Raw genomic sequence first — 57,671 nt, forward strand, 5'->3', positions numbered from 1 at the left:
CACAGACCGGTAACAACAACACCAGGGGGTCAAGATTCAGACGACGAAAAGGGGTCAGAATTCAGCCGACGTTGACAAGGCTCGCGCCCCGCACGCGCGTCCTCTATGAGGACCTCCTACACCGGCACCTGGAGCCCCTCGCAACCATGCCGCTAAGTGCCATCACGCCGCCCGTCGTGCGCTCTTGGTACTCGCGGACACGGAAGGGGCTCCAGGCCTCCTCGAAGGCGCGTGGCGGCACTGGGGAGACGGCCGTGCGGCAGGCGTACGCCCTCCTCCGCTCCATCCTCGCCACGGCAGTCACGGACGGTCTGATCCCGGCGAACCCCTGCCAGATCAAAGGGGCCGGGGTCGCCTCCGCCCCCGAGCGGCCCTACATGGCCCCCGACGTGCTGTCCGCCATCGTGGACTGGATGCCTGAGCGGTACCACCTGCCCATGCAGGCCATGTTCGGCGGGCACCTGCGCCTCGGTGAACTCGTCGCTCTGGAACGTAGCGACTACGCCGATGGCATGCTCCGGGTAGAGCGTCAGGTCGCCATCGTGCGCGGCGTGCCCACGGTGACGCCGACCAAGACCGGGGAGGAGCGCGTTGTCGCACTCCCCGGCACCCTCGCCGCGATGATCGAGGACCACTTGGCCCGCACGACCGGCTTCCCCAAGTCGCCCATGTTCACCCGGCCGGACGGTACGGCGCTCACCCACACAGGCATCCAGCAGGCGTGGGCGAAGGCGCGCAAGGCGGCCGGGCATCCCCAGTTCCACGTGCACGACGTGCGACACGCGGGCCTCACCCTCGCCGCGCAGGCTGGGGCGACGCGCGAACTCATGGCTCGTGCAGGGCACCGCACCACGGCGGCGGCGATGACGTATCAGCACGTGGCGGAGGAGCGGAACGCGCTCGTAGCGGACCGAATGGACGCCCTCGCGGGCGCAGCGTTCGCTGGGCCACGGCGAGCGCGCCTCGAGGCGGTACTCCGGGTGGAGATTCCAGGGGTGTAGGGGACTCTCGGACGGACCTATCGGAGGCCGAACGCCTCACCTGTGAACGGCAGGCGGCGGCCTCCCGGTCCAACCGGGATGTGGTGGGTAGCCCACCGACCATTCACTGTGAACCGCTCCTCCAGCACGGGATACATGAGCGCCGACTGGGGCGCGAATCCCTGCGCTCCGGGGGCGGGAAGCCGCGGGGAACGGGATGCGTCGATCATGGGTAAGTGGTCCGGATGCATGTATATGTAGCGGTCCGCGGCGGCGTAGATGGCATCGACGAAAGCGAGCCCGACGCCGTCCATCGTGAGCCGGTGGTCGTATCGCTTGGCCGGGTCGTCCTCCACCATCTGCAGGTCGGGCATAAGGATGAATCGATGCGGATCGAGCGGAAACACAACGTCCCATGTGAGAGCGGCACCCACCTGATCCTGGTCGTCGTGAGCGTTCAAGATCACAACCGGACAGTCCGAAGTTGGAAGACATGCGCTGCTGAATCCGAGGCCCCACGGGCGGGCGTAGAGCGCCCGTGCAACTTCTTCGAGCGTGGACGCTATGTAGCGGGCGTGCGTCGTCGCGAGGTCAGGAGGAGTCGCACCAGGAATCGTGAACGACTCGCGCGCGTCCCAGGCTTCGAGACGCTTGCGCTGCCGAGTGGTGCGGACGATCTGCGCGGCCATGAACCGCGCGAGCGAGCCTCTCATCCGTGGGGGGAGGGGCCAAGCCTCTGAGAGCGCGTAGCGGGGGTCATCGAGGAGCGCCCGAAACACCGGGGCGACGTCACTTTCGAGATCGCCGAAGAACGCCTCCAGGTCGCGGCTCTCTTCGCCGTTGAAGTCCTCGAACGTATAGAAGTTGCCGACCGCCGCAACGTTCCGGATGTTGGCCGGGAACACCTTGTCCGGGGAAGCGACATCCGCGGCCCTGGTGAACCATTCCTTCGGAGGAGTGCCCGGTCCAGGGACTGCGAACCGCCGCAGGTGAACCTTCGGGACGTGGTGATCGTTCGGCATCTGGCCCCTTCGTAGGTGTCCGATACCTGCTCATTCAAGCCGTCGCCACCGACGCTAGTGGCACGTGGCTGGCACGAACTGCATCCGGAGGGGTGAGAGGCCGCGAGGCGGTGGGGGAGCGAATCGCCGCCTGACCTGGGAATTAGGCTGTGGAGGGGATGACGGGAATCGAACCCGCACCATCAGTTTGGAAGACTGAGGCTCTACCATTGAGCTACATCCCCGAGCGCCCGCGAGCGGGCACCCGATCATCGTACACGTCGCCGGGCTCGTGTCCGTGCACGACGCGTGGGTCGCACGCGGCAGACCGGCCGACGGGCCATCAGCGCAGCGCGCCGATGCTCCGCAGGACGCCGCGCGCCAGGCGCAGCTGTCGTTCGTACGTCGCCGCCATCGCGATGAGCAGCGCGCCCGCGATCCCGAGCCACAGCCACCACCAGACCGCCTCGTAGAGGCGCGTGATCCAGGGCCAGAGCTGCGCGACGGCGTGCACGAGCAGCACGCCGCCAGCCAGGAGCAGCGGCGCCTGCAACCGGAGCACCGCGCCGGCGACGACGATCGCGACCGCGGCCACGCCGAGCGCGACGAGCCGCCAGAGCTCCGGGTCGGCCCAGTCGGCGATGAGCGCGGGGACGAGGAGCACGGCCAGCCCGGGGCCCAGCGTCGGCCAGCTGCCGAGGTCCGGCGAACGGCCGAGGCGGACGGCGCCGGCGACGACGAGTGCTGCGGCGACGGGCACGGTCACCAGGTCGAACGGCTCGGCCGCTGCGGAGCCGAGCGCGAGCCCGCCGGCGATGACAGCGACGGCGAGGGTGGTCCAGCCCAGCACGGGCCCGGCGAACGGTCGGGCACGGGTGGCGGTGGCGACCACGTGGAGTGCGCCGAGCAGGACCAGGAGCGCGACCGTGCGGACGTCGGCTTCCCGGCCCCCGGCGATCGCGAGCGTGGTCGGCACTGCGGCGGCCGCGACGGACGCGGCGAACGCCGCCTCGGCGACGCCCGCCGGCTCGACGCGGTCCCGGACCCAGAGCACCGTGGCCGCGAGTCCGATCGCCAGGGCGATCGACGGCCAGAACTCGACCGGCAGGTCGCCCGGGCGCCCGGTGGCGACCGCTGAGCCGCGAACGAGCGCCGCGCCCGTCGCGGCCACCCAGCCGGTGCCGACGACGAGCATCCGGACGGGGACGCCGCGCGCGAGGACGGGCGTGAAGCTCCCGGCGATCACGAGCACGGCGCCGGCCGCGACGAGCACGAGCGTGCGCAGTTCCGAGCCGCCCGCCAGGGCGACGGTCGGGAGGACGGCCACGCCTGCCGAGGCCGCGAGGAGCGCGGTTCGCCCGGCGGCCGTCGAGTCGGGCGACGGTCGCCGCCAGACGAGGAGCCCGGCCGACAGGAGCAGTCCCGCGGCGAGCGGGAGCGTGTAGGCCTCGACGTCGTCCACGCCGTGATCGCCCGACCACGCCCAGACCGTCCCGACGCCGAGCGCGAGCGAGCCCCACGACGCGTGGACGGCCGGGGAGTCGTCCCCGATCGGATCGCCGAACAGCGCGGCGGTGAGCACGGGAACCGGGGTCAGCAGCAGGAGCACGATCCAGGCCTCGTCGGCGGGCGCGGCTCCCGACAGTCCGACGACGACGGCGACCATCGCCACGGCGCCCGTCGCGACGCTCCACGTCCGTCTCACGATCGGCTCCGCGGGCAACGCGACCGGCGCGACGCCGGCCGCCGCGAGGGCGGCGGCCGAGAGCCCGACCGCGGAGTGCCCGCCGCCGAGGGCCGTGCTCAGGCCGGCACCGGCGAACACCGCGGCGAGCGGAACGCCCGCGGCGAACAGCACCCTCATGGGCAGGAGCTCCGAGCGCACCCAGACGAGCCCGATGCCGGCGAGGGCGATCGTGGGCGCCCACGCCCAGGGCGTGACGGACATGACGGCGAGCCAGGCCGTCGCGATCATCGCACCCGAGAACGACGCCGCGCCGGCCGTGAGACGGTCGTCGACCGGGAGTCGTCGCGCGGCGGCGAGGAGCCCCAGGGCGAGCGTCGCCACCGTGGCGGTGAGGAATGCGGGGTCGTTCCAGGGCGTCGGTACCGTCATGCCGGAGGCGTCGGCAACGCTCGGGTAGGCGACGGCGGCGAGCATCGCCACGAGCGAGGCGGCGAGCACGTGCAGCACCCGTGCCGCCGGCGCCGCCGCCCGGGCGACGCGGTCGACGACGACGCGCCCGGCGATCGCCGACGCGAACACGGCCGGCACCGCCCACCACCAGAGGCTGGTCGCCGCCTGGGAGAGCAACCACGCCAGGGCGGCCGCCGGGATTCCGCCGGCAGCGAGGGCGGGCACCGCGCCCCGGATGCGGCGCACCGACGCGATCGCGGCGGCCGACAGTGCCGCAGCGGCGACCACGAGCAGGCCGGCGACCGCGCCGACCACCGTCGGCATGAGCACCGCGGCCGCGAGTACGGTCGCGACCCCGGCCGCGACCGCCCACCCCGCGAGGCGGCGCAGGCGGCCCGACAGCGCGAGGACGGCGATCAGCTCGAGGGTCGCGATGCCGAGTGCGAGCACGGCACCCGCGGTTTCGCCGGGCAGGTCCCGTGGCGCGGTCGCCTCCGTCGCCCGCGCCATCACGTCCGACACGAGGCCGCCGAGGCCGAGGATGGCGACGACGATCGCGGGGAGGGTCGTGACGGCCGCCACCGCGCCCGCGGTGACGAGGGCGGGGAGCGTGTCGCCTCGCACCGCGTCGATCCTCGTCGTCGCCGCGAGGGCGCACGCCATGAGCGCGGCGAGCGCGGGCGCCATCCACACGGCGGTCGCCGGGTCCAGCTCGAGCGCGACCCCCAGCACGAGGGCGAGCGGGAGGCCGAGGCCGATCGCGACGGACGCCAGCACGCGCCATCCGCTCGGCCCCGCGGCGGACGACGGCGATGCGACGAGGACGACGCCCCAGACGGCCGAGACCGCGAGGAAGGCCCAGAACGTTCCGAGATCCGCGGACGGGATCGCCCACGCCGCGGAGGCGAGGGCGATCGCACCGCCGGCGAAGCCGAAGGTCCGCACGACGGTCCGCTCGACCTCGGGACGGATGAACCGGGATGCCGCGCCGACGAGGGCGAGCGCCGTCCCGCCGAGCCACAGTCCGGTCGCGACCTCGTCGTCGGGTGCGAGGGCGACGCCGCCGACGAAGACGCCCGCGGGCGCGAGCGCCGATGCGGCGAGCACGGGCACCCGCAGGCGACCGAGGACTCCGGCGCCCGCGAGCACCGCAGCCACGACGATCAGCGCGACGCCCCAGTACGCCGTCGCGTCGGCCCTCTCCGTGCCGAAGAGGCCGTTCGCCTGGATGATCCAGGCATCCAGCACGAGGAGCACCGCGCCGACGGCGGACACGCCCTCGGCGGTGCCGGGGAGGCGCCGCGTTCGCAGGAACCACGCGAGGGCGAGGACGATGACGCTGACCGCGGCGGTGATGAGCGAACGCATCTCGAGGTCGGCGACGACGAACGCGAAGAAGAGGAAGACCATCGCGGCGACCGACAGCAGCACGACCCCGAGCGTCAGGAGCAGCAGCTGCACGCCGGAGCGGCGGGGTGCCGCGGGCGCGCCCGGTTCCACTGGCTGGTCGGGACCGACCGGGGGCCGGCCTGCAGTCGGCGGATCGGACGGGGGTGTCGGTGCTGCCGTCGGCCGGATCGGGCCCGTCGGCGCCGGCCCGGGCGCCGGCGGGGTCGCGACCGGTTGGCCCACGGGCGGCGCGATCGGCACCTCGATCGAGGACACGGCGTCCGTCGTCACGGTCGCGGCGCCGAGCGTCGCCTGCTCCGTCCGCATCCGCGTGATGATGGCCTGCCGGTCGGCCTCCGCCGCGCGCACGCGCACGCCGGCGCCGAGCAGGTCGGTCGCCGCGGCGACGTCGAGCCGGAGCCCGCAGACGTCGCACGTGACATCGAGCAGCCTCGAGAAGCAGGCGGGACAGAGCGTGGTGTCGACGAGCTGGGCCGGGTCGCTCGGCCATCGACGCAGATCGGGCGCGGCGGGGCGCGTCGGGTCGGTCATGCGCTCACTCTGGCATCGGGCCGGAGCCGGGCACCAGAGGCGCCTGCCCTGAGCGCGTCCTCCACAGGGAGCGCGGACGGGTCAGGGCGACGCTTCGGGCGCACCGCGGCGCGTGCAGTAGACTTTCCCGGGTCCATCCGCGCTTCGAACGTGCTCACGCGCGCCGTCGCGGCGGACCGGCGAGTCAAGCCGGCGACTCGGGGCGTAGCTCAGCTTGGCTAGAGCGCCCGCTTTGGGAGCGGGAGGTCGCAGGTTCGAATCCTGTCGCCCCGACGAGTCGCATCGGCTCGACCACGTACTTCCACCAAACAGGAGAATCTTCCCCATGCCGACCACTTCGGTTGAGAAGCTGAGCCCGACGCGCGCCAAGCTCACCATCTCGGTGACGCCCGAGGAGCTGAAGCCCAGCATCGCCCACGCCTACGAGCACATCGCCGAGCAGATCAACGTGCCCGGCTTCCGCAAGGGCAAGGTGCCCGCGCCCGTCATCGACCAGCGCGTCGGCAAGGGCGCCGTCCTCGAGCACGCGGTCAACGAGGGCCTCGACGGCTTCTACCGTGCCGCGGTGACCGAGCACGAGCTCCGTCCGCTCGGCCGCCCGTCGGCCGACATCGTCGAGTGGCCGAACGAGAAGGACTTCTCGGGCGACCTGCTCCTCTCCATCGAGGTCGACGTCCGCCCCGAGATCGAGCTGCCCGACTACGCCGGCCTCGAGCTGACCGTGGACTCGGTCGAGGTCGCTGACGACGAGGTCACCGCCGAGCTCGAGCGCCTCCGCAGCCGCTTCGGCACGCTCATCACGGTCGACCGTCCGGCCAAGACCGGCGACTTCGTGACCCTCGACCTCGTCGCGAAGATCGAGGAGACCGAGGTCGACACCGCGAGCGGCGTCTCCTACGAGCTCGGCTCGGGCGAGCTGCTCGAGGGCATCGACGAGGCGCTCGACTCGCTCACCGCCGGTGAGACGACCACGTTCTCCTCGAAGCTGCTCGGCGGCGACCACGAGGGCGAGACCGCCGAGATCACCGTGACCGTCACGGCGGTCAAGGAGCGCGAGCTCCCCGAGGCCGACGACGACTTCGCGCAGATCGCGAGCGAGTTCGACACGCTCGACGAGCTGACCGCGAGCCTGAAGGACCAGGTCGCGAAGAACAAGTCGTTCGGCCAGGGCACCCAGGCGCGCGACCTCCTCGTCGACAAGCTGCTCGAGCTCGTCGAGGTCCCCGTCGCCGACAGCGTCATCGAGGACGAGGTGCACCGTCACCTCGAGTCCGAGGGGCGTCTGGAGGACGACGAGCACCGCACCGAGGTCACCGAGGCGAGCACCAAGGCCTTCAAGACCCAGATCGTGCTCGACGCGATCGCCGAGGCCGAGAAGGTCCAGGTCAGCCAGGAGGAGCTCACGCAGTACCTCGTCCAGGGTGCCGCCCAGTACGGCATGGACCCGAACGAGTTCGTGCAGGTCCTGAGCCAGAACGGCCAGATCCCCGCGATGGTCGGCGAGGTCGCGCGCAACAAGGCGCTCGCGATCGCGCTCGGCAAGGCGAAGGTCGCGGACGCCTCGGGCAACGCGGTCGACCTGTCCGAGTTCACCGCGGTCGCGGGCGACGAGGAGGCCGCCGGGGAGGCGCCCGCCGAGGCCGCCGACGAGGCTCCGGCCGAGGAGAAGAAGCCGGCACGCAAGCGGTCGACGAAGAAGGCCGCCGACGAGACCCCGGCCGAGGCCGCCGACGAGGCGCCCGCCGAGGAGAAGAAGCCGGCACGCAAGCGCACCACGAAGAAGGCCGACGCCGAGTAGTCGACGGTCGGGACGAGCGGGGTCGGGCAGCACTGCCCGGCCCCGTCGTCGTCTCCGGACGTCGGGTGCATCGGATGATTCGAGGAGGAACGGTGGACGACTGGCAGCGACGGATCGACGAGGTCTGGAACGCGGCATCCGAGCTCGGGGAGCGCGAGGTGATCGTGCGCATCGACGCCCTCGTCGGCGAGCTGCCGGGCGACGACCCGCGCGGGCCGTTCGAGGCTGCGGGCGCCCGCGATTCGGCGGGCCTCGAGGAGGAGGCCGAGCCGCGCTACCGCCGCGCGCTCGAACTCGGCCTGACGGGGCGCGCCCGCATCGAGGCGCACATCCAGCTCGCGTCGACGGTCCGCAACCTCGGACGCCCCGAGGAGTCCCTCGCGCTGCTCGACGCCGTCGACGGCGAGGCCGGCGACCTCGCCGACGCGGTCGCGGCGTTCCGGGCCCTCGCGCTCGCGTCGACCGGTGCGACGGATGCCGCGGCATCCGTCGCCCTCGTCGCGCTCGCACCGCACCTCACGCAGTACCGGCGCGCGGTCGACGCCTACGCGCGCGAACTCGTCGCACCGCCGGAGGACGAGCCGCGCACCGGCGCCTGACGACCGGCGCCGCGGCGCGGCATCCGCCGACGGCGAACAGCCCGGTTCCCGCGTGTTGCACCGGATAGATTCGAGACAACGAAGGCAACGGAAACGGAGCGAAATCCATGGCCGAACCGACACTGCAGCCCAGTGTGTTCGATCGACTGCTGAAGGACCGCATCATCTGGCTCGGCTCCGAGGTGCGCGACGACAACGCGAACGAGATCGCCGCGAAGCTGCTGCTCCTCGCCGCAGAAGATCCGAAGAAGGACATCTACCTCTACATCAACTCGCCCGGCGGGTCGATCACGGCGGGCATGGCCATCTACGACACCATGCAGTTCGTCCCGAACGACATCGTCACGGTCGGCATCGGCATGGCGGCCTCGATGGGGCAGCTGCTGCTCACCGCGGGCACGAAGGGCAAGCGCTACATCACCCCCAACGCGCGCGTGCTGCTGCACCAGCCGCACGGCGGCTTCGGCGGCACCGCGAGCGACATCCAGACGCAGGCGCAGCTCATCCTCGACATGAAGAAGCGACTCGCCGAGATCACCGCGGCGCAGACCGGCAAGAGCGTCGAGCAGATCAACCGCGACGGCGACCGCGACCGTTGGTTCTCCGCGCAGGAGGCGCTCGAGTACGGCTTCGTCGACCACATCCGCGAGTCGGCGCTCGATGTCTCGGGCGGCGGCGGGACCGACCAGGCTGCGTAGGAAGAGAGAGACAGTGAGCATGAACATCCCCGCCTTCGGCGGCACCGCCTTCTCGGGTGGCCGGCAGGCCCCGGGCTCGCGCTACATCCTGCCGAGCTTCGAGGAGCGCACGGCCTACGGCTACAAGCGGCAGGATCCGTACGCGAAGCTCTTCGAGGACCGGATCATCTTCCTCGGCGTGCAGGTCGACGACGCGTCGGCCGACGACATCATGGCGCAGCTCCTCGTCCTCGAGTCGATGGACCCCGACCGCGACATCATGATGTACATCAACTCGCCCGGCGGATCGTTCACCGCGATGACCGCCATCTACGACACGATGCAGTACATCCGGCCGCAGATCCAGACGGTGGTGCTCGGCCAGGCCGCGTCGGCTGCGGCGGTCATCGCCGCGGCGGGAACGCCCGGCCGCCGGCTCGCGCTGCCGAACGCGCGCGTGCTGATCCACCAGCCGGCGATGGGCGAGGCCGGCCACGGCCAGGCGTCCGACATCGAGATCCAGGCCGCCGAGATCCTGCGCATGCGCACCTGGTTGGAGGAGACGCTGTCGCGTCACTCGAACCGCACCATGGAGCAGGTGAACGCCGACATCGATCGCGACAAGATCCTGTCCGCCGAGGAGGCCCGCGAGTACGGCCTCATCGACCAGGTGCTCTCGTCGCGGAAGACGCTGCCGGCCCTCAGCCGCTAGTCGTGACGGACTCACGAGGGGCGGGTGCGGATGACGCATCCGCCCCTCGTCATGTCGTTTCCGCCAAACCGCGGCGGATCGGCCCCGAGCGGCCGACGTCGGGCTAGGCTCGGAACAGACTCGGTTCGAGGGAGGAAGCGATGGCACGCATCGGGGAGAGCGCCGACCTCTTGAAGTGCTCCTTCTGCGGGAAGAGCCAGAAGCAGGTGCAGCAGCTCATCGCCGGGCCCGGCGTGTACATCTGCGACGAGTGCGTCGAACTCTGCAACGAGATCATCGAGGAGCGACTCGCCGAGGCGGGCGAGCCCGAGTCGGGCGAGTTCGAGCTGCCGAAGCCCAAGGAGATCTTCGCCTTCCTCGAGGAGTACGTCATCGGACAGGAGGCGGCCAAGCGAGCCCTCGCCGTCGCGGTCTACAACCACTACAAGCGCGTGCGCGCCAAGGCGGCGATCACGCCGGCCGACCGCGCGCACGACGACGTCGAGATCGCGAAGTCCAACATCCTCCTCATCGGCCCGACGGGCTGCGGCAAGACCTACCTCGCCCAGACCCTCGCGAAGCAGCTGAACGTGCCGTTCGCGGTGGCCGATGCCACGGCGCTCACCGAGGCGGGCTACGTCGGCGAGGACGTCGAGAACATCCTCCTGAAGCTCATCCAGGCCGCCGACTACGACGTCAAGCGTGCCGAGACCGGCATCATCTACATCGACGAGGTCGACAAGATCGCCCGCAAGGCCGAGAACCCGTCGATCACGCGCGACGTCTCCGGCGAGGGCGTGCAGCAGGCGCTCCTGAAGATCCTCGAGGGGACCGTGGCATCCGTGCCCCCGCAGGGCGGGCGCAAGCATCCGCACCAGGAGTTCATCCAGATCGACACCACGAACGTGCTGTTCATCGTGGCGGGCGCCTTCGCGGGCCTGGAGGAGATCATCTCCTCGCGCGCGGGCAAGCGCGGCATCGGCTTCGGCGCCCCGCTGCACTCCAAGCAGGATGAAGCGGAGCTCTTCAGCGAGGTCCTCCCGGAGGACCTGCACAAGTTCGGGCTGATCCCCGAGTTCATCGGTCGCCTCCCGGTCGTCGCGACCGTGACGCCGCTCGACCGGGCGGCGCTCATGGAGATCCTCACCGAGCCGCGCAACGCGCTCGTGAAGCAGTACCAGCGCATGTTCGAGCTCGACGGCGTGCAACTCGACTTCGACCATGCCGCGCTCGAGGCGATCGCCGACCTCGCCGTGCTCCGCCAGACCGGGGCCCGCGGACTCCGGGCGATCATGGAGGAGGTGCTCGGACCGATCATGTTCGAGGTGCCGTCCTCGACCGGCGTGGCCCGGGTCGTCGTGACCAAGGAGACGGTGATCGACAACGCGGCACCGACGATCGTGCCGTCGAAGCCGCGTCGCGCCGAGAAGTCCGCCTGACCCGCTGCCGGCCGCGACGCGTCGAGCGTCGTCACCGGCGTGATTCTCGCCGACGGTGCGGCAGGCGCGGCGGCGCGTCGAGCGCCTCCAATGCGTCCGGCGCGGCCGGCGCGGCCGGCGGTGGATCGCCTACGCCAGATCGTCGTCGCTTCGCGCGCCGAAGACGATCTCGTCCCAGCTCGGCATCGCGGCGCGACCCTTCTTCTGCCGACTCGCCGCCTGGCCCGACTTGCCGCCCCAGAGGGCCCGCGCGGCCGCACCGGCTCGCTGCTGCACCTCGTCGTCGTCGTCCGTCGGGGCGTCGGCATCCGCGTGCCCATCGGCCGTCGAACCCTCCGATGCGGGCCGGGCGGCGGGCGTCGCCGGAGCGCTCGGTGCGATCGGCGCCGGCGTGAGCCGCTCGGCTGCGGGCCCGACCTCGCGCTCCCCACGGCGACGGCGGAGCGCCTCGAGCAGGTCCGCGGTCTCGCCCGTCGGGGGCGCGGGCTCATCCGCGCGCTTGATCGCGGCACGCGCCACCGCTGCGCTCGAGGCCGACGTCGCGCTCGAGGCGGTCGTCGCGGACGGCGACGGGCTCGAGCCGCTCGGCGCCGGCGCGGGCGCCGAACGCGACAGGCTCAGCTCGGGCTGGGGGGCCGTGTCGTCGTCCGCCGTGTCGTTGGCGTCGAAGGTGAACGCGCCGCTGTCGAACCGCGACGCCTCGTCGGCGGGCGAGGAGGAGGAGACCGCGCGCAGGCGCGGGATCATCCCGCCGCGCACCTCGCCCTGCTTGGAGAGGGTCGTCGCGTCGGCGTTCTGCGGGTGCAGTGCCTGCTTGCGGGGTTCGAACGACCAGCGGGCGTCGTGGTCGATGCCGTCGGCGGTGAACTCGAGCTTGACCATCCAGCCGCGCTCCTCGTCCTTCCAGCTCGCCCAGCGTTCGCCGTGCGCGCCGAGTCCGGCGAGCCGCTCGCGCACCATCGTGCCGAACGAGGTGGGCTCGTCCCCCTCGGCGACCTCGGCGTGGGTCGGCACCGCGAGGGCGGACGTGACCATGTGTTCGCGTTCGGCGATCACCGGTCCCTCGAATCGTCGGATGTACTCCACCGACGCGCCCGTGAGTTCGGCGACCTCCTCGGCCGAGAGGCCCGAGCGGATGTGCGCCTGCACTTCGCGCGGCGACAGCTTCGGCCCCGTGTGCGTCTCCGGCACCGCCTGGCGGATGCGCGACTGCAGCACCTCGTCGACCTCGATCCGGAAACGCGCCCCGTCGTCGGAGGCCGCGATGAGAGCGCCGCTCTCGACCCCGATCACCTTGAGTTCCTGCATGGCGAGAAGCCCTTCCGTGCCCTTGATCTCCGCCCAAGGATGCCACGCGCCATCCTCGGCCGCTGGGAATACGCCGGGCGTGCCGTGAGTTGTGCATTCCACCGGATCGGATGGCAGATCGATGGTTTGCTTACGCACTTGATTTCGTGCAGACTATGCCCGCCGAATCCTCGGCAATGGAAAAAAGGATGGGAATGGCAACGGATTACGACGCGCCGCGGAAGACCGACGACGACTCCGAGTCGATCGAGGCCCTCAAGGAGCGCGTGCCCGACAAGATGTCGGGAAGCGTCGACGTCGAGGACGCCGACAACCCCGGCAGCTTCGACCTGGCGGGAGCCGACCTGTCCGACGTCGAGCTCGACGTCGTCGTGCTGCCGCCGCAGGCGGACGAGTTCACCTGCGTCAGCTGCTTCCTCGTGAAGCACCGCTCGCAGATCGACCACGAGACGAAGCTCGGGCCGATCTGCCTGGAGTGCGCCGCCTAGGCAGGCTCCCCACCGACACGAGGCCGTCGCGATCCGTTGATCGCGGCGGCCATTTCGTGCGGATGGCGTGTCGAGACGAGCCAGTACGGCGCCGGGTCAGCGGCATCCGTGATCGGGACCCGGACGACGTCCCTGATCCAGCCCCGGATCACGAGGTGTGCGCGGACGTCGAGGCCGGTGCCCCGCTCGGTGCGGGCGGCCTCGCCCTCCGCGGGGATCGCCTCGCCGGTGAGCGAAAGCGGGACCTCCGCGCGACCGGCGCGGAGCCGCCCGTCGGCCACCTCGATCACGGGCGAGGTGAGGGTGAGGGAGCCCGCGACCGCGACGTAGAGGATGACGCCCGTCGCGATCCCCGCCGGCAGCGACACCGGGGCGAGCACGAGGATGCTCGCGGGGATGAGGAGCAGGCTGGTGAGGTAGATCCAGGGCGTCGGCCAGAGCCGTTCGCGGTAGTCGGGCATGGCACTATCCCACCAGACTTCTGCACTACCCTCGAACGGTGACCGATTCCGTCGATGTGCTGATCACGGCCGACCAGGTCCCCTCCTACGCCCATCCGGGCGATGCCGGGGCCGACCTCCACGCCGCCGAGCCCGTGGTGCTCGAGCCCGGGGAGCGCGCCACCGTCGGCACGGGCGTGGCGATCGCCCTGCCCGACGGCTACGTCGCCTTCGTGGTCCCGCGATCGGGTCTGGCGTTCAAGCACGGGATCACGATCGTGAACGCGCCGGGGACCGTCGACGCGGGCTACCGGGGCGAGATCAAGGTCGCACTGCTGAACACCGACGCCCGCGAGCCGTACCGGATCGAGGCCGGCGACCGGATCGCCCAGTTGGTGGTCATGCCGGTGAGCCGCGCGCGGTTCGTCGAGGTCGAGAAGCTGCCCGGGAGCCTTCGCGGCGAAGGCGGATTCGGGTCCACCGGATTCCGGGCGAACCAGTCAGGAGCACGCGCGTGAGCGACATCGAGAACGTCGACGACATCCCCGTCGACCACCCCAAGTCCGCCCCCGACGACCGGGCCACCAACGGCCCGCTCGACGAGTCCGAGGCGAACCCGGTCCGCCCGTACGTCGACCTCGGCGGCGTGAAGGTCCTGCCCCGGGAGGGACTGCACCTGCGCCTCGAGGTGGAGGAGGGCACGAAGCGCGTGGTCGCCGTCGGCCTCGACTACGCCAGCTCGACGCTGCAGGTCCAGCCGTTCTCCGCTCCTCGCTCGAGTGGCCTGTGGCACGAGATCCGCGGGCAGATCGCCGACCAGATCGCGCGCCAGGGCGGCACGACGCAGGTCCGCGAAGGCACGTTCGGCCCTGAACTGCTCGCGCAGATCCCCGTGACCACCGCCGACGGCCAGGCCGGCCAGATGCGCCTCGCGCGCTTCATCGGCGTCGACGGTCCCCGATGGTTCCTCCGCGGCGTCATCGCGGGCGAGGCCGCGGCCGACCCGACGGCGGCGGCGAAGGTCGAGGAGCTCTTCCGGTCGATCGTCGTCGTGCGCGGCAACACGCCCATGCCGCCGCGCGACCTGATCCCGCTGCGGATGCCCGCGCCGTCGTCGGGCGGTCAGCCCGCGTGAGCGAGGACCGCTCCGCCGACCGCACCGGCCGTGAGCGCGACGCCGAGGCGGCCGGCCCGATGGACGCCGAGGCGGCGCGGCCCGTGAACGGCGTCTCGGCCGGCGAGTCGGATGCCGCGGGCGGCGAGTTCGGCCGGCAGCTCGCCGCCGCTGCCGAGAAGTCCGGTCTCGGCCGGATCGCGCGCGACGAGACGCTGACGCCCGCCGACCTCGTCGGTGCGCTCGGCGGCCTCCGCGGCCTCGCCGAGGCCATCCTGCCGGGCCTCGTGTTCCTCGTCGTCTTCACGTTCACCCGCGAGCTCGGTTGGGCGCTCGGCGCCTCGCTCGGCCTCGCGATCCTCTTCACCGCCGTTCGGCTGTTCACGCGCAGTCAGCCGACGCAGGCGGTCGCGGGCCTCATCGGCGTCGCGGCATCCGCTGCGCTGTCGCTCTGGACCGGGCGCGCCGAGGACAACTACGTCATCGGCTTCTACACCAACGCCGCCTACGCCGTCGCCATCCTCATCTCGCTGCTCGTCCGCTGGCCGCTGGTCGGGCTCATCGTCGGCTTCCTCATGGGCGACGGCACCGCGTGGCGCGAGGAGCGCCGGAAGTACCGCGCGATGCAGTTCCTGACGCTCGTGTGGCTGGGGATGTTCGTCGCTCGACTGGTCGTCCAGGTTCCGTTCTACTTCGCGGGCAACGTCGAGGCGCTCGGCGCGACGCGCCTGCTCATGGGCGTGCCGCTGTACGCCCTCCTGCTCGTGTTCTCGTGGCTGGTCGTGCGCGCGGTGTACCCGGCGAAGCCCGCCGCCGAGTGATACAGTTATCTCGACATCAAGATAAATCGCGTGTGCGGTCCGCGGCCTGTCGGCCGATGACGCCCGTGGGCTAGCCTTGCTGGGGCGACCGTCGGCGCATCGCGGCGGGCGACGCCGGGAACGGTCGCGACCGCGGCATCCGCGAAGGAGAGGACATCGTGTCTGCAGTGAACAGTTTCGGGGCGAAGGACGCGCTCCAGGTCGGGGACACCTCCTATGAGATCTACCGGATCGAGACCGTCCCGGGGTACGAAAAGCTTCCGTTCAGCCTGAAGGTGCTGCTGGAGAACCTGCTGCGCACCGAGGACGGCGCGAACGTCACCAAGGAGCAGATCGAGGCCCTCGGCTCGTGGGACCCGAATGCCGAGCCCGACACCGAGATCCAGTTCACGCCGGCGCGCGTCGTGATGCAGGATTTCACCGGCGTCCCCTGCATCGTGGACCTCGCCACCATGCGCGAGGCGGTCACCGCGCTCGGCGGCGACCCGAACCGGATCAACCCCCTCTCGCCGGCCGAGATGGTGATCGACCACTCGGTCATCGCCGACCTCTTCGGCACCGAGAACGCGCTCGAGCGCAACGTCGAGATCGAGTACGAGCGCAACGGCGAGCGGTACCAGTTCCTCCGCTGGGGGCAGACCGCGTTCGACGACTTCAAGGTCGTCCCGCCCGGCACCGGCATCGTCCACCAGGTGAACATCGAGCACCTCGCCAAGGTCGTCTACGACCGCTCGGTCGACGGCGTCCTCCGCGCCTACCCCGACACCTGCGTCGGCACCGACTCGCACACCACGATGGTCAACGGCCTCGGCGTCCTCGGCTGGGGCGTCGGCGGCATCGAGGCCGAAGCGGCCATGCTCGGCCAGCCCGTGTCGATGCTCATCCCGCGGGTCGTCGGCTTCAAGCTGTCCGGCGAGATCCCGGCGGGCGTGACGGCGACCGACGTCGTGCTCACGATCACCGACATGCTCCGCAAGCACGGCGTCGTCGGCAAGTTCGTCGAGTTCTACGGCGAGGGCGTCGCCTCCGTGCCGCTCGCCAACCGCGCCACCATCGGCAACATGAGCCCCGAGTTCGGCTCGACCGCCGCGATCTTCCCGATCGACGACGTCACGCTCGAGTACCTGCGGCTGACGGGTCGCGACGAGCAGACCGTCGCCCTCGTCGAGGCCTACGCGAAGGAGCAGAGCCTCTGGCACGACGCCGCGAACGAGCCCGCGTTCAGCGAGTACCTCGAGCTCGACCTCGGCACGGTCGTCCCGTCCATCGCCGGTCCGAAGCGCCCGCAGGACCGCATCCTGCTCTCCAACGCCAAGGAGCAGTTCAACGCCGACCTCACCAACTACGCCGACGCCGACCACGACCTCGTCGACCTGACGATCTCCGAGTCGTTCCCCGCGTCCGACCCGCCCGGATTCACCCCGGAGGACGAGCACAGCCACCACGAGCACCACCACCACTCGCACGCGCCGCACACGGTGTCCAAGCCGACCCCGGTGACGCTCGCCGACGGGCCGTCGTTCACGCTGAACCACGGCGCGGTCGCGCTCGCGGCGATCACCTCGTGCACCAACACCTCCAACCCGTCCGTCATGATCGCGGCGGGCCTGCTCGCCAAGAAGGCGCTCGACAAGGGCCTGACGTCCAAGCCGTGGGTCAAGACCACGCTCGGCCCGGGCTCGAAGGTCGTCACCGACTACTACGAGAAGTCGGGTCTCGACACGGCGCTCGAGGGCCTCGGCTTCTACACGGTCGGCTACGGCTGCACCATCTGCATCGGCAACTCGGGCCCCCTCATCGAGGAGGTTTCGACGGCGATCAACGACAACGACCTCGCCGTGACCGCCGTGCTCTCGGGCAACCGCAACTTCGAGGGGCGGATCAGCCCCGACGTGAAGATGAACTACCTCGCGTCGCCGCCGCTCGTCGTGGCGTACGCACTGGCCGGGTCGATGAACTTCGACTTCGAGTCCGACCCGCTCGGCACGGACCCGGAGGGCAACGACGTGTTCCTGAAGGACGTCTGGCCCGCGCCGGAGGAGGTCCAGGAGATCATCGACTCCTCGATCTCGCGAGAGCAGTTCATCAAGCAGTACGCCACCGTGTTCGACGGCGACGAGCGCTGGAAGAGCCTGCCGACCCCCGCCGGTCCGGTCTTCGAGTGGGATGCCTCGTCGACGTACGTGCGCAAGGCGCCCTACTTCGACGGCATGTCGATGGACCTCACCCCCGTGGCCGACATCACCGGCGCTCGCGTCATGGCGACCCTCGGCGACTCGGTGACGACCGACCACATCAGCCCGGCGGGCAACATCAAGGCCGGCACGCCGGCCGCCCAGTACCTCACCGAGCACGGCGTCGCCCAGAAGGACTTCAACTCCTACGGCTCGCGGCGAGGCAACCACGAGGTGATGATCCGCGGCACGTTCGCGAACATCCGGCTGAAGAACGAGCTGGTCGCCGCCGTCAACGACGGTCAGATCGTCGAGGGCGGGTACACGCGCGACTTCACCCGGACCGGCGGCCCTCAGTCGTTCATCTACGACGCGTGCATGAACTACCAGGCGCAGGGCACCCCCCTCGTGGTGTTCGGCGGCAAGGAGTACGGCTCGGGCTCCTCGCGCGACTGGGCGGCGAAGGGCACCAACCTGCTCGGCGTCAAGGCCGTCATCACCGAGAGCTTCGAGCGCATCCACCGCTCGAACCTCATCGGCATGGGCGTCGTGCCGCTGCAGTTCCCCGCCGGCGAGAGCTGGAAGTCGCTCGGCCTCGACGGCACCGAGGTCATCTCGATCACCGGTCTCGAGCAACTGAACGAGGGCGTCACGCCGAAGACCGTGCGCGTCACGGCCGAGCCCAGCGAGTTCTCGCCCGAGGGCAAGCAGACGGTCGAGTTCGACGCGGTCGTCCGCATCGACACGCCCGGTGAGGCCGACTACTACCGCAACGGCGGCATCCTGCAGTACGTGCTGCGCAGCCTCGTCTGACGACGCGGTGCGACGGGGGCGGCGTGCTTCGGCTCGCCGCCCCCGATCTCTGCCCGGGCTCTCAGGTCGCCCGGCGTACACTCGAACGAAACCCGGGCGCACGGCGCCCTCGCACCCGGAGGCACGACGGATGAGGCTGCTCGACACGATCCGCGGACCGCGCGACCTCGATGCGCTGACCGATGAGCAGGTCGAGGACCTCGCCCGTGAGATCCGCGAGGTGCTCGTCGCCGACGTGTCGAAGACCGGCGGCCACCTCGGCCCGAACCTCGGCGTCGTCGAGCTCACGCTCGCCATCCACCGCGTGTTCGATTCGCCACGCGATCCGATCATCTTCGACACCGGCCACCAGTCGTACGTGCACAAGCTGCTGACCGGTCGCACGGACTTCTCGACCCTGCGTCAGACGGGCGGACTCGCGGGGTACCCGCAGCGCTCGGAGTCGGAGCACGACGTCGTCGAGAGCTCCCACGCGTCGAGCTCGCTGTCCTGGGCCGACGGCATCTCCAAGGCGTTCGAGATGACCGGCCAGGGCGATCGTCACGTCGTCGCCGTGGTCGGCGACGGCGCGCTGACGGGCGGTATGACGTGGGAGGCGCTCAACAACATCTCCGACGACAACACCCGCAACCTCGTCGTCGTCGTCAACGACAACGGGCGCTCGTACGCCCCGACGATCGGCGGGATGGCGCGCTTCCTCAACTCGGTGCGGACCAAGCAGACGTATCGTTCGCTGCACCTCAAGAGCCGTCGCGCCTTCGACCGCCTGGGCTCGCCCGGTCGTGCGATCTACCGCGGGGTGCGGGGCGGACTGCACGGCTTCCTCAGCCGGTTCAGCGGCAACGAGGCGCTGTACTCCAACCTCGACATCAAGTACATCGGCCCGATCGACGGTCACGACGAGCGAGCCCTCGAGGAGGCGCTTCGTCAGGCCAAGGACTACGGCGCGCCCGTCATCGTCCACGCGATCACCGAGAAGGGACGCGGCTACGAGCCCGCGCGCCGCGACGCCGCCGACCAGTTCCATGCGGTCGGCCAGATCGACCCCGAGACGGGCGAGTCGCTCGAGACCGCCTCGGCGCCGTCGTGGACGAGCGTCTTCGCCGACGAGCTCGTCAGCCTGGCGGAGCGCGACGAGCGCCTCGTGGGCATCACCGCGGCGATGCTGCGACCGACCGGCCTCCACCGCATGGCCGAGCGCTTCCCGAACCGGGTCTTCGACGTCGGCATCGCCGAGCAGCACGCGGTCACGTCGGCCGCCGGCCTCGCCTTCGGCGGCCTGCACCCGGTCGTCGCGGTCTACGCGACCTTCATCAACCGGGCGTTCGACCAGGTGCTCATGGATGTCGCGCTGCACCGGGCCGGCGTCACGTTCGTGCTCGACCGCGCCGGCGTCACCGGTCCCGACGGGCCCAGCCATCACGGCGTGTGGGACCTGTCGATCCTCCAGGTCGTGCCCGGCATCCGCATCGCGGCACCGCGCGACTCCGTGCGGCTCGCCGAGGAGCTCGCTGAGGCCGTCCGGGTGGGCGACGCGCCCACCGTGCTCCGGTTCCCGAAGGGGACCGTCGGGACCGAGTACGACGCGGTCCGCCGCACGCACGACGGCGTCGACGTGCTCAGCGAGTCGGAGCGTCGCGACGTCCTGATCGTCACGGTCGGGCCGATGGCCGGCATCGGGCTCGAGGTGGCGCGCCGGCTCGAGGCGCAGGGCATCGGTGCGACGGTCGTCGACCCGCGCTGGGTCGTGCCCGTGCCCGAGAGCGTCGTCTCGCTCGCGGGGGAGTACCGCATCGTCGTGAGCATCGAGGACGGTATCCGGGTCGGCGGCATCGGCACCCGCATCCGCCAGGACCTGCGCGAGGCGGGCGTCGACACGGCGGTCACCGAGATCGGCCTCCCCGACGAGTTCCTCGACCACGGCTCGCGGGGCGACATCCTCGAGCGCGTCGGACTCACCCCCCAGCACATCGCGCGGGACGTCACCGCCATGGTGCTCGGCAGCAAGCTGCCGCATGCCCGCAACGCGGGCGTCGACGTGCCGTCGGACACGGGCGCGCAGCCGCGCGTCTGATCGGCGCTCGGGTGCGTGCGAGCCGGACCGACCGGCGGGCGGCGAGCACCCTCCGCTCAGCCGATGCGGTACACGTGCTCGACCGCGTCGCCGAGCCGGGTGACGCCGGTGAGCGTCAGGACCGGCGTGACCTCGGCGACCGGCAGCAGCGGACGCCCGCGCCCCAGCGCGACGGGCATGTAGGTCACGAGGAGTTCGTGGAGCCGCTCCGCGGCGAGGAACTGCGCGGCCACCGGCCCGCCGCCGATGATCCAGACGTTCCGCTCGCCGGCGGCCGACGCCGCGGCCTCGGCCACCGCGCCGACCTCTCCTGAGGCGAAGCGGATGTCGGCCCCGTCGGGCACCTCGAGGGTCCGGTGCGTCAGGACCCACGTCGGCAGGTCGCCGTACGGCCACTCGCCGCCCTCGCGCAGCAACCACTCATAGGTGGTCGCGCCGAGCACCAGGGCGCCGACCGACGCGAAGAACCGCTCGTAGTGTTCGCTGTAGTCGGCCATGCCGAACTGGAGGAGCCATTCGAGTCCGTCGTGCTCGTCGGCGATGAATCCGTCGATCGTCGAGGCGACGTAGTACTGGAAGCGTGTCACGCGCCCGAGCATACGAGCGGCCCCCGACATCGTCGGGGGCCGCTCGGCCAACGGTGGCGACTCAGGCGTCGACGCCCCGGATGGGCGGGTGGTGGAAGGTGTCGCCGAACACCCGTTCCGACGCGCCCACGCGGTCGAGGTACGGCGTCAGTCCGCCCATCTGGAACGGGAAGCCCGCTCCGAGGACCATGCAGAGATCGATGTCCTCCGCCGCCGCGACGACCTCGTCGTCGAGCATGAGCTTCGTCTCGCGAGCCAGGCCGTCCTGCAGGCGGGTGAGGATCTCGTCGGGCGTCGCCGGGTTCGAGCCGCCCGACACGATCTTCAGGGCGCCCTTGTCGAAGCCCTTGACCTTGCCCCTGTCGTCCTTGTCCAGCAGCTTGCCGTAGTCCGCCAGCTTGTGGAGGTTCTCCGAACGGTAGAACCGGTCGGGGAACGCCGCGTGATGGGTGTCGAGCACGTGCGCGCCGACCTTGAGCCCGACGAGGTCGAGCAGCACCGACGGAGCCATCGGGAGTCCGAGCGGCGCCATGGCCTCGTCGACCGTCTCGAACGAGGTGCCCTCGTCGACCGCGCGCATCGCCTCGCCGAGCAGCACCGCGAGGAGGCGGTTCACGACGAAGCCGGGAGTGTCGGCCGTGATGACGGCGTTCTTCTTGAGCTTCGCGGCGGTCACCATGGCGGTCGACAGTGTCGCGTCATCCGTCTTCGTCGTCTTCACGACCTCGATGAGCGGCATCACCGCGACCGGCGTGAAGAAGTGGAAGCCGACGACGCGCTCCGGGTGCTCGAGCTTCGCGCCGATCTGCTCGACCGAGAGCGACGACGTGTTCGTCGCGAGCACGGCCTCGGGGGAGACGATCTGCTCGATCTCGGCGAAGACGTCCTGCTTGATCGAGAGCTCCTCGAAGACGGCCTCGATGACCCAGTCGCAGTCGGCGAACTCGGACTTGTCGGTCGTGCCGCGCACGAGTGCCTTGAGGCGGTTCGCCTCGTCGGGCGAGATGCGGCCCTTGCCGAGGAGCGCGTCGATCTCGCCGGTGATGGAGGCGACGCCCTTGTCCACGCGGTCCTGGTCGAGGTCGGTGATGACCACGGGGACCTGCAGGCGACGGAGGAAGAGCAGCGCGAACTGGCTGGCCATGTACCCGGCGCCGAGGACCCCGACCTTCGTCACCGGCTTCGCGAGCGCCTTGTCGGGCGCACCCGCCGGGCGCTTGGCCCGCTTCTGCACGAGGTTGAAGGCGTACATCGAGGCGTGGAACTGGTCGCCCGACACCAGGTCGGCGAGCATCTCGTCCTCGCGCTCGAAGCCCTCGGCACGGGTGCCGGACTTGGCGGCCTTCAGGAGCTCGAGCGCCGCGTAGGGCGACCGGGGGACGGTGCCGATGCGGCTCTGCAGCATCTTCTTCGCGATGCCGATCGCCGCGTCCCACTTGACCAGGCGTTCGACCTTGCCGGGCTCGTTGGGCCGCTTGACCTTCACGCGGCCGGAGATCACGTCGTCGGCCCACCGGATCGAGTCCTCGAGGTAGTTCACCGACGGGAACATGACGTCGGCGATGCCGAGCTCGAGCACCTCGGGCGCCTTGATGGTGCGGTTCTGCTTGAGCGGGTTCTCGACGACGATCTTCAGCGCGTGCTCGATGCCGATGAGGTTCGGCAGCAGCGTCGCGCCGCCCCAGCCGGGGATCATGCCGAGGAACACCTCGGGGAGCGCGAGCGCCGGGAGCGACGCGTCGACCGTGCGGTAGTCGGCGTGCAGCCCGATCTCGACGCCGCCGCCGAGCGCGAGGCCGTTGATGAACGCGAACGAGGGCACGCCCACCGTCGCGAGCCTGCCGAGCGCGTGGTGGCCGAGCTGCGCGATGCGCAGCGCCGCCTCGCGGTTCGGCAGCTGCGACACCTTCGAGAGGTCCGCGCCCGCGGCGAGGATGAACGGCTTGCCGGTCACGGCGACGGCGTGGATCTCGCCGGCGGCCGCGCGCGCGGCGAGTCCGTCGAGCGCCGCGGCGTACTCCAGCAGCGTGTTCGGCCCGAGCGTGTTCGGCCGGGTGTGGTCGCGTCCGTTGTCGAGCGTCACGAGCGCGAGCGTGCGTCCCTCCGACAGCGGGACGTCGCGCACGTACGAGTGCGTGACGACCTCGTCGTCGAACATGCCGGCGAGCTCGCTGAAGTCGATCTTCGTGTAGTCGGTCATCGTCGCTTCCCTCAGGCCTTCTTCGCGGCCTTGCGCGAGTAGTTCGGGTTCTCCCAGATCATGGTTCCGCCCTGGCCGAGGCCCACGCACATGGTCGTGATGCCGTACCGGACGTCGGGGCGCTCGGCGAACTGGCTGGCGAGCTGGTTCATGAGGCGGACGCCCGACGAGGCGAGGGGGTGGCCGACGGCGATCGCGCCGCCCCACGGGTTCACGCGCGGGTCGTCGTCGTCGATGCCGTAGTGGTCGAGCAGCGAGAGCACCTGCACGGCGAACGCCTCGTTGACCTCGAGCAGGCCGATGTCGTCCATCGTGAGGCCGGCGAGGCGCAGGGCCTTCTCGGTCGCGGGGACGGGGCCGATGCCCATGATCTCGGGGTCGACGCCGGCGAAGGCGTAGCTCACGAGCTTCATCTTGACGTTCAGCCCGAACTCCTTCGCCGCGTCGCCGCTCGCGAGAAGTGCGGCGGTCGCGCCGTCGTTGAGGCCGGACGCGTTGCCCGCCGTCACGCGGCCGTGCGGCCGGAACGGGGTCTTCAGACCAGCGAGGCCCTCCATGGTCGTCTCGGGACGCATGACCTCGTCGCGCGTCGCGAGGCCCCAGCCCTCCGCCGTGCGGATGGCGACCGGGACGAGGTCCTGCTGGATCTTGCCGGCCTCGTACGCGGCGGCGGTCCGCTGCTGGCTGCCGAGTGCGTAGCGGTCGGCCCGCTCCTTGGTCAGGTGCGGGAAGCGATCGTGGATGCGCTCGGCGGTCGCGCCCATGACGAGCGCGTCCTCCGACACCATCCGCTCGGCGACGAACCGGGGGTTCGGGTCCACGCCCGAGCCCATGGGGTGGTGGCCCATGTGCTCGACACCGCCGCCGATCGCGAGACGGTACTGGCCGTAGCCGATCGACCCGGCGAGCATGGCGACCGAGGTCATCGCTCCGGCGCACATGCGGTCGATCGCGAAGCCGGGCACCGACTTCGGCAGGCCCGCGAGGATCGCGGCGCTGCGGCCGATCGTGAGTCCCTGGTCGCCGGTCTGCGTCGTGGCGGCGATGGCCACGTCGTCGATCTGGTCCTTCGGCGCGTTCGGGTTGCGCTCGAGGAGCCCCACGATCGCCTTCACCACGAGGTCATCGGCCCGGGTGTTCCAGTACATGCCCTTTTCGCCGGCCTTGCCGAAGGGGGTACGGACCCCGTCGACGAACACGACGTCAGCTCGTTCAGCCACGCTGCAGCTCCCTTTCGAATGGAGGATCACCCCGATCCTAGGAACGCCCGTCGCACGCGCCGGAATCGGTTGCCGGTTCCTACGAAGCCTCGTGGGAGGCGTCTTCGAGCGATTGTGCCGCCTGCACAAAGGCAGCGGCGATTATCTGTGAGGTAGCCTCAACCTGCCAGGGGCGGGCACCGAGCTCCTCGAGCGAGGCCGCGATGGCGTCCGGCGTCGGTTCGGCGGGGGGCCGCCACGCGAGGCGCCGCAGGTGATCGGGCGTCAGCAGGTTCTCGACCGGCATGCCGTGCTCCTCGGCCACGTCGCCGACCGCGGCCTTGGCGAGCCGGAGCCGTGCGTCGGCCTCGGGATTGCGGGACGCCCACGCCCGCGGAGGCGGGGGAGCGTCGCTCGGCACGCGGGCGGCGGGCGGCGGGGCGGTCCTGGCCTCCTCGATCGCCGCCCACCAGCGGTCGATCTCCGTCCGGCTCGCGCGACCGTTGAACGACTTGAGGTCGGCCAGGGCGCGCTTGGACTCGGGGAGGGTCTTCGCGACCGCGAGGATCGAGGCGTCCGGAACCAGCCGCCCCGGGGCGACATCCGTCTCCGCCGCGAGGGCGTCGCGGGCGTGCCACAGGGCTCGCGCGACCGCGAGGTTGCGCGGCGACCTGAGGGCGTGGATGCCGCTGAGTCGCCGCCACGGCTCGGCGGCGGCCGGCTTCGCCGCACGGTGCACGGTGGCGTCGAACTCCTGCCGTGCGATCTCCTCCTTGCCGTCGTCGACGAGGCGTTCGGCGAGGCGGTCGCGCACGTCGACGAGGAGTTCGACGTCGAGCGCGGCGTAGTGCAGCCAGGACTGGGGGAGCGGCCGGGTCGACCAGTCGGCGGCCGAGTGCTCCTTGGCGAGGCGGATGTCGAGGAGTTCCTCGACCACGGAGGCGAGGCCGACCCGGGGCATCCCGAGCAGTCGCGCGGCGAGCTCGGTGTCGAAGATCCCGGTCGGGTCGAGCCCGACCTCGCGGAGGCACGCGAGATCCTGGCTGGCCGCGTGCAGCACCCACTCCTCGTGGCGGATGACCGCCTGCAGGCTCGAGAAGTCGCCGATGGTCGTCGGGTCGAAGAGGAACGTGCCCGCGTCGCGGCGGAACATCTGGATCAGGTACGCGCGCTGGGAGTAGCGGAAGCCGCTCGCCCGCTCGGCATCGACCGCGACCGGACCCACGCCTCCGGCGATGGCCTCGACGGCGGCGTCGTAGCCCTCGCGGGAGTCGATCACGTGGTACTCGTCAGCCACGTCTCCTCCTCCGTGTGGGAAGGGCCGTCACCCCCTCCGAGCTCGGAGGCAGGCCGGCCAGCATGCACAGCAACTCACCCCACCCTTCCACATGCGGTGCGATCACGGCGTCGAGCGGAGTCCAGGACGCGCGGAGCTCGAGCTCCGCGCCGTCGCCCTGGCGGGCGAGCTCGCCGTACCCGGTCGAGAGGATCTTCGTCACCGTGCCGGAGGCGGCGACGTAGCGCGCGCCGCGCGCGTCGAGCGCGTCGACGAGCCACGACCACGCGACATCCGCCAGGAACGGGTCGACGCCGATGTCGGTCTCGAGCGGCGCCTGCGCGAAGCACACGACGCGGAATCGGCCGCCCCACGACTCGGGTTCGGTGGGGTCGTACAGGAGGACGAACCTGCCGGTACCGAGCTCGGAATCCTGGGCGTGGCGCCCGGGGACGAGGTCGGCCGCGAGCGCGACGGCCCACGGGGCGAGCGATGAGGGCGCGGCGATCTCCGACACGCGCAGTTCGGCCCGCGGTGTCGCTGCCCGCAGCGACTCCAGCGCTGCGGCGAACTCAGGGGGAGGCGTGGTCGCCGAGTCGGACACGTGAGCAGACTAGAGTCTCGATCACGGGGGCCGTGGGCGGCGCGCCGAGTCGGCGCCGGGACCCCGCACGACCCCGGTCGGCGACGGAACGAGGAGGCGGCATGTCCAGGCTCGAGCGCACGGTCGGGCCGGTCGGCGCCGTGCTCGGCGGCGTCGCACTGCTCGGTGCCGCCGTCGCCGCCGCGACCGCCGCGACGGCGATCGTGTTCGCCCGCCGGGTCGTCACGCCCGAGCTGGAACGCCCGGACGACGTCCGCATCGACCGCGTCGACCTCGCGGCGGGCGAGGTCGTGCTCTCGGGCTCCGAGGACGCGCGGATGCGCGGCCGGTACGGCCTCTGGTTCGAGCACGACTCCGGCTACGCGCGGGTCGGCGACGTGCTCCACGACGACGGTCACCGGGTGCGACGGGTCCTCGAGTCGGTCGAGTTCGGGCGCCTCGACCGCGCCGCACGGGGACGCATCAGCGGATGGGTCCACCTCGGCCCGTGGGAGGTCTCCGAGCGCTACGAGAACGTCGTCGTCCCGACGCCGCTGGCTCCGGCTCCGGCCTGGTTCGTCCCGGCGACGGATGTCGCGGGCGCGCCCTCGACGGACTGGCTCGTCGTCGTGCACGGACGCGGCGCGAAGCGCCACGAGGGCCTGCGCGCGGTCCCGCCCGCGACCCGGGCGCGGTGGTCGTCCCTGCTCGTCTCCTACCGCAACGACGGCGAGGCGCCGGCGAGCGACGATCGACGGTACGGGCTCGGCGGAACGGAATGGGAGGACGTGGTCGCCGCGGTCCGGTTCGCGGTGGGCCACGGCGCCCGCCGGGTGGTGCTCATGGGGTGGTCGATGGGCGGATCGATCGCGCTGCAGACCGTGCTCCGGTCCGACGAGGTGCGCGAGCACCTCGTCGGCGTGATCCTCGAGTCGCCGGCGGTCGACTGGCCCGACATCCTCCGCTTCCAGGGCCGTGCGCTCGGCCTGCCCGCCGAGCTCGGCGGCGCGGTCGCGCGGGTGCTCAGCGCGCCCATCGCGGGGACCCTGACGGGCCTCGCGGCGCCGATCGACCTCGAGGCGCTCGACGCGGTCGCGCGCGCGGACGAGCTGGACGTCCCGATCCTGCTCATGCACAGCGAGGACGACGGCTTCGTCCCCATCGACGGGTCAAGACGACTCGCCGAGGTGCGCTCCGACCTCGTGCAGTTCGAGGTGTTCGAGGGCGCGCGCCACACGAAGCTGTGGAACCACGATCCGCGTCGCTGGGCGATGCTCGTGCACGACTGGCTCGCCGCGCGCTGAGCGCGTCCGCCCAGGGACTGCCGGGGCCGCCCGGAGGGCGACCGTCGGGCCCGCCGGCGCGTCAGGCTGCGAGCCGCTCCGAGAGCTGGCGCTTCGCTCGGGCGAGCATGCCCGACATGCCGCGCACGCGCAGCGGAGACACTGCCTCGCCGAGCCCGAGCGACTGCGGGTAGTCGGCGGGGATCGCCATCACCTCGTCGGGCGTGAGCCCGTCGAGGCCCTGGGCGAGGATCGACGCGAACCCTCGCGTGGTCGGTGCCTCGGCCGGCGCCGTCGCGTGCATGTGCACGCGGCCGCCGTCGTCGAGTTCGACGAAGATGTACACCGGCGACTGGCACTCCTCGACCCGTTCGAGCAGGTCCGGGTGGTCGCGGTAGCGCTCCGGCAGCGCGGGGAGCTCGTTCGAGAAGTCCAGCAGCAGGGTCAGGCGGTCCTTCACGCCGAGCGAGAGGAAGTCCTCGCGGGTCTCCGCGAGCGCCGGGGGCAGGGTCGTGGCATCCATCCGGTCCATTCTCCCACCCGCCGCTGCGGCGACGCCCGTGCGCAGACTCAGCGGGCGGGCGCCTCGCCGCGCTCGGGACCCGTGGCGATCGGCACGCGCACCGCGCTGCCCCACTCGGTCCACGAGCCGTCGTAGTTGCGCACGCCCTCGAAGCCGAGCAGGTGCGTCAGCACGAACCAGGTGTGGCTCGACCGCTCGCCGATGCGGCAGTACGCGATGACGTCGTCGCCGTCCTGCAGGCCGACCTCGTCGCGGTAGATCGCGTCGAGCTCCGCACGCGTCCGGAACGTGCCGTCCTCCGCGGCGGCGCGTGCCCAGGGCACGGATGCCGCGGTGGGGATGTGGCCGCCGCGCAGCGCGCCCTCCTCGGGGTAGGCCGGCATGTGGGTGCGCTCGCCCGTGTACTCCTCGGGCGAGCGCACGTCGATGAGCGGGTTGCCGAAGTGCGCGAGCACGTCCTCCTTGAAGGCGCGGATGGCGGTGTCGTCGCGCTCGACGACGGGGTACTCGACGGGCTCGCGGTCGGGCGCGTCGGTGGTCAGCGGACGGCCCTCGGCGATCCACTTGTCGCGCCCGCCGTCGAGGAGGCGGACGTCCTCGTGCCCGAACAGCGTGAACACCCAGAGCGCGTACGCGGCCCACCAGTTGTTCCTGTCGCCGTGGATCACGACGGTGTCATCGCGCGCGATGCCCTTGCCGCCGAGGAGCTCGGCGAACTGCTCGCCCGAGAGGTAGTCGCGGACCACCGGGTCGTTGAGCTCGGTGTGCCAGTCGACCTTCACGGCGCCGGGGATGTGCCCGACCTCGTAGAGCAGCACGTCCTCGTCGGACTCCACGACCACGAGTCCCGGCTGCCCGAGCCGTTCGGCGAGCCAGTCCGTGGTGACGAGGCGCTCGGGGTGGGCGTACTCGGCCAGCTTGGCGGCGGGGTCGAACTCGACGGACATGGGGAACCTCCAGTGGTCGCCCGGTCGGGCGATGCGGATCGGGGAGCGGACTAGGCTGGTGACCCGTCCACCACCGAATCTACGCGGCATGCCGGTCGTCGTCACCGCACATGTCACCAGGTGCAACAGGAGATCCCACGCGAATGAGCACCCCCGCGGCATCCGTCGTCGAGCACCTCGTCGACCGCAACCCGTCCATCACGGGTGCCGAGATCGCCTCCGAGCTGGTGCCCCCGCCGCAGTTCGAGCACGCCTCGTTCGAGTCGTACCGTCCCGACCACGACTTCCCGTCGCAGCAGGCCGCGCTCGACCGACTCAACGCCTTCGCCGGCGCCTGGCGGGCCGCACAGCGGCCGGGCGGCTTCTTCTCGCGCAAGCGCCCGGCGCGCATCGAGCTCCCCGGGGTCTACCTCGACGGCGGCTTCGGCGTGGGCAAGACGCACCTGCTCGCGTCGCTCTGGCACGTCGCGCACGGCCCGAAGTACTTCGGCACGTTCATCGAGTACACGGCGCTCGTCGGTGCCCTCGGCTATGCGCAGGCCGTCGAGCTGCTGCGCGGCGCGCGCCTGATCTGCATCGACGAGTTCGAACTCGACGACCCGGGCGACACCATGCTCATGACGCGCTTCCTCGGCGAGCTCATGGCGGGCGGCACGCGCGTCGCCGCGACGAGCAACACCCCGCCGAACGCGCTCGGCGAGGGCCGGTTCGCCGCCGCCGACTTCCTGCGCGAGATCCACGCGCTCTCCTCGAACTTCGAGACGCTGCGCATCGACGGCCTCGACTACCGCCGTCGCGACACGGAGGGGCACGCCGAGTCCCTCGCCGACGATGCCGCGGTCGAGCACGCCGCGGCGACGCTCGCCGGGCGCGGTCACCGGGTCACCCTCGACGGGTTCGACGCGCTGCTGGCGCACCTGTCGACGGTGCACCCGTCGAAGTACATCAAGCTCATCGAGGGCGTCGAGTTCATCGCGCTGACCGGCATCCGCGAGCTCGACGACCAGAACGCCGCGCTGCGGCTCGTGGCCTTCATCGACCGCGTCTACGACGCCGAGATCCCGATCCTCGCGAGCGGCGTCCCGCTCGACGAGGTGTTCGGCGGCGACATGCTCTCCGGCGGCTACCGGAAGAAGTACCTGCGCTCGATGTCGCGCATGATCGCCCTGACGACGGGCGAACTGCCGCCGCACGACTGAGGCGCCCGCCGGTCGCGCGCGCACACCGCCTCGGCAGCGATCTCGGAGCCTCGTCGCGGCATCCGGAAACACGCTCGTTACATATCGCGGAAGTTCGTAACCGTCGCGAAACGCGGGATGCCCCGTGGTCGAAACGTTCCCGCACCATTCTGATCCACGTACCTCGAGACCGAGCCCCAGTCTCCCCCCTCGCGGTACGTCCCCTGCAGATCACGAGGTGTGAGGAAAACCTATGGATACGGGAAGCATTGCGTGGGCCATCACGGCGACCGCGCTCGTGCTGTTCATGACGCCGGGTGTGGCGTTCTTCTACGGCGGCCTGGTCAAGGCCAAGAGCGTCGTCTCGATGATGATGATGAGCTTCGGCGCGCTCGGCCTGATCAGCGTCCTCTGGGTGCTGTACGGCTTCAACATGAGCGCGGTCCCCGGCACGTGGGACTTCGCGGGGAACCCGTTCTCCGACTTCGCGCTGAGCTCGCTCGCCACCGGTGAGACCGCGAACACCGACCTGATCGGCGTCGCGTTCGGCGCGACGTTCGCGATCATCACCGTCGCGCTCATCTCCGGCGCGATCGCCGACCGCGCCAAGTTCGGCGCGTGGATGATCTTCGCGGGCATCTGGGCCACGCTCGTCTACTTCCCGGTCGCGGCCTGGGTCTGGGGCGGCGGCTGGATCCTCAACCTCGGCGAGACCCTCGGCCTCCCGTCGGTGATCGACTACGCGGGCGGCACGGCCGTCCACATCAACGCGGGCGCCGCGGCGCTCGCCCTCGCGCTGGTCCTCGGCAAGCGCGTCGGCTTCCAGAAGGGCATGGACAAGCCCCACAACGTGCCGCTCACGCTCCTCGGTGCTGCGGTGCTCTGGTTCGGCTGGTTCGGCTTCAACGCCGGCGCGGAGTTCCTCAACGAGCTCGCCAACACCGGCCTCATCGTCCTCAACACCCTGGGCGCGACCGCCGCGGCGATCCTCGGCTGGCTGCTGGTCGAGAAGTTCAAGGACGGCAAGCCGACCTCCGTGGGCGCCGCCTCGGGCGCCGTCGCCGGCCTCGTCGCCATCACGCCGGCCTGTGCCAACCTCGAGCCCGGCTGGGCGCTGCTCCTCGGTCTCGTCGCCGGTGCCGTCTGCGCCCTGGCCATCGAGCTGAAGTTCAAGCTCGGCTTCGACGACTCCCTCGACGTCGTGGGCATCCACCTCGTCGGCGGCCTCATCGGAACGCTGTACCTCGGCTTCTTCGCCATCGACACCGGCCTCTTCACCGGCGGCGACCTCGGTCAGCTGGCCGTCCAGACGATCGCCGCGCTCGGCGTCCTGATCTACTCGTTCGTCGTGGCCTTCGTGCTCGGCTTCGCGATCGAGAAGACCATCGGCTTCCGGGTCAAGAACGAGGACGAGCTCGCCGGCATCGACACCATCGTGCACGGCGAGGAGGGCTACAAGCTCGAGTCCGTCTGATCCACGCGATCACCGCGAGGGCGGTGAGGGTAGTGTGCGGGTGTGCCAGACACCAGCCGCTTCCTCACCGCCCTCGGGCGTGCCATCCGCTCGCTCTCGACGGCATCGGGGCGCCGGGCCCCGGCGCCGGCGCCGGTGACGACGGATGCAGCGGCTCGGCCCCGAACGGAGCCGGCCGAGGACTGGCCGGGTCGCGAGGGACCCGCCGCGACGGTCGAGCTGGATCCCGCCCGCGTCCGGCGCGTGCGCTTCGGCTACACGCCCGAACGCGACGGGGAACCCGACCCCGGCGAGGTCGTGTGGACGTGGGTGCCGTACGAGGAGCGCGACGGGCGCGGCAAGGACCGGCCGGTCGTCATCGTGGCCGCCGGTGCCGCGGGGGAGTTCCTGGCGGTGCAGCTGACCAGCAAGCCGCAGGACGGCGATCGTGACGCCGTGGCGCTCGGTTCCGGCGCGTGGGACGGCGAGGGGCGGCCGAGCTGGGCCCGGATCGACCGCGTGTTCCGGGTCCACGCCGACGGCATGCGGCGCGAGGCCGCGTCGCTGGACGCCGTGCGATACGGGCGAGTAGTGGATGCGCTCGCCGAGCGGTACGGCTGGGGCTGAGGGCCGGGTCGATCGATAGGCCGGTCCCCTCGGGGGCCGAGTCGCCCCGGAACGTCGGAACGCCCCCGGACTCCGGGGGCGTTCCACGATGGTGGGCGATGCCGGGCTCGAACCGACGACCTCTTCCGTGTGAAGGAAGCGCGCTACCAGCTGCGCCAATCGCCCATATGGGTATTCGCGGACCCGATCGGATCGCGACCGCGGACTCGATACTAGCCCACGCGACGGGTCGAATGCACATCGGCGGCCGGTGTCCGTCCGGGCGGGGGCGGGCGGTCCGGCGCCGACGCCGCCGTGCGTTGAGCGCCTCGGATCGCCGGGCGTCCGCGACGGCCGCCGAGTGCCGCGACACGCCCGGGACACACGGCCGGATTGAGGCGGTGATCGGCCGGAACGGCGGGCGAGCGGAGCTCAGTTTGTCATTCGTTCACGGGTCGGTTATTGTCTTTCTGCACGCAGAAATGCGGGCAACGCGGATGTGGCGCAGTTGGTAGCGCATCACCTTGCCAAGGTGAGGGTCGCGAGTTCGAGTCTCGTCATCCGCTCTGACCAAGCCGGCGCAAGCCGGTTTGTTCTTTGGTGGTGAACCCAAGCAACGGTGGATTGGCCGAGAGGCGAGGCAGCGGCCTGCAAAGCCGTATACACGGGTTCGAATCCCGTATCCACCTCGAGAAGAGTTCGTTGAACTCACTCAGACCCGGGCGATTGGCGCAGCGGTAGCGCGCTTCCCTGACACGGAAGAGGTCACTGGTTCGATCCCAGTATCGCCCACCAGCACGAAGGCCCCGGCAGCAGCCGGGGCCTTCGTCGTCTGCCGGCCCCGACCTCCGGCTCTCAGGGATTCCGCCGAAGCCGCAGATGATCGCCGGCTCGCAGGGTGGGTGTTCTGGATCTGGAGGTGATCCGGGACCTCCTCGATGACGTCGGGTCGGAGCGCGCCGGAGGGGAGATCCGGCACTTCGGCATCGTGGGCTCGGGCCGCGGCCCGCCCGCGACGACGGGGAGGGCCGCGACTGCGGCGGCGGAGAGGACGGATGTGCGCTTCATGGCTCGCTCCAGTGCGAGGAACGCGCGACTGCTCTCAGCGACTGGGGCCTTCCAGCCGCCCCCTCCGCCCGCACGGGCCCGTTCGGGGGCGTCCCCGACCTCGGGTCGGGGGCGACCGGAGCTCGCGACCCGGTGGGGTCACCAGGGCGACGGCGCGGGCGGGGCGACCACGGGCGGGCGATCGTCGCACGTGATCGTGTTCGGCAGCTCCCACGGGGCCATCCAGGGCCCCGTCGTGTTCACGCCGCTCGAGTCGTTCCCGCCGAGGTCGACGATCGAGAACTCGGAGCCGGCGGGCGTGAAGTGGAACGTGCCGCAGTTGTTGATGCCGACCGCGCCGACGTTCCGAGCATCCACGTTCTCGAACGATGCCGAGCCGGCCACTCGGGCACTCACGACCGACGATCCCGTGCCGTCGATCCGCACGTCGGCGAAGTGCACGTTCGAGATCGAGACCTGGTCCTTCACCGGCCAGTCCGAGACCAGCATGATCGCGTTGTACGTGCTGTCGAGGTAGTGGTCGCCGGTGATCCGCACGTCCGCCTGGTCGATCGACCGATCCAGCGCGTACAGCCAGATCGCGCCGAGGCCGATGTTCCAGTTCAGCTCGTACGTGCCGGCGCGGACGGCGGTGTTGTCCGTGAAGCGGAGGTCACCGGTGAACGGCTCGGCGCCGAAGCGCGAGCCCGCGTGGAGCGCGCTGCCCTCGCGGATCGGGTCGGCCACCAGGTTGCCCGAGACCGTCGTGTCGGCCCCGCCGTAGACGGCGATGCCGTTCGCGAGCGTCGGCGTCTGGACGGTGTTCCGGGAGAACACGTTCCCGGCGTTCGGCGTCCCCTCGGACCACATCGCGAGGCCGTCGTCGCCGGTGTTCCGGACGAAGTTTCCCTCCGCGACCGAGTGGGTGACGCCCGTGTGGAAGTTGAGTCCGTCGGCGATCTGGTCGACGATGACGTTGTCGCGCACGGTGACCCCGTCCATCGGGCCGTCGAACCAGAGTCCGACCTTCGTGTGCTCGATGTGCAGTCGTTCGATCGTCGAGTCGCTCATGGCGCCGCCGACGCCGTTGACCTGGTCGGTGTCGATCCGCTCGCGGACGTCGCCGCGGATGGCGAAGTCCGCGAGGTGCACGTTCGAGCTGCCGCCCGATGCGGCGTCCCTGCCGTAGAACCCGACGCCCGTGTGCGTCGAACCGTCGGCGGACGGCTTCCTCAGGGCGACCTCCTCGCCGAACACGACCGAGTGCCAGTTGCCCGCGCCCCGGATCGTCACGTCGTCCACGATGAGGTGCTCGCTGACGCGGAACGCGCCGCCGGGGATGAAGACGTCGACGTCGTGATGCCGGGCCCAACGGATGGCGGTGCGGAACGCCGGTGCGGAGTCGCGGACGCCGTCGGGATCGGCGCCGAACTTCACGACGCTGACCGACCCGGCAGGCTGCTCCGCCGGAGGCGCAACGAGCTCGGAGTCGAGGAGATCGATGACCGTCCACGCGGCATCCGTGCCATCTGGGGCGGTGAGGCGGACCACGGAACCTGCCGGGTACGTCGCACCGAGCAGCATCCGCTGCTCGTCGTAGAAGTGCATGGGCCGGAACGGCGTCTCCACCTCGTACCCCTCGCCCGGGACGCACCCGCACTCGGTGATCCACCAGTCCGGATGCAGCAGTCCGGAGTTCGGGTCGTTGGTGAAGGGGTACTGGTTGTAGAGCCACGAGTACTCGGAGGTGAGGGTCATCGTCTGCGGCGCCCCGCCGTCGACGGAGACCTCGAGGGGAGCCGTGATGCCGCCGCCGTCCGGCGCGTCGGGGATGCTGTAGCGGACCGTGATGCCGTTGGCGGCCGCCGGCAGCGTGAACTCGACGTACTCGCCCGGATCGAGGCTGACTGCGCTGCGCCCGGATGCCTCGGCCGGCAGCGTATAGGCGGTCCGATCGGGGCCGATCACCTCGCCGTCCGTGGTCGCGTGCTCGGCCTCCTGCTCGAGGAACGGCACCTCGGCGCCGCGTCCGGAGACCAGGGACGGATCGATGGCCGCGCGGGTGAGGACCGGATCGGCGGCGGCCGACGCCGGGGTCGGGCCGAGGATCGCGGTCGCCGCCGCGATGGCGACCGCCATCGCGAGCGACGGGCGAGCGAGGTCGCGGGGCCGGCGCCGGGACGGCGGTGGGACGGGGCTGGTGGGTCGTGTCATCGTCGACTCGATTCCTCTCGGTGTGCACGCCTGAGGGCGCTGCGGGCGTCGCGGTGCCCTCGAGTGGCGAGGCTATGCCGGGGCGCGACGATGTCACAAGCGACTGCGAGGAAATGTCTCCCATCTGTCGATTTCTTGCAACGGATACGCAAGTCCGCGCAAGCCCGCGCCGACAGCAGTGGCGCGCTTGCGCCATCCGGACGCAAGTCGTCGGTCACCGCGCAGCCGAGGTCCGCCGCCTCCCCGCGGCGTGGACCCCGGCGTCGCCCGACTACAGTTGAGGGGTTGCACCTCACACTGCAGGGAGTGGATCCACTTGGCCGACGGCTTCGAGCTCTTCACCGATCGATCCGTTGTCGCGATGCGCGTCAACGGCGAGCTGAAGGACCTGGCGACGACGGTGGCCGACGCCGACCTCGTCGAGCCGGTCACGATCGACTCGCCCGACGGACTCGCGATCCTCCGCCACTCGACGGCGCACGTGCTCGCGCAGGCCGTGCAGAAGGTCAATCCCGACGCGAAGCTCGGCATCGGGCCGCCCGTCACCGACGGCTTCTACTACGACTTCGACGTCGCCGAGCCGTTCACGCCCGACGACCTGAAGCTGCTCGACAAGGAGATGGCGCGGATCATCCGCTCGGGCCAGCGCTTCGTGCGCCGGGTCGTCACCGACGACGAGGCGCGCGCCGAGCTCGCCGCCGAGCCGTACAAGCTCGAGCTGATCGGCCTCAAGGGCCACCCGACGGGCGGCGAGGCCGGCCAGGACGACAACGAGTCGGTCGAGGTCGGCGGCGCCGAGCTCACCATCTACGACAACGTCGACCCGAAGACGGGCGAGGTCTTCTGGAAGGACCTCTGCCGCGGCCCGCACCTGCCCAGCACCCGCATGATCGGCAATGGCTGGGCACTCATGCGGGTCGCTGCGGCGTACTGGCGCGGGTCCGAGAAGAACCCGCAGCTGCAGCGGGTCTACGGAACCGCGTGGCCGACGAAGGACGAGCTCCGCGCGTACCAGCACCGCCTCGAGGAGGCTCAGCGCCGCGACCACCGCAAGCTCGGCGTCGAGCTCGACCTGTTCAGCTTCCCCGACGAGATCGGATCGGGCCTTCCCGTCTTCCACCCCAAGGGCGGGGTGATCAAGCGCGAGATGGAGGACTACGTCCGCCGCCGCCACATCGAGGAGGGCTTCCAGTACGTCTCCACGCCGCACATCACGAAGGCGCACGTCTTCGAGCTGTCCGGCCACCTGCCGTACTACAAGGACACGATGTTCCCGCCGATGGAGCTCGAGAACTCCGAGTACTACCTCAAGGCGATGAACTGCCCGATGCAGAACCTCATCTACCGGTCGCGCGGGCGCTCGTACCGCGAGCTCCCGCTGCGGTTCTTCGAGTTCGGCACCGTCTACCGCTACGAGAAGTCCGGTGTCGTGCAGGGCCTGACGCGCGTGCGCGGCCTGACCCAGGACGACTCGCACAGCTACGTCACGCCCGAGCAGGCGCCTGGCGAGATCGAGCACCTGCTGAACTTCGTGCTCGGACTCCTGCGCGACTTCGGCCTCGACGACTTCTACCTCGAGCTCTCGACCCGCGACGCGAACTCCGACAAGTTCAAGGGCACCGACGAGCAGTGGGAGGTCGCGACGAACGTGCTGCGCGACGTCGCCGAGCGCTCGGGCCTCGAGCTCGTGCCCGACCCGGGCGGCGCCGCCTTCTACGGCCCGAAGATCTCGGTGCAGGCCCGCGACGCGATCGGCCGGACCTGGCAGATGTCGACCATCCAGTACGACTTCAACCAGCCTGAGGGCTTCGGCCTCGAGTACACCGCGGCCGACGGCACGCACCGGCAGCCGGTCATGATCCACTCCGCGAAGTTCGGCTCGATCGAGCGGTTCTTCGGCGTCCTCACCGAGCACTACGCGGGCGCCTTCCCGGTCTGGCTCGCGCCCGTCCAGGTCGTCGGCATCCCCGTCGCGGACGAGTACGCCCCCTACCTCGGCGGCATCCTGACGCAGCTCGCCGGTTCGGGCGTGCGCACGGAGCTCGACACGAGCGACGACCGCATGCAGAAGAAGATCCGCACCCACACGACGCAGAAGGTGCCGATCCAGCTCATCGCCGGCGAGAACGACCGCACCGGCGAGACCGTGAGCTTCCGCTTCCGCGACGGCACGCAGGAGAACGGCGTGCCGATCGCCGACGCCGAGCACCGCATCCGCGAGGCGATCGCCGATCGCCGCCAGGTGACGACGCGGGACGACCTGTTCGCATGAGCGCGTACCAGCCCGACGAGTTCGACGGCGTGCCGACGGATGCCGCAGCCGACCTCGCGGGCGTGCCCGACGCGTTCCAGCGCCTCTGGACCCCGCACCGCCTCGTCTACATCCAGCACGGCCAGCAGCCCGACGAGCACTCGTGCCCGTTCTGCCGCGCTCCCGAGCTGGCGGACGAGCAGTCGCTCATCGTCGCGCGCGGCGAGCACGCCTACGTGCTGCTCAATCTGTACCCGTACAACAGCGGCCACCTGCTGGTATGCCCGTACCGCCACATCGCGACGTACGACGAGGCGAGCCCCGAGGAGGTCGCCGAGATCGGCGAGCTCACGCAGGTCGCGATGCGCACGGTGAAGCAGGTGTCGCGCTGCGACGGGTTCAACATCGGCATGAACCAGGGGCGGATCGCCGGTGCGGGCATCGCCGAGCACCTGCACCAGCACATCGTGCCCCGCTGGGCGCTCGATGCGAACTTCTTCCCGATCATCGCCGGCACCAAGGCCCTGCCGCGCCTGCTCGGGGAGGTGCGCGAGGAGATCGCGGAGGCCTGGCCGCGCTGACCGCGACCGCTCAGCGGACCCGACGGACCTCGAACTGCATGCGCGGGTTCGCGTACGCTTCCTGCGACTCGACGAGCTGCAGCTCGCGCTCGCCCGACTCGTGGGTGGTCGTCAGCAGGTCGAACACGCTCGACGCGGTGCGGGCGAGCGCGTCGGCCGCGTCGCCGGTCCGGCGGTAGTGCGCCGTGAAGAGCGCCGCCGTGACATCCCCCGAGCCGTTCGCCTTCATCGGCAGCATCGGGGTCTGCACGATCCACGCACCGCGGTCGTCGACCGCGAGCATCTCGATCGTGCCCTCCTCGCGGTCGGGTCGCTCGACGCTCGTGACGAGCACCGTGCGCGGCCCCATCGCTCGGGCCAGGTCGATCGACTCGAGCGTCGACTCGAGCGACCCGGGTTCGGTCCCCGTGAGGTACCCGAGCTCGAACTGGTTCGGCGTGATGAGGTCGGCGGCGGGCACCACCCGATCGCGCAGCAGGATCGGGATCGCCGGAGCCACGAAGCATCCGCTCTTCGCATTGCCCATGACGGGGTCGCACGAGTAGATCGCCTCGGGGTTCGCCGCCTTGATGCGCGCGACGGCGTCGAGGATCACGTCGGCGATGCCCTCGCTGCCCTGGTAGCCCGACAGGATCACGTCGACCTTCGGGAACGCGCCGCGGTCCTCGATGCCGGCGATCACCTCGCGCACGTCGTCGGGCGCGATGAGCGGACCGCGCCACGCGCCGTAGCCGGTGTGGTTGGAGAAGTTCACCGTGTAGACGGGCATCACTTCGACGCCGATGCGCTGCATGGGGAAGACGGCCGCGGAGTTGCCGACGTGGCCGTAGGCGACGGCGGACTGGATCGAGAGGACCTTCACCCCTCGATCATTCCATCCTCGACCGGCACGAGCCGCGCGCCGGCCGCACGGACGGCCGCCACGATGTCGGTCGCAAGGCGTTCGGCGTCGTCGTCGGCGAGGTCGTGGACCGTGAGCCGCAGCCGGCGGCTGGCCGCGGGGGCGTCGGCGAGGGCGAACTCGTCGCCGGCGCGCACGAGCCATCCGCGACGCATGAGCTGCTCGGAGACGTCGCGCGCGGGCACGGGCAGCGGAACCCAGAGGTTGAGGCCGTCGCCGGCGGACGCCGGGAGGCCGAGGCCGGTGAGCCGGGCGGCGAAGGCGTCGTTCCGCTCGGCGTAGTGCGCCCCGGCGTCGCCGATGCCGCGCATGACGGCGGGATCGGAGACGAGGGCGAGCGTCAGTCGCTGCAGCAGGTGGCTCACCCACGTGGTGCCGGGCGTGAGGCGCATGGCCAGTCGTGCCGCCGTGGCGGGATCGGATGCCGCGACGGCGAGGCACATGTCGGGGCCGAGGAACTTCGAGACCGAGCGGACGAGGGCCCAGCGGCGATGTCCCGGTCCGATGAGGGAGCGGTACGGACTGCGGGAGAGCAGCGAGAAGTGGTCGTCCTCGATGACGAGCACGTACGGGTGCTCGCGGAGGACGTCGCGCAGCTCGGTCGCGCGAGCCTCCGAGAGGCTCGCCCCCGTCGGGTTCTGGGCGCGCGGCGTGCAGACGAGCGCGCGCACGCCCTGGGCGAGCGCGGCGCGCAGACCGTCGACCGTCATGCCCTCCTCGTCGACCGGAACGGGCACCGGACGGTACCCGCCGACGCGGACGGTGTGCATGCTCGTGAGGAAGCACGGGTCCTCGAGGGCGACGGCGTCGTCGCGCACGAGCGCCTGGGCGAGGAGTCGCTCGACGGCGTCGGCCGCCCCGCTCGTGATCGTGAGGCGAAGGTCGGATGGCGCGAGGTCGGCGGCCATCCAGTTCCGCGCCCAGTCCTCGAGGTCGGGGTCGATGACCGGCTCGCCGTACAGCACCGGTCGGCCGGCCATGCCGGCGAGCGCACCAGACGGGTCGGGGATGCGGTCCGGATCCGGGTTGCCGGTCGCGACGTCGCGCAGCACGCTGTCGGCGGCGAACCCCTCCTGCGGCACGGTGGACCGGTCGGCGACGCGCGTGCCCGCGCGCCCCCGGGTGATGACGAGGCCGGCCGTCGTGAGCTGCCGGTATGCGGCCACGGCGGTGTTGCGGTTGACGCCGAGGTCGTCGGCGAGGCCGCGCACGGGCGGCAGCGGATCGCCCGGCAGGAGCGCACCGCGCTCGATGAGGGCGCGCACGCTCGCGGCGATGTCGGCGGCCGAGCGGCCGGTGATCTGGAGGGTCATGTCACGATCCAACACTGTTCCGAAGCAGGGGCTCGGCCCATGCTATCTTTTGGCCTAGGCCAAGCCAACCGCTTGTCCACGTCGTTGCGCGATTCCGCGCCATCCGTTCGAAAGGGACCACCGATGAGCACTGCCGAGACCGGCTCGAGCCGCGTGAAGCGCGGCCTCGCCGAGATGCTGAAGGGCGGCGTCATCATGGACGTCGTCACGCCCGAGCAGGCGCGCATCGCCGAGGACGCCGGCGCCGTCGCGGTCATGGCCCTCGAGCGGGTCCCCGCCGACATCCGCGCCCAGGGCGGCGTCGCCCGCATGAGCGATCCCGACCTCATCGAGGCGATCATCGCCGAGGTCTCGATCCCGGTCATGGCGAAGGCCCGCATCGGCCACTTCGTCGAGGCGCAGGTGCTGCAGGCGCTCGACGTCGACTACATCGACGAGTCCGAGGTGCTCTCGCCGGCCGATTACGTCAACCACATCGACAAGTGGGGCTTCACGACCCCCTTCGTCTGCGGTGCGACGAACCTCGGCGAGGCGCTCCGCCGCATCAACGAGGGCGCCGCGATGATCCGCTCGAAGGGCGAGGCCGGCACGGGCGACGTGTCCGAGGCGACCAAGCACATCCGCAAGATCACCTCCGAGGTCAACCAGCTGAAGTCGATGACGCGCGACGAGCTCTACGTCGCCGCGAAGGAGCTGCAGGCGCCGTACGAGCTCGTGCTCGAGGTCGCCGAGACCGGCAAGCTCCCGGTCGTGCTGTTCACCGCCGGCGGCGTCGCGACCCCGGCGGATGCCGCGATGATGATGCAGCTCGGCGCCGACGGCGTCTTCGTGGGCTCGGGCATCTTCAAGTCGGGCAACCCCGAGCAGCGCGCTGCTGCGATCGTCAAGGCCACGACCTTCTATGACGACCCGAAGGTCGTCGCCGACGTGTCGCGCGGCCTCGGCGAGGCGATGGTCGGCATCAACGTCGGCGACCTGCCCGCTCCGCACCGCCTCGCCGAGCGCGGATGGTGAGCCTTCGCGACGAGTCCCTGGGGGCGACGGATGCCGCGGGGCCGACCGTCGGCGTCCTCGCCCTCCAGGGCGACTTCCGCGAGCACGCGCGCGTGCTCGGGGAACTCGGCGCTCGCGTCGTGCTCGTCCGGCGGCCGGAGGACGTCGAGGGCATCGACGGACTCGTGATCCCCGGCGGCGAGTCCACCGTCATGGACAAGCTCTCGCGCGCGTTCGGCGTCGCCGAACCGCTGAAGCGGCGCATCGCCGAGGGGATGCCGGTCTACGGCACGTGCGCCGGACTCATCATGATCGCCGACACCCTGCTGGATTCGATCACGGGGCAGCAGAACCTCGGCGGGCTCGACGTGGTCGTGCGCCGGAACGCATTCGGCTCGCAGAACCAGTCGTTCGAGACCGAGCTCGACGTGCCGGCCTTGGGCGATCGGCCCGTGCACGCGGTGTTCATCCGCGGCCCGATCGTCGAGTCGGTGGGGGAGCGGGCGACGCCGCTCGCGACGCTCGCCGACGGTCGCGTCGTCGCCGTCGAGCAGGGGAACCTGGTCGGCACGAGCTTCCATCCGGAGATCCAGGGCGACCACCGGTTCCACGAGTACTTCCTGGGCAAGGTGCGGGCGACGACCGCGGCCTGAACCCGGCCGATCGACGCATCGCGCCGGTCAGTGGTGGCCCGGGCCGGAACGGCGGGCCGTCCCGGGGAGGAACCGCGGGTTCCCACGGGCGCGGCGAGCCGCGGCATCCGCTTGCCTTGCCGTCATGACCACACGACTCCCCAGCACGGGCGCGCCCGACCGCGCCGCGCCCGCCACGACCTGCCGCAGCGACGAGGTGGTGATGATCCACCGGCTCTTCCGTCGCCTGTTCGCCGAGGCGCCCGGGCTCGTCCGCCGCGTCGAGCACGGAGACCTCGAGCGCGCCAGGCCGCTCGCGAAGCACCTGCACGGCATCACCGCGCTGCTCCACGTGCACCACCGCACCGAGGACGACTACTTCTGGGACCGCATGACGGAGCGGGCGCCCGCGTGCGGGCTCCATGTCGAGCTCATGCGCCGCCAGCACGGCGCCGTGTCCGACCGGCTCGACCTCGTCGACGCCATCGTCGACCGGTGGGCGCGCGATGCCGACGCCGGCACCGCCGAGCGGCTCGCCGCCGAACTCGACGAGGTCGACCGGCTGCTGACCCGGCACCTCGCCGACGAGGAGCGGGACGCGTTCCCGGTGCTCGACGCGATCCTCTCCGATGCGGAGTGGGACGACATCCACCGCCACGCCCGTCGGCACAAGCCGCCGCTGCCGGTGTTCGTCCTGCTCGGCCTCATGCTCGAGAGCGTGCCGGAAGGCGAGCGCGACGCGTGGTTCGAGCAGGAGATGCCGGCGCCGATCCGGTTGGCCTACCGGGCGGTCGGTCGACGCCAGTACGAGCGCGCCGTACGCCGCCTGCGCTCCGGCGGCGGCGTCGCTCCGGGGGCGGTGCCCGCGACCGCCTAGAATGTCGGGGTACTGAACCACCGTGACGGGAGAGGCATGTCCGGGCATTCCAAGTGGGCGACGACCAAGCACAAGAAGGCCGTCATCGACGCGCGCCGTGCGAAGTCGTTCGCCAAGCTCATCAAGAACATCGAGGTCGCGGCCAAGCTCGGCGGCGCCGACCTCGGCGGCAACCCGACTCTGTACGACGCGGTGCAGAAGGCCAAGAAGACCTCGGTGCCGAACGACAACATCGACCGCGCCATCAAGCGGGGCGCCGGCATCGGCGGTGAGGCGGTCGAGTACCAGAACATCACGTACGAGGCGTACGGCCCGAACGGCGTCGCCCTCATGATCGAGGTGCTCACCGACAACAAGAACCGGGCGGCCGCCGAGGTGCGCACCGGGCTGAGCCGCAACGGCGGCACGCTCGCCGACCCGGGCTCGGTCGCCTACAACTTCACGCGCAAGGGCGTCATCGTCGTCACCGGCGAGGGCACGACCGAGGACGACGTCATGATGGCGGCCCTCGAGGCCGGCGCCGAGGAGATCGAGCCGCACGCGCAGGGCTTCGAGGTCGTGACCGACCCGTCCGACATGGTCGAGGTGCGCAAGGCCCTGCAGGAGGCCGGGCTCGACTACGAGTCGGCCGACATCGAGTTCGTCCCGAACCTCAAGGTCGAGATCGACGCGGACACGGCCAAGAAGGTCTTCCGCCTCATCGACGCGCTCGAGGACAGCGACGACGTGCAGAACGTCTACAGCAACTTCGACCTCACCCCCGAGGTGCAGGCCGAGCTCGAGGCCGAGGACTAGGCCGATCGCCGTGCGCGTGCTCGGCATCGACCCGGGGCTCACGCGGTGCGGCGTGGGCGTGGTCGATGTCGAGCCGAACCGCACGGCCGAGCTCGTCGACGTGGTCGTTCTCCGGTCTCCCGCCGACCTCGACACGCCGGCGCGCCTGGCCCGCATCGCCGACGGCCTCGAGGCGATCGTGGACGAGCATCGGCCGCAGGCGGTCGCCCTCGAGCGGGTCTTCGCGAGGTCGGATGTCTCGACGATCATGGGCACCGCGCAGATCTCCGGCGTGGCGATGCTCATCGCCGCCCGGCGCGTCCTGCCCGTCGCGCTGCACACGCCGAGCGAGGTGAAGGCCGCCATCACCGGGTACGGCCGTGCCGACAAGGCGCAGGTCGGGGCCATGGTCGCCCGCATCCTCGGGCTCGACGCCGTCCCGAAGCCGGCGGACGCCGCGGACGCGCTCGCCCTCGCGATCTGCCACGCCTGGCGGACCGGGGGAGTCGCGGGGGCGGCGATCGCGGACGCCCGGGCGGCCGGCGCGGCCGGCGTCGCCACGCGCGCCGGGGCGGGCTCGACGGGCGGCGCGCCGACCCCTGCACAGCGCGCGTGGATCGCCGCCGAGCGCGCCGCCGCGGTGTCGGGGGCAGCCCGTAGGGTGAAGGAGTGATCTCCTCCCTCCGCGGCCGCGTGCTCCAGGCCTCAGGCAGTTCGCTCGTCGTCGAGGTGTCGGGCGTCGGCTACCTCGTGAACGCGACCCCGGCGTTCGTGCTCGCGAGCCGGGTCGGCGACGAGGTGCTCGCGCACACGTCGCTCGTCGTGCGGGAGGATTCGCTGACGCTCTTCGGCTTCGCGACCCGCGACGAGCTCGAGGTCTTCGAACTGCTCATCGGGGTCACGGGCGTCGGTCCGAAGTCGGCGCTCGGCGTCCTCTCGGCCATGTCGCCGACCGACGTGGCGCGCGCCGTCGAGGCCGACGACGACGCCGCGTTCCGCCGGGTGAGCGGCATCGGCCCGAAGACCGCGAAGCTCATCACGGTGTCGTTGGCGGGCAAGCTCGCCACGCCGGCCGCATCGGCGGCGGGCGCCCCGGTCGCCGCCGGCGGGGTCGCCGACGACGTGCTCGCCGCGCTCACCGGCCTCGGCTGGTCCGAGAAGCTGGCCGGCGAGGCCCTGGCCGAGACGCTCGAGTCGGCCGACGACGTCGCCGCGACGTCCGTGCCGGTGCTGCTGCGGCTCACGCTCGCCCGCCTCGGCCCGGCGCAGCAGGGGGCGCGCGCCCGATGAGCGACGACGTCGACCTGACCGACCCGGAGCTGGCCTCCGAGGCCGAGCTCGCATTCGAGGGCGCCCTGCGACCGCGGAGCCTCGAGGAGTTCGTCGGCCAGACGCGGGTGCGGGGTCAGCTGCAGCTGCTGCTCTCCGCCGCAGCCATGCAGCAGCGCACGCCCGACCACATCCTCCTCGCGGGACCTCCGGGCCTCGGCAAGACCACGCTCGCGATGATCGTCGCGCACGAGGGCGGCCGGCCCCTCCGGATGTCGAGCGGTCCCGCCATCCAGCACGCCGGCGACCTCGCCGCCATCCTGTCCTCGCTCGTCCCGGGCGAGGTCCTCTTCATCGACGAGATCCACCGGATGGCGCGTTCCGCCGAGGAGATGCTGTACCTCGCGATGGAGGACTTCCGCATCGACATCATGGTCGGCAAGGGGGCGGGCGCCACCTCGGTGCCGCTCGACCTCGCGCCGTTCACGCTCGTCGGCGCGACCACGCGGGCGGGGCTGCTGCCGAACCCGCTGCGCGACCGGTTCGGCTTCACGGCGCACCTCGAGTTCTACGACGAGGCCGAGCTCGAGCAGGTGCTCGGCCGCGCGGCCGCGATGCTCGGGCTCGACATCGACCGGCCAGCCATCGCCGAGATCGCCGGGCGGTGCCGAGGCACGCCGCGCATCGCCAACCGGCTGCTCCGCCGCGTGCGCGACTTCGCGCTCGTCCACGGCGGGCGCGCCGACGTCGACGCGGTGCAGGCGGCGCTCGAGCTCTACGACGTCGACCCGCTCGGGCTCGACCGGCTCGACCGGGCGGTGATGATGACGATCCTCACGCGGTTCGGCGGCGGTCCGGTCGGGCTCAACACCCTCGCCGTCTCGGTCGGCGAGGAGTCGGAGACCATCGAGGCGGTCGTCGAGCCGTTCCTCGTCCGGATCGGCCTCATCACCCGCACGCCGCGCGGCCGGGTCGCCACTCCGAGCGCCTGGCGGCACTTCGGACTCGTGCGGGACGCCGAGGACTCCGGGGTCGCGCTGCCCCTCGATGACCTATAATCCTTTGAGGCTCCGGCCACCCCGCCCCTGATCGTGCGCAACGGCGCACACCGGAAGGTTTCCCACCCCATGGTCCTTGATCCGCTGACCCTCATCATGCTCGCCGTCCTGGCGGTGCTGATCTTCTTCATGTTCCGGAACTCCCGGAAGCGCCAGGCGGAGCAGCGCGAGCTGCAGTCGAAGGTCGTGCCGGGTGCGACCGTGATGACGAACTTCGGGGTGTTCGGGACGATCCTCTCGATCGACGAGGAGGAGAACCGCGTGGAGCTGGAGTCCTCGCCCGGCACCGTGCTCACGGTGCACCGGCAGACGATCGCCCGCGTGGTCGAGCCGGTCGAGGTGCCGGCCGACGCCGCCGCGGTCACCGGTGAGCCCGAGTTCGGCGAGCGGCTCGACGAGACGCCGAACGACGAGACGCCCGACACCAAGAAGTCGGACGACTGAGGCCCACCCCATAGCTCTGCCCGCGCGATGCTGCGCGGGCTCCCTGCAGAGAAGGCACAACCGTGGCTGCACCATCCAAGCGGTCCTCGCGACCGACGCCCGTCCGCAAGGCCGTGCGATCACTGACCTGGCTCGGCGTCATCATCGTCGCGCTGTTCGGCATCAACGCGGCCGGCGTGATCTGGGGCGAAGGCTCCTGGACCCCGAAGCTCGCCCTCGACCTCGAGGGCGGCACGCAGATCATCCTGGCGCCGCAGTTGGCCGACGGTGAGTCCGTCTCGCAGGAGCAGCTCGACCAGGCCGTCTCGATCATCCGCCAGCGCGTCGACGCGTCCGGCGTGTCGGAGGCCGACATCACGACGCAGGGCGGCCAGAACGTCGTCGTCGCGATCCCGGGCGAGCTCGACGAGCAGACGCGGAACCGCATCGAGTCGTCGGCGAAGCTCGAGCTCCGCCCGGTGCTGCTCGCGGATGCAGCGACGAACTCGTCGATCGACCCGAGCGCGAGTCCCGAGCCGACCGACGGCGCCGAGGAGGAGGAGCTGTCGGCGACGCCGAGCGTCGAACCGACCGACGCGAGCGACCCGAACTGGGTGACGCCCGCGCTGCAGGACGAGTTCGACACGTTCGACTGCTCGACGCTCGACGAGAGCGGTGCGAACGTCGCCCCGTCCGACGAGCCGCTCGTCACCTGCGACTCGACGCGGACGATCAAGTACCTGCTCGGCCCCGTCGAGGTCAGCGGCGAGGACATCGTCGACGCGACCAACGGCATGGTGCAGACCCAGACCGGTGCGACGACGGGCCAGTGGGCCGTCAACATCGTGTTCAACGATCGCGGCACCGAGGCGTTCGCCGAGGTGAGCCAGCGGCTGTTCGCGCTCAACGGGCAAACGCCTCGCGACCAGTTCGCGTTCGTGCTCGACGGCGCCGTGCTGTCGGCACCCCAGATGAACGGCGTCATCACCGACGGCCGACCGCAGGTCACGGGCAACTTCTCGCAGGAGTCGTCGAAGGCGCTCGCCGACCAGCTGAAGTTCGGCGCCCTGCCGATCAGCTTCGAGGTGCAGTCCTCCGACACGATCTCCGCGACGCTCGGCACCTCGCAGCTGCAGTCCGGCCTCATCGCCGGCATCATCGGCCTGATCCTCGTGGTGATCTACACGATCTTCCAGTACCGGGCGCTCGCGTCGGTCACGATCGCCTCGCTGATCATCGCGGGCGTCATCACCTACCTGATGATCACGATCCTCGGCTGGTACCAGGGCTACCGGCTGTCGCTCGCCGGCATCGCGGGTCTGATCGTCGCGATCGGCTTCACGGCCGACTCGTTCATCGTCTACTTCGAACGCGTCCGCGACGAACTCCGCGACGGGCGCCCGCTCGTGGGCGCCGTGGAGGCGGGATGGAAGCGCGCGCTGCGCACGGTCCTGTCGTCGAAGTCGATGAACCTGCTCGCGGCGATCGTCCTGTACATCCTGGCCGTCGGCAGCGTGCGCGGCTTCGCGTTCACGCTCGGTCTCACCACGATCATCGACGTCATCGTCGTGATCCTCTTCACCCACCCGATGCTCCAGCTGCTCGCGCAGACGCGGTTCTTCTCCAGCGGCCACTCGTGGTCGGGTCTCGACCCGCAGGCGCTCGGAGCGGTGTACCGCGGCCGTGCCGAGTTCCGCAAGCCGGTCGCCGTCCCGGCGAAGAAGGCGGCATCCAGCTCGCGCGAGGCGCAGAAGCGCCAGACGATCGCGGAGCGCAAGGCCGCGCAGGCCGACGCCACCGTCGGCGCCGGCGAGAGCAAGGAGTCCTGATGGCCAACCGACTCACGACGTTCGGCAACGACCTCTACACGGGCAAGCGCTCGTTCAACTTCGTCGGCGGACGCAAGAAGTGGTACGCCATCGCGGCGGTCCTCATCATCCTCTCGGTGCTGATCCCCGTGGTTCGGGGCTTCAACTTCGGCATCGAGTTCCGCGGCGGTTCCCAGTTCCAGATCTCCGGGGTCGCGGAGGCGACCGAGCAGCCGGCGATCGACGCCGTCGGCGAGGTCGTACCCGGCGCCGTTGCGCGCGTCACGATCGTCGGCGAAGACGGCGTGCGCGTGCAGACCGACCAGCTCGAGCAGGCCGAGTCGCGCGAGCTCACGACCGCACTCGCGGAGGCGTACGGCGTGCCCGAGTCCGAGGTCACGTCCTCGTTCATCGGGGCGAGCTGGGGAGCCGACATCACGAGGCAGGCGGTCCTCGGCCTGCTCGCCTTCCTGCTCCTCGCCGCGGTCATCATGGCGCTGTACTTCCGAACGTGGAAGATGTCCCTCGCCGCGATCCTGTCGCTCCTCGGCGACCTCGTCGTCACGGCGGGCCTGTACGCCGCCGTCGGATTCGAGGTCACGCCCGCCGCGGTCATCGGCATCCTGACGATCCTCAGCTACTCGCTCTACGACACCGTCGTGGTCTTCGACAAGATCCGCGAGAACACGTCGGAGGACGGACAGGAGTCCCGGCGGACCTTCGCGGAGTCGGTGAACCTCGCGGTCAACCAGACCCTCGTCCGCTCGATCAACACGAGCGTGGTGGCGGCCCTGCCGGTCGCGGCGATCCTCTTCATCGGTGCCGGCGTGCTCGGCGCGGACACGCTCCGCGACATCTCGCTGGCGCTGCTCATCGGCATCCTGGTGGGCACGTGGTCGACGGTCTTCATCGCCGCGCCGCTGTACTCGCAGCTGCGCGAGGGTGAGCCGGCGATCAAGCGCCACGACCAGAAGGTGCTCAAGGAGCGCGAGCGAGCGGGCGGCTCCGCCGCGGAGGCACTTCCCGTCGCCTGAGACGGCCTCCCGACCTCGGTGGCGCGCGACCCGTTCGGAAGCGGTGATAATTGAGGTCTGGAGGTGCGGGGCTCATGACCGATACCGGTGTCAACTCGACGGCGTCACTGCGTCGACTCGTGCCTCGGATCTTCTCCAAGGCGCTGCCCGCGGGCGCGGTCGACAGCGTGGTCCGCACGGTGCGGATGCACCACCCGAAGGCCGACCTGTCGGTCATCGAGCGCGCCTACACGGTCGCCGAGCGCGCCCACGAGGGGCAGAAGCGCCGGAGCGGTGAACCGTACATCACGCACCCGATCGCGGTGGCGCAGATCCTCGCCGACCTCGGCATCGGGTCGAAGGCGGTGGCCGCGGCGCTCCTCCACGACACCGTCGAGGACACCGCGTACACGCTCGACCAGCTCCGCGCCGACTTCGGCGACGAGATCGCGATGCTCGTCGACGGCGTCACCAAGCTCGACAAGGTCAAGTACGGCGACTCCACGCAGGCGGAGACCGTTCGCAAGATGATCGTCGCGATGTCGAAGGACATCCGCGTGCTCATCATCAAGCTCGCCGACCGCCTCCACAACGCGCGCACCTGGGGGTTCGTGCCCGCCGCATCCGCGTCGCGCAAGGCGACCGAGACCCTCGAGATCTACGCACCGCTCGCGCATCGGCTCGGAATCCAGACCATCAAGTGGGAGCTCGAGGACCTGTCGTTCGCGGTCCTCTACCCGAAGCTCTACGCCGAGATCGAGAGCCTGGTCAAGCAGCGCACCCCGCAGCGCGAGGAATACGTCCAGTCGGTCATCGACCTGGTCTCCGACGACCTGAAGTCCGCGCGGATCCGCGGCAAGGTCGTCGGCCGGCCGAAGCAGTACTACTCGATCTACCAGAAGATGATCGTCCGAGGCCGGGACTTCGACGACATCTACGACCTCGTGGGCATCCGCATCCTCGTGAACTCGGTCCGCGACTGCTACGCCGTCCTCGGTTCGATCCACGCCAGGTGGACGCCGGTGCCCGGCCGCTTCAAGGACTACATCGCGACGCCGAAGTTCAACCTCTACCAGTCGCTGCACACGACCGTGATCGGCCCGAAGGGGCGCCCGGTCGAGATCCAGATCCGCACCCACGACATGCACCAGCGGGCCGAGTACGGCGTCGCGGCGCACTGGAAGTACAAGGAGCGGATGGCGGCGGGCCACGTCGACGGGGGGACCACCAAGGGCGACGCCGACATGGCGTGGCTCGCGCACATCTCGGACTGGCAGGCCGAGACGGCCGACCCGGGGGAGTTCCTCGATTCGCTCCGGTTCGAGATCGGCGCCAAGGAGGTCTACGTCTTCACGCCCAAGGGGCGTGTCATCGGCCTGCCCGCGGGGGCGACGCCCGTCGACTTCGCCTACGCCGTGCACACCGAGGTAGGTCACCGCACGATGGGCGCGAAGGTCAACGGCCGGCTGGTGCCGCTCGAGAGCGAACTCGTCAGCGGCGACGTCGTCGAGGTGTTCACCTCGAAGAACCCCGACTCCGGCCCCAGCAAGGACTGGCTGAACTTCGTCAAGAGCCCTCGCGCGCGGAGCAAGATCCGCCAGTGGTTCACGAAGGAGCGCCGCGACGAGGCGATCGAGCACGGCCGCGACGCGATCGCGCGCGCGATGCGCAAGCAGAACCTGCCGCTCCAGAAGCTGATGAGCCAGGAGTCGTTCGCCGAGGTCGCCGCGCAGCTGCGCTACGACGACGTGTCCGCGCTCTACGCGGCGGTCGGCGAGGGCCACGTCTCCACGCAGTCGGTCATCGAGAAGGTCATCGCGCTCGTGCGCGACGTCGACGACGCCGACGAGCCGGAGCTCCCCGCGATCCCGGTCCGATCCCGGCCGCTCCCGCGGACGAGCGATTCGGGCGTCCTCGTGCGCGGCGCCCCCGACATCCTCGTCAAGATCGCACGGTGCTGCACGCCGGTCCCCGGCGACGACATCATCGGCTTCATCACGCGCGGCTCAGGGGTCTCCGTGCACCAGGCCTCGTGCCACAACGTGCAGTCCCTCCTGCGCGAGCCCGATCGGATGATCGACGTCGAGTGGGCGCCGAGTTCGAAGAGCGTGTTCCTCGTGCAGATCCAGATCGAGGCGCTCGACCGCGCCGGCCTGCTCTCCGACGTCACGCGGGTGCTGAGCGAGCACCACGTGAACATCCTCTCGGCGAACGTGTCGACATCGGCCGATCGGCTGGCGATCAGCCGGTTCGTCTTCGAGATGGGCGACACGACGCACCTCGACCGCGTGCTCAACGCGGTGCGCCGCATCGACGCCGTCTACGACGTGTACCGCGTCAGCGACGGCTGACCAACCTCCGTCGCCGCGTCGAGGTGGCGGAGCGCCGCGGCCTTGTGCGGCATCCGGCGGGCCTCCTGGATGCGCGCCCGCACGCGTCCCAGCGCACCCGCGTCGAGCCCGATCAGCGCCGCGACCAGCGGAACCGCGTCGGGCGCGGGCTTGGGTTCGCGCACGAGGTCGTAGACCGTTCGATCGAGGGTCGTGCAGCGGATGCCGCCGAACACCGTGATCTCGTCGGCCGTGATCGCGACCTCGCGAAGGACCATGGCGCGGGGGAGCGACCGGGTCGACACGCGCGCGACGTGCGGCACGCAGCACTCCGGCGCCGTCGGCGGCGTGGGCAGCGCACCGTGCACCCAGGCCGCCGACCTGCGTTCGATGACGAACGGAGCGGGCAGGCCCGGCGCGACGACCGCGGCGCGGAGGCTCGGCAGGTCCGGTTCGTCGACCGGGCACCATCCGTCGCCGAGCCGCATGAGCTCGCCGTCGAGGCGCGCGGCGCAGAGCTCGGCGAGGGGCAGGTCGGCGGTGTCGAGGACGGAGGGGAGTCGGGCCATCCGCCCATCGTGCGCCATCCGGGCGGGCATCGGGCGATGTCGCCCGCACCTGTGGATGAACCGATCGGAAGGACGCCGGTGGAGGATGCGGGAGACGACGTGACCCGCCGTCGCGGGCGCGACGGCGGGACGGGATCGTGGTCGCGGTCGGTCAGCCGCCGACGGCCTTGAGCCACGCCCTCCGGGCGTCGAGCGCTTCACGGGCTTCGGCGATCGCCTTGGCGTCGCCCGCGGCCTCGGCTTCGGCGAGCTCTGCCTCGAGCTTCGCGATCGCGTCATGCAGCTGGCCGAGCATGCCCTCGGAGCGCGCCTTCTTCTCCGGGTCCTCGCGCTCCCAGCGCTCGTCCTCGAGCGCGCGCACGTGGTTCTCGACCTTGCGCAGGCGATCCTCGACCGTGCGGACCTGGTCGCGCGGCACGCGGCCGATCTCGTCCCAGCGACGCTGGATGCCGTTGAGCGTCGATCGCGCCGAACGCGCGTCCTTCGAGGCGAGCAGCGCGTCGGCCTCGCCGAGCAGCGCGAGCTTCTGCTCGAGGTTCGCGCGGTACTCCTCGTCGTCCTTCGCATCGATCTCGGCCTTCGCCTGGAACAGCACGTCGCCCGCGGCCTTGAACTTCGCCCAGAGCGCGTCGTCGACCTTCTTTCCGGCGCGGCCGGCCTGCTTCCACTCGTCGAGCAGCGCGCGGTACTCGACGACGCCGTCGGCGCCGCGCGGCGCGAGGGCTTCGGCACGCTCGATGAGCCGCTGCTTCCGCTGGCGCACCTCGCGGTGGGCGGCGTCGAGCTCGGCGAAGAACGCCTTGCGGTGCTGCTCGATGGTCGAACGGGCGGCCCGGAACCGCTTCCACAGTTCGTTCGCCTCGCCCTTGGGCAGGCGCGGTCCGTCCTGCTGGTGCTGCTGCCACCGGGAGAACAGTGCGTCGAGCTCGGCCGAGGTCTGCTTCCACTGCGTCTTCGCCGGGTCCTGGGCGGCGAGCGCCTCGGCCTCCTCGACGATGCGCGTGCGCTCGGCGATCGCGTCCGCGAGCGCCGCCTTGGCTTCGGCCTGCTGCTGCGCGGTGAGCTCCTGCGTGGTGCCGGAGAGCGCCTCGAGCCGGCGCGTGAGCGCGTCGAGGTCGCCGACGGCGTGGGCGTCCGCGACGCTCGCCTGCAGCGTGGCGACGGCCTTGGCGACATCCGCTGCCGGGGCACCGCGGCGCACGCGCTGCTCGAGCAGTCCGACCGCGCCGGCGAGGTCCGCGTACTTGCGCTCGAAGTAGGCTAGCGCCTCCTCAGGCGTCGCGTCGGGGTACTGCCCGACCTCGCGCTCGCCCTCGCCGGTCCGCACGAAGACGGTGCCCGTCTCGTCGACGCGGCCCCACGGTTGCTGTGCTGAATCGGTCACGAACCCACCCTGTCGTCGTGCGGATGCCGCATGCGCGGCGGAGAGACGGCATCAAGCCTATTGCACCCTCGGCGAGGGCGTCGGTCCCGCGCGAGGGTCGGGTTCACGGCCTCATTCGACGACGAACGAGGTGATGCTCACGGGCCGGACGGGCGCGCCGTCGGTCGCGTCGTCGGCGACGCCCTGGTCGGTGATGTCGGCGCGGAGCGCCTCGAGCCCGTCGGTCACCCGGCCGATCACGGTGTAGCCGCCGGCGGCGTCCGAGGGGATGGTCGAGTCCTCGTAGACGATGAAGAACTGGCTGCCCTGGCTGTCGGCGGCTCCGCCCTGTCGGGCCATGGCGATCGTGCCGGCGGGGTAGACGTCGTCGGCCGGGGCGTTCTCGATCGGGCCGTAGCTGTACCCGGGACCGCCCGATCCGTCGCCGTTCGGGTCGCCGCACTGGAGCACGAAGATGCCCTCGGTCGTGAGCCGGTGGCAGGTGAGGCCGTCGTAGAAGCCCGAGTCGACGAGGCTGACGGTGCTGGCGACGGCCTGCGGCGCGGCCGCGCCGTCGAGCTCGATCGACAGGGCCGTGTCGTTCAGGGTGAGCGCGCCGACCCAGGTGCGGTCCTCCGCGAGGTCGGGCGAGGGCACCTCGGCGGCCTCGGCGCTCGGGGTCGGGGTCGGCGTCGGCTCCGCCTCGGGCGTCCCGGGCCCGGCGGAGAAGTAGAAGAGCTGCGCGGCCGTGGCGAGCGCGAGCACCACGACGAGCACGACGCCCGCGAGCACGTTGTCGCGGGTCCGGCGGCGCACCGCGCGGCGGTGCACCTCCTGGCGGGCCTGGTACGTGCGGAGGCGGGTGCGCTCCTCGCGCGCCTGACGGTCGTTCGTTGCCACGCTGCTCCTTCGGGGGACTCCTGCGGGGGAGAGCCTACGGGGCCGTGCCCCGGACTCGCCAATCGCCGGGCTCACCGGGCGGGCGGCGGTGTCGGTTCCCCCGATTACGCTGGTCGGCATGGTGGATTCGGCCCAAGGCCTGCGCTCGGGCGCGACTCCGCTCGCGGTGCGCATGCGCCCGCAAAGCCTCGACGAGGTGGCCGGCCAGCGGCACCTGCTCACGCCCGGCTCGCCGCTCGTGGCGCTCGCGGCCGACCGGACGGGTGAGTCGGGCGCGGTGTCGGTGATCCTGTGGGGTCCCCCGGGCACGGGCAAGACGACGCTGGCCCAGGCGATCGCTCGGTCCTCGGGCCGCAAGTTCGTCGAGCTCTCGGCGGTCACCGCGGGCGTGCGCGACGTCCGGCAGGTGATGGAGGCGGCCCGCGCCGACCGCGACCTCTACGGCGTCTCCACCGTGCTGTTCCTCGACGAGATCCATCGGTTCACCAAGGCCCAACAGGACGCGCTGCTGCCCGGGGTCGAGAACGGCTGGGTCATCCTCGTCGCGGCGACGACCGAGAACCCGTCGTTCTCAGTGATCTCCCCATTGCTGTCTCGCTCGCTGCTGCTCACCCTGGAGACGCTCGACGACGACGACCTCGGGATGCTCGTCGATCGTGCGGTCGACGACCCCCGGGGGCTCGGCGGGCGGGTCGACCTCGACCCCGAGGCGCGAGCGGCGATCATCCGGCTCGCGTCGGGCGACGCGCGGCGTGCGCTCACCGCGCTCGAGGCGGCATCCACCTCGGCCCTGAGCGAGGCCGCCCACCGGGCCGCGGCTGACGGAACCATGACGGATGCCGCCGGCGACGCCGACGACGCCGAGGAGGGCGCAGAGGGGGGTGCCGACGACGGCGAGGGCGCGACCGCCGACGGCGGAGGCGAGCCGACCCGACCGCTGATCACTCCGGAGGTGGTGGCCCGCGCCGTCGACCGCGCGCTCCTCCGGTACGACCGCGACGGCGACGAGCACTACGACGTGATCAGCGCCTTCATCAAGTCGGTGCGCGGCAGCGACGTCGACGCCGCGCTGCACTACCTCGCGCGCATGATCGAAGCGGGGGAGGACCCGCGGTTCATCGCGCGCCGGATCATCGTGCTGGCATCCGAGGACATCGGCATGGCCGACCCCACCGCGCTCGGCGTGGCCGTGGCGGCGGCCGACGCGGTCCAGTACATCGGCATGCCGGAGGGGCGCATCCCGCTCGCGCAGGCCGTCGTGCACCTCGCGACCGCGCCGAAGTCGAACGCCGCCTACCTCGGCATCGACGCCGCGCTGGCCGACGTGCGCGCCGGGCGCGCCGGCCGGGTGCCGAAGCACCTGCGCGACGCGCACTACCCGGGCGCGAAGCGCCTCGGCCACGGCAAGGGGTACGCGTACCCCCACGACGACCCGATCGGCGTGGTGCCTCAGCAGTACCTCCCCGACCCGCTGAAGGGCGCCGTCTACTACACGCCCACCGAGCACGGGAACGAGCGCGAGGTGTCCGCGCGACTGGCCAAGCTCCGCCGGATCGTGCGCGGTGAACGCTGACGAACGGCCCGTGATAGGATCGTCGCTGGCCTGAAGCTGGATTCACGCGTGCGGCTGCGCGGTCTCCACGGCGAAGGGATGCGACCTGTAGCCGGTCGCCCCGTGGCGAACCCCTCTGAACATCGTCTTTCCGGCGCCGAGCGCGCCCGGAACCACACCGTTTGAGAATCCTCCGAAAGGACATCGTGACCAACCAGTCCCGAAGCAAGACCCGCCTCTCCCGCGCGCTCGGCGTCGCCCTCACCCCGAAGGCCGCCAAGTACATGGAGAAGCGTCCGTACGCTCCCGGCGAGCACGGCCGCACCAAGCGCAAGCAGGACTCCGACTACGCCGTCCGCCTCCGCGAGAAGCAGCGGCTGCGCGCGCAGTACGGCATCCGCGAGAAGCAGCTCCGCATCGCGTTCAACGAGGCCCGCCGCACCGACGGCCTGACCGGTGAGAACCTGGTCGAGCTGCTCGAGATGCGCCTCGACGCGCTCGTGCTCCGCGCCGGCTTCGCCCGCACCATCTCGCAGGCCCGCCAGTTCGTCGTGCACCGCCACATCACCGTCGACGGCAGGATCGTCGACCGTCCGTCGTTCCGCGTGAAGCCGGGCCAGGTCGTGGGCGTCAAGCAGCGCTCCGAGGGCACCGAGCCCTTCCAGGTCGCGGCGGCCGGCGGCCACGTCGACGTGCTCCCGAAGACCCCGGGCTACCTCGAGGTCGAGCTCGACAAGCTGCAGGCCAAGCTCGTGCGTCGCCCGAAGCGCGCCGAGGTGCCCGTCACGTGTGACGTGCAGCTCGTCGTCGAGTACTACGCCGCCCGCTAGTCGGCGGTTCGCCCGAACGGGGTCGCGGTTCGCCGCGGCCCCGTTCGTCGTCTCCCCGCTCCGCGTTCCCGGCTCCCCGCGGCATCCGCCCCACGCCCTAGACTGGGAGGATGCGTGCGCACTGCGCGGCACAACGACCCTCGAGGAGTGAGACGTGAAGAGCATCCTGTGGTTCACCGTCGGCGTCGCGGCCGGGTTCGCCGTCGCGCACCAGGTCAACCGCACGGCGCAGGGCCGTGAGTTCTTCGAGGGAATCGACGCCAAGGCGCGGGCCTTCGGCCGTGCGGTCGCCGAGGGCTACCACGCCCGCGAGGCCGAGCTCCGGGCGGCCGAAGACCACTAGTCGCGGCGCGCGACGCAGCCCGCGCGACCCGCGGGACGTTCCACCACCCCACGAAACCAGAACGGAACCATGCAGACTGCCGAGATCCGCCAGCGCTGGCTCGACTTCTTCGCCGCCCGCGGCCACACGGTCGTGCCGTCGGCCTCGCTCGTGTCCGACGACCCGTCGCTGCTCTTCACCGTCGCCGGCATGGTGCCGTTCGTGCCGTACCTCACCGGCGTGGTGCCCGCGCCGTACCCGCGCGCGACGAGCGTGCAGAAGTGCATCCGGACGAACGACATCGAGGAGGTCGGCAAGACC

General features: G+C 71.1%; 50 protein-coding genes and 6 tRNA genes (1 of these 56 running past the window's edge). 37 read left to right on the forward strand and 19 right to left on the reverse strand.

Going from position 1 to position 57,671, the window contains the following annotated elements:
• Positions 1-254 precede the first annotated feature (254 nt).
• Complete coding sequence (locus tag ACQ393_RS08010) at positions 255-1,001, forward strand: tyrosine-type recombinase/integrase (RefSeq protein WP_430646312.1); 747 nt, start codon at positions 255-257, stop codon at positions 999-1,001.
• A gap of 17 nt (positions 1,002-1,018) precedes the next feature.
• Here the strand turns inward: ACQ393_RS08010 and ACQ393_RS08015 are convergent, their stop codons facing one another.
• From ACQ393_RS08015 to ACQ393_RS08025, 3 genes are all read right to left on the reverse strand, one after another.
• Positions 1,019-2,002, reverse strand: coding sequence for a DUF4238 domain-containing protein (locus ACQ393_RS08015; RefSeq protein WP_430646313.1), 984 nt, complete (start codon positions 2,000-2,002; stop codon positions 1,019-1,021).
• A gap of 150 nt (positions 2,003-2,152) precedes the next feature.
• Positions 2,153-2,226: transfer RNA gene (locus tag ACQ393_RS08020), tRNA-Gly, on the reverse strand.
• A gap of 98 nt (positions 2,227-2,324) precedes the next feature.
• Entirely contained in the window at positions 2,325-6,059 is a 3,735-nt protein-coding gene (locus ACQ393_RS08025; protein WP_430646314.1) for an SCO7613 C-terminal domain-containing membrane protein, read from the reverse strand.
• Between the two features lie 198 nt (positions 6,060-6,257).
• Here ACQ393_RS08025 and ACQ393_RS08030 point away from each other — a divergent pair.
• The 6 genes from ACQ393_RS08030 to clpX all read left to right on the forward strand — a co-directional run bounded on the left by ACQ393_RS08030 (position 6,258) and on the right by clpX (position 11,263).
• Positions 6,258-6,332, forward strand: a tRNA-Pro gene (locus ACQ393_RS08030).
• Between the two features lie 52 nt (positions 6,333-6,384).
• On the forward strand, positions 6,385-7,857 hold the full coding sequence (gene tig / locus ACQ393_RS08035) for a trigger factor (RefSeq protein ID WP_430646315.1): 1,473 nt from the start codon (positions 6,385-6,387) through the stop codon (positions 7,855-7,857).
• Positions 7,858-7,949: 92 nt separating this feature from the next.
• Positions 7,950-8,456 (forward strand): tetratricopeptide repeat protein, encoded by a 507-nt coding sequence (locus tag ACQ393_RS08040; protein WP_430646316.1) that lies wholly within the window; start codon positions 7,950-7,952, stop codon positions 8,454-8,456.
• Positions 8,457-8,563: 107 nt separating this feature from the next.
• Positions 8,564-9,154 carry an ATP-dependent Clp protease proteolytic subunit gene (locus ACQ393_RS08045; protein WP_430646317.1) on the forward strand — a complete coding sequence of 197 codons (591 nt, stop codon included), beginning with the start codon at positions 8,564-8,566 and terminating at the stop codon, positions 9,152-9,154.
• Positions 9,155-9,173: 19 nt separating this feature from the next.
• Positions 9,174-9,845 carry an ATP-dependent Clp protease proteolytic subunit gene (locus ACQ393_RS08050; protein WP_430646318.1) on the forward strand — a complete coding sequence of 224 codons (672 nt, stop codon included), beginning with the start codon at positions 9,174-9,176 and terminating at the stop codon, positions 9,843-9,845.
• A gap of 140 nt (positions 9,846-9,985) precedes the next feature.
• The gene (gene clpX / locus ACQ393_RS08055; protein WP_430646319.1) at positions 9,986-11,263 is read left to right on the forward strand and encodes an ATP-dependent Clp protease ATP-binding subunit ClpX; all 1,278 of its coding nucleotides are present in this window, start codon (positions 9,986-9,988) and stop codon (positions 11,261-11,263) included.
• A 129-nt stretch (positions 11,264-11,392) separates the two neighbouring features.
• Here clpX and sepH read toward each other — a convergent pair whose 3' ends face one another.
• Positions 11,393-12,571: a septation protein SepH gene (gene sepH, locus ACQ393_RS08060; protein ID WP_430646320.1), complete on the reverse strand. Its 1,179-nt coding sequence runs from the start codon at positions 12,569-12,571 to the stop codon at positions 11,393-11,395.
• 194 nt (positions 12,572-12,765) lie between these two features.
• Between sepH and ACQ393_RS08065 the strand changes: the two genes are divergently transcribed.
• On the forward strand, positions 12,766-13,059 hold the full coding sequence (locus ACQ393_RS08065; protein ID WP_155052155.1) for a DUF4193 domain-containing protein: 294 nt from the start codon (positions 12,766-12,768) through the stop codon (positions 13,057-13,059).
• On the opposite strand, the gene ACQ393_RS08070 is transcribed toward ACQ393_RS08065, so the two are convergent.
• Positions 13,056-13,520 (reverse strand): DUF3093 domain-containing protein, encoded by a 465-nt coding sequence (locus ACQ393_RS08070; protein ID WP_430646321.1) that lies wholly within the window; start codon positions 13,518-13,520, stop codon positions 13,056-13,058. The two genes, ACQ393_RS08065 and ACQ393_RS08070, sit on opposite strands and share 4 nt — an antisense overlap.
• Before the next feature lie 38 nt (positions 13,521-13,558).
• Here ACQ393_RS08070 and dut point away from each other — a divergent pair, with 38 nt between their 5' ends.
• The 5 genes from dut to dxs all read left to right on the forward strand — a co-directional run bounded on the left by dut (position 13,559) and on the right by dxs (position 20,495).
• Positions 13,559-14,017, forward strand: coding sequence for a dUTP diphosphatase (dut, locus tag ACQ393_RS08075; RefSeq protein WP_430646322.1), 459 nt, complete (start codon positions 13,559-13,561; stop codon positions 14,015-14,017).
• Positions 14,014-14,634 carry a DUF3710 domain-containing protein gene (locus ACQ393_RS08080; RefSeq protein ID WP_430646323.1) on the forward strand — a complete coding sequence of 207 codons (621 nt, stop codon included), beginning with the start codon at positions 14,014-14,016 and terminating at the stop codon, positions 14,632-14,634. Before dut ends, ACQ393_RS08080 begins: the two co-directional genes overlap by 4 nt.
• The gene (locus tag ACQ393_RS08085) at positions 14,631-15,434 is read left to right on the forward strand and encodes a DUF3159 domain-containing protein (protein WP_430646324.1); all 804 of its coding nucleotides are present in this window, start codon (positions 14,631-14,633) and stop codon (positions 15,432-15,434) included. The genes ACQ393_RS08080 and ACQ393_RS08085 overlap by 4 nt, the downstream gene beginning before the upstream one ends.
• A gap of 158 nt (positions 15,435-15,592) precedes the next feature.
• The gene (locus tag ACQ393_RS08090; protein WP_430646325.1) at positions 15,593-18,421 is read left to right on the forward strand and encodes an aconitate hydratase; all 2,829 of its coding nucleotides are present in this window, start codon (positions 15,593-15,595) and stop codon (positions 18,419-18,421) included.
• Positions 18,422-18,551: 130 nt separating this feature from the next.
• A complete protein-coding gene (gene dxs / locus ACQ393_RS08095; protein WP_430646326.1) occupies positions 18,552-20,495 on the forward strand; it encodes a 1-deoxy-D-xylulose-5-phosphate synthase in 1,944 nt (647 codons plus the stop codon).
• 56 nt (positions 20,496-20,551) lie between these two features.
• On the opposite strand, the gene ACQ393_RS08100 is transcribed toward dxs, so the two are convergent.
• The 5 genes from ACQ393_RS08100 to ACQ393_RS08120 form a co-directional block, all read right to left on the reverse strand.
• Entirely contained in the window at positions 20,552-21,082 is a 531-nt protein-coding gene (locus ACQ393_RS08100; RefSeq protein ID WP_430646327.1) for a dihydrofolate reductase family protein, read from the reverse strand.
• Between the two features lie 61 nt (positions 21,083-21,143).
• Positions 21,144-23,282: a 3-hydroxyacyl-CoA dehydrogenase NAD-binding domain-containing protein gene (locus ACQ393_RS08105; RefSeq protein ID WP_430646328.1), complete on the reverse strand. Its 2,139-nt coding sequence runs from the start codon at positions 23,280-23,282 to the stop codon at positions 21,144-21,146.
• An 11-nt stretch (positions 23,283-23,293) separates the two neighbouring features.
• Complete coding sequence (locus ACQ393_RS08110; RefSeq protein WP_430646329.1) at positions 23,294-24,502, reverse strand: thiolase family protein; 1,209 nt, start codon at positions 24,500-24,502, stop codon at positions 23,294-23,296.
• Positions 24,503-24,581: 79 nt separating this feature from the next.
• A complete protein-coding gene (locus ACQ393_RS08115) occupies positions 24,582-25,778 on the reverse strand; it encodes a ribonuclease D (protein ID WP_430646330.1) in 1,197 nt (398 codons plus the stop codon).
• Positions 25,771-26,361 (reverse strand): DUF3000 domain-containing protein, encoded by a 591-nt coding sequence (locus ACQ393_RS08120; protein ID WP_430646331.1) that lies wholly within the window; start codon positions 26,359-26,361, stop codon positions 25,771-25,773. Before ACQ393_RS08120 ends, ACQ393_RS08115 begins: the two co-directional genes overlap by 8 nt.
• Before the next feature lie 101 nt (positions 26,362-26,462).
• Between ACQ393_RS08120 and ACQ393_RS08125 the strand changes: the two genes are divergently transcribed.
• Complete coding sequence (locus ACQ393_RS08125) at positions 26,463-27,644, forward strand: alpha/beta hydrolase family protein (protein ID WP_430646332.1); 1,182 nt, start codon at positions 26,463-26,465, stop codon at positions 27,642-27,644.
• A 61-nt stretch (positions 27,645-27,705) separates the two neighbouring features.
• On the opposite strand, the gene ACQ393_RS08130 is transcribed toward ACQ393_RS08125, so the two are convergent.
• Both ACQ393_RS08130 and ACQ393_RS08135 read right to left on the reverse strand, forming a co-directional pair.
• Entirely contained in the window at positions 27,706-28,146 is a 441-nt protein-coding gene (locus ACQ393_RS08130; RefSeq protein ID WP_430646333.1) for a SufE family protein, read from the reverse strand.
• 47 nt (positions 28,147-28,193) lie between these two features.
• Complete coding sequence (locus ACQ393_RS08135; RefSeq protein ID WP_430646334.1) at positions 28,194-29,093, reverse strand: sulfurtransferase; 900 nt, start codon at positions 29,091-29,093, stop codon at positions 28,194-28,196.
• 143 nt (positions 29,094-29,236) lie between these two features.
• Between ACQ393_RS08135 and zapE the strand changes: the two genes are divergently transcribed.
• From zapE to ACQ393_RS08150, 3 genes are all read left to right on the forward strand, one after another.
• A complete protein-coding gene (gene zapE, locus ACQ393_RS08140) occupies positions 29,237-30,292 on the forward strand; it encodes a cell division protein ZapE (protein WP_430646335.1) in 1,056 nt (351 codons plus the stop codon).
• A gap of 232 nt (positions 30,293-30,524) precedes the next feature.
• Positions 30,525-31,745: an ammonium transporter gene (locus ACQ393_RS08145; RefSeq protein WP_430646336.1), complete on the forward strand. Its 1,221-nt coding sequence runs from the start codon at positions 30,525-30,527 to the stop codon at positions 31,743-31,745.
• A gap of 42 nt (positions 31,746-31,787) precedes the next feature.
• Positions 31,788-32,351, forward strand: coding sequence for a type II toxin-antitoxin system PemK/MazF family toxin (locus tag ACQ393_RS08150; RefSeq protein WP_430646337.1), 564 nt, complete (start codon positions 31,788-31,790; stop codon positions 32,349-32,351).
• Between the two features lie 89 nt (positions 32,352-32,440).
• Here ACQ393_RS08150 and ACQ393_RS08155 read toward each other — a convergent pair.
• A tRNA-Val gene (locus ACQ393_RS08155) sits at positions 32,441-32,516 on the reverse strand.
• Positions 32,517-32,823: 307 nt separating this feature from the next.
• On the opposite strand from ACQ393_RS08155, the gene ACQ393_RS08160 reads away from it, so the two are divergent.
• The 3 genes from ACQ393_RS08160 (at position 32,824) to ACQ393_RS08170 (ending at position 33,125) form a co-directional block, all read left to right on the forward strand.
• Positions 32,824-32,896, forward strand: a tRNA-Gly gene (locus ACQ393_RS08160).
• Positions 32,897-32,948: 52 nt separating this feature from the next.
• Positions 32,949-33,019, forward strand: a tRNA-Cys gene (locus tag ACQ393_RS08165).
• Between the two features lie 31 nt (positions 33,020-33,050).
• Positions 33,051-33,125, forward strand: a tRNA-Val gene (locus ACQ393_RS08170).
• A 411-nt stretch (positions 33,126-33,536) separates the two neighbouring features.
• Here the strand turns inward: ACQ393_RS08170 and ACQ393_RS08175 are convergent.
• Positions 33,537-35,591, reverse strand: coding sequence for a glycosyl hydrolase family 28-related protein (locus ACQ393_RS08175; RefSeq protein ID WP_430646338.1), 2,055 nt, complete (start codon positions 35,589-35,591; stop codon positions 33,537-33,539).
• Positions 35,592-35,952: 361 nt separating this feature from the next.
• Here ACQ393_RS08175 and thrS point away from each other — a divergent pair, with 361 nt between their 5' ends.
• Positions 35,953-37,863 (forward strand): threonine--tRNA ligase, encoded by a 1,911-nt coding sequence (thrS, locus tag ACQ393_RS08180; protein ID WP_430646709.1) that lies wholly within the window; start codon positions 35,953-35,955, stop codon positions 37,861-37,863.
• Positions 37,860-38,423, forward strand: coding sequence for an HIT family protein (locus tag ACQ393_RS08185; RefSeq protein ID WP_430646339.1), 564 nt, complete (start codon positions 37,860-37,862; stop codon positions 38,421-38,423). The genes thrS and ACQ393_RS08185 overlap by 4 nt, the downstream gene beginning before the upstream one ends.
• A 10-nt stretch (positions 38,424-38,433) precedes the next feature.
• Here the strand turns inward: ACQ393_RS08185 and pdxY are convergent, their stop codons facing one another.
• The gene (gene pdxY, locus ACQ393_RS08190) at positions 38,434-39,285 is read right to left on the reverse strand and encodes a pyridoxal kinase PdxY (RefSeq protein WP_430646340.1); all 852 of its coding nucleotides are present in this window, start codon (positions 39,283-39,285) and stop codon (positions 38,434-38,436) included.
• The gene (locus ACQ393_RS08195) at positions 39,282-40,637 is read right to left on the reverse strand and encodes an aminotransferase class I/II-fold pyridoxal phosphate-dependent enzyme (protein WP_430646341.1); all 1,356 of its coding nucleotides are present in this window, start codon (positions 40,635-40,637) and stop codon (positions 39,282-39,284) included. The genes pdxY and ACQ393_RS08195 overlap by 4 nt, the downstream gene beginning before the upstream one ends.
• Before the next feature lie 123 nt (positions 40,638-40,760).
• Between ACQ393_RS08195 and pdxS the strand changes: the two genes are divergently transcribed.
• From pdxS to ACQ393_RS08250, 11 genes are all read left to right on the forward strand, one after another.
• Complete coding sequence (gene pdxS, locus ACQ393_RS08200; protein ID WP_430646342.1) at positions 40,761-41,651, forward strand: pyridoxal 5'-phosphate synthase lyase subunit PdxS; 891 nt, start codon at positions 40,761-40,763, stop codon at positions 41,649-41,651.
• Positions 41,645-42,283, forward strand: a complete 639-nt coding sequence (gene pdxT, locus ACQ393_RS08205) for a pyridoxal 5'-phosphate synthase glutaminase subunit PdxT (RefSeq protein WP_430646343.1) — start codon at positions 41,645-41,647, stop codon at positions 42,281-42,283. Before pdxS ends, pdxT begins: the two co-directional genes overlap by 7 nt.
• Before the next feature lie 124 nt (positions 42,284-42,407).
• Entirely contained in the window at positions 42,408-43,139 is a 732-nt protein-coding gene (locus ACQ393_RS08210; RefSeq protein WP_430646344.1) for a hemerythrin domain-containing protein, read from the forward strand.
• 36 nt (positions 43,140-43,175) lie between these two features.
• Positions 43,176-43,934, forward strand: a complete 759-nt coding sequence (locus ACQ393_RS08215; protein WP_430646345.1) for a YebC/PmpR family DNA-binding transcriptional regulator — start codon at positions 43,176-43,178, stop codon at positions 43,932-43,934.
• Between the two features lie 10 nt (positions 43,935-43,944).
• Positions 43,945-44,586 (forward strand): crossover junction endodeoxyribonuclease RuvC, encoded by a 642-nt coding sequence (ruvC, locus tag ACQ393_RS08220; protein WP_430646346.1) that lies wholly within the window; start codon positions 43,945-43,947, stop codon positions 44,584-44,586.
• Positions 44,583-45,203 carry a Holliday junction branch migration protein RuvA gene (ruvA, locus tag ACQ393_RS08225; protein WP_430646347.1) on the forward strand — a complete coding sequence of 207 codons (621 nt, stop codon included), beginning with the start codon at positions 44,583-44,585 and terminating at the stop codon, positions 45,201-45,203. The genes ruvC and ruvA overlap by 4 nt, the downstream gene beginning before the upstream one ends.
• Positions 45,200-46,240, forward strand: coding sequence for a Holliday junction branch migration DNA helicase RuvB (gene ruvB, locus ACQ393_RS08230; protein ID WP_430646348.1), 1,041 nt, complete (start codon positions 45,200-45,202; stop codon positions 46,238-46,240). Before ruvA ends, ruvB begins: the two co-directional genes overlap by 4 nt.
• 69 nt (positions 46,241-46,309) lie before the next feature.
• On the forward strand, positions 46,310-46,684 hold the full coding sequence (gene yajC, locus ACQ393_RS08235) for a preprotein translocase subunit YajC (protein WP_430646350.1): 375 nt from the start codon (positions 46,310-46,312) through the stop codon (positions 46,682-46,684).
• 62 nt (positions 46,685-46,746) lie between these two features.
• Positions 46,747-48,492: a protein translocase subunit SecD gene (gene secD, locus ACQ393_RS08240; RefSeq protein ID WP_430646352.1), complete on the forward strand. Its 1,746-nt coding sequence runs from the start codon at positions 46,747-46,749 to the stop codon at positions 48,490-48,492.
• Entirely contained in the window at positions 48,492-49,505 is a 1,014-nt protein-coding gene (secF, locus tag ACQ393_RS08245) for a protein translocase subunit SecF (RefSeq protein ID WP_430646353.1), read from the forward strand. Before secD ends, secF begins: the two co-directional genes overlap by 1 nt.
• A gap of 74 nt (positions 49,506-49,579) precedes the next feature.
• Complete coding sequence (locus tag ACQ393_RS08250; protein WP_430646354.1) at positions 49,580-51,835, forward strand: RelA/SpoT family protein; 2,256 nt, start codon at positions 49,580-49,582, stop codon at positions 51,833-51,835.
• On the opposite strand, the gene ACQ393_RS08255 is transcribed toward ACQ393_RS08250, so the two are convergent.
• The 3 genes from ACQ393_RS08255 to ACQ393_RS08265 form a co-directional block, all read right to left on the reverse strand.
• Entirely contained in the window at positions 51,805-52,383 is a 579-nt protein-coding gene (locus ACQ393_RS08255) for a type IV toxin-antitoxin system AbiEi family antitoxin (protein ID WP_430646355.1), read from the reverse strand. The genes ACQ393_RS08250 and ACQ393_RS08255 overlap by 31 nt on opposite strands.
• Before the next feature lie 151 nt (positions 52,384-52,534).
• Complete coding sequence (locus tag ACQ393_RS08260; RefSeq protein WP_430646356.1) at positions 52,535-53,767, reverse strand: DUF349 domain-containing protein; 1,233 nt, start codon at positions 53,765-53,767, stop codon at positions 52,535-52,537.
• A gap of 111 nt (positions 53,768-53,878) precedes the next feature.
• Complete coding sequence (locus ACQ393_RS08265) at positions 53,879-54,646, reverse strand: peptidylprolyl isomerase (RefSeq protein WP_430646357.1); 768 nt, start codon at positions 54,644-54,646, stop codon at positions 53,879-53,881.
• 118 nt (positions 54,647-54,764) lie between these two features.
• Between ACQ393_RS08265 and ACQ393_RS08270 the strand changes: the two genes are divergently transcribed.
• From ACQ393_RS08270 to alaS, 4 genes are all read left to right on the forward strand, one after another.
• Positions 54,765-56,219 (forward strand): replication-associated recombination protein A, encoded by a 1,455-nt coding sequence (locus ACQ393_RS08270; RefSeq protein ID WP_430646358.1) that lies wholly within the window; start codon positions 54,765-54,767, stop codon positions 56,217-56,219.
• Positions 56,220-56,404: 185 nt separating this feature from the next.
• A complete protein-coding gene (gene rpsD / locus ACQ393_RS08275) occupies positions 56,405-57,028 on the forward strand; it encodes a 30S ribosomal protein S4 (RefSeq protein WP_430646359.1) in 624 nt (207 codons plus the stop codon).
• 154 nt (positions 57,029-57,182) lie between these two features.
• Positions 57,183-57,371, forward strand: coding sequence for a hypothetical protein (locus ACQ393_RS08280; protein WP_155052127.1), 189 nt, complete (start codon positions 57,183-57,185; stop codon positions 57,369-57,371).
• A 69-nt stretch (positions 57,372-57,440) separates the two neighbouring features.
• Positions 57,441-57,671, forward strand: the 5' portion of a protein-coding gene (alaS, locus tag ACQ393_RS08285; protein WP_430646360.1) for an alanine--tRNA ligase. Its footprint extends 2,427 nt past the window's final position; only the first 231 of its 2,658 coding nucleotides appear in the window; the start codon lies at positions 57,441-57,443; its stop codon lies beyond the right edge, outside the window.

The organism is Agromyces sp. GXS1127 (genome assembly GCF_050565425.1).
GTDB lineage: Bacteria > Actinomycetota > Actinomycetes > Actinomycetales > Microbacteriaceae > Agromyces.

Coding starts and splice junctions, on each gene's coding strand:
- ACQ393_RS08015 (WP_430646313.1), bottom strand. CDS start 2,002: ATGCCGAACGATCACCACGTCCCGAAGGTTCACCTGCGGCGGTTCGCA.
- ACQ393_RS08025 (WP_430646314.1), bottom strand. CDS start 6,059: ATGACCGACCCGACGCGCCCCGCCGCGCCCGATCTGCGTCGATGGCCG.
- tig (WP_430646315.1), top strand. CDS start 6,385: ATGCCGACCACTTCGGTTGAGAAGCTGAGCCCGACGCGCGCCAAGCTC.
- ACQ393_RS08045 (WP_430646317.1), top strand. CDS start 8,564: ATGGCCGAACCGACACTGCAGCCCAGTGTGTTCGATCGACTGCTGAAG.
- ACQ393_RS08050 (WP_430646318.1), top strand. CDS start 9,174: ATGAACATCCCCGCCTTCGGCGGCACCGCCTTCTCGGGTGGCCGGCAG.
- clpX (WP_430646319.1), top strand. CDS start 9,986: ATGGCACGCATCGGGGAGAGCGCCGACCTCTTGAAGTGCTCCTTCTGC.
- sepH (WP_430646320.1), bottom strand. CDS start 12,571: ATGCAGGAACTCAAGGTGATCGGGGTCGAGAGCGGCGCTCTCATCGCG.
- ACQ393_RS08065 (WP_155052155.1), top strand. CDS start 12,766: ATGGCAACGGATTACGACGCGCCGCGGAAGACCGACGACGACTCCGAG.
- ACQ393_RS08070 (WP_430646321.1), bottom strand. CDS start 13,520: ATGCCCGACTACCGCGAACGGCTCTGGCCGACGCCCTGGATCTACCTC.
- dxs (WP_430646326.1), top strand. CDS start 18,552: ATGAGGCTGCTCGACACGATCCGCGGACCGCGCGACCTCGATGCGCTG.
- ACQ393_RS08105 (WP_430646328.1), bottom strand. CDS start 23,282: ATGACCGACTACACGAAGATCGACTTCAGCGAGCTCGCCGGCATGTTC.
- ACQ393_RS08125 (WP_430646332.1), top strand. CDS start 26,463: ATGTCCAGGCTCGAGCGCACGGTCGGGCCGGTCGGCGCCGTGCTCGGC.
- ACQ393_RS08130 (WP_430646333.1), bottom strand. CDS start 28,146: ATGGATGCCACGACCCTGCCCCCGGCGCTCGCGGAGACCCGCGAGGAC.
- ACQ393_RS08135 (WP_430646334.1), bottom strand. CDS start 29,093: ATGTCCGTCGAGTTCGACCCCGCCGCCAAGCTGGCCGAGTACGCCCAC.
- zapE (WP_430646335.1), top strand. CDS start 29,237: ATGAGCACCCCCGCGGCATCCGTCGTCGAGCACCTCGTCGACCGCAAC.
- ACQ393_RS08145 (WP_430646336.1), top strand. CDS start 30,525: ATGGATACGGGAAGCATTGCGTGGGCCATCACGGCGACCGCGCTCGTG.
- ACQ393_RS08175 (WP_430646338.1), bottom strand. CDS start 35,591: ATGACACGACCCACCAGCCCCGTCCCACCGCCGTCCCGGCGCCGGCCC.
- thrS (WP_430646709.1), top strand. CDS start 35,953: ATGCGCGTCAACGGCGAGCTGAAGGACCTGGCGACGACGGTGGCCGAC.
- ACQ393_RS08185 (WP_430646339.1), top strand. CDS start 37,860: ATGAGCGCGTACCAGCCCGACGAGTTCGACGGCGTGCCGACGGATGCC.
- ACQ393_RS08195 (WP_430646341.1), bottom strand. CDS start 40,637: ATGACCCTCCAGATCACCGGCCGCTCGGCCGCCGACATCGCCGCGAGC.
- pdxS (WP_430646342.1), top strand. CDS start 40,761: ATGAGCACTGCCGAGACCGGCTCGAGCCGCGTGAAGCGCGGCCTCGCC.
- pdxT (WP_430646343.1), top strand. CDS start 41,645: ATGGTGAGCCTTCGCGACGAGTCCCTGGGGGCGACGGATGCCGCGGGG.
- ACQ393_RS08210 (WP_430646344.1), top strand. CDS start 42,408: ATGACCACACGACTCCCCAGCACGGGCGCGCCCGACCGCGCCGCGCCC.
- ACQ393_RS08215 (WP_430646345.1), top strand. CDS start 43,176: ATGTCCGGGCATTCCAAGTGGGCGACGACCAAGCACAAGAAGGCCGTC.
- ruvB (WP_430646348.1), top strand. CDS start 45,200: ATGAGCGACGACGTCGACCTGACCGACCCGGAGCTGGCCTCCGAGGCC.
- yajC (WP_430646350.1), top strand. CDS start 46,310: ATGGTCCTTGATCCGCTGACCCTCATCATGCTCGCCGTCCTGGCGGTG.
- secF (WP_430646353.1), top strand. CDS start 48,492: ATGGCCAACCGACTCACGACGTTCGGCAACGACCTCTACACGGGCAAG.
- ACQ393_RS08250 (WP_430646354.1), top strand. CDS start 49,580: ATGACCGATACCGGTGTCAACTCGACGGCGTCACTGCGTCGACTCGTG.
- ACQ393_RS08255 (WP_430646355.1), bottom strand. CDS start 52,383: ATGGCCCGACTCCCCTCCGTCCTCGACACCGCCGACCTGCCCCTCGCC.
- ACQ393_RS08270 (WP_430646358.1), top strand. CDS start 54,765: ATGGTGGATTCGGCCCAAGGCCTGCGCTCGGGCGCGACTCCGCTCGCG.